Raw genomic sequence first — 56,176 nt, 5'->3', positions numbered from 1 at the left:
ATGGCGCGCCTGCCGGACCTGATCGAGTTCGCGCAGGAACATGACCTGAAGATCGGCACCATTGCCGACCTGATCCACTACCGCAGCCGCACCGAGAGCATTATCGAGCGTGTGGGCGAGCGCGCCATGCAGACGCCCTACGGCACCTTCCACAGCATCGCCTACCGCGACAAGCCCACCGGCCAGGCGCACCTGGCGCTGGTCAAGGGTTCGCCCGCGCCGGACCAGGAAACGCTGGTGCGCGTGCACGAGCCCTTCTCGGTGCTGGACCTGCTGGAAGTGAAGTGCACCACGCATTCCTGGAGCATTCCGGCGGCAATGAAAGCCATCGCCGAGGCCGACAGCGGCGTGATCGTGCTGCTTAACTGCGGCGACTCGGCCGACCAGCTGTTCACGCAGTTCAGCGCGCTGGACGCGCCGCAGTCGCGCCCGCGCCGCAAGCCGGACCTGCGCACCTACGGCATGGGCGCGCAGATCCTGAAGGATGTTGGCGTGGGCAGGATGCGCGTGCTGGCGTCGCCGCAGCGCATGCCCAGCATGACCGGCTTCGACCTCGAGGTCACCGGCTACCAACCCATGAACGGCCAGGCCGACTGAGCCTGCGCCACCCGGACACCCCGGCAGCGCGCACCAGCGCCGTTGCCGCCCCGAAAACTGGAGAACTGAACAATGGATCACGGCTTCTACCCCAGCAACCTCGACGGTGAAGGCCTGCGTATCGGCATCGTGCAGGCCCGCTTCAACGAGCCGGTCTGCGCCGAACTGCTCGAAGCCTGCGTGGCCGAGCTGGAAAAGCTCGGCGTCGAGGGCGAAGACACCCTGGTGGTGACCGTCCCCGGCGCGCTGGAAATCCCGCTGGCGCTGCAGAAGATGTGCGAGAGCGGCCAGTTCGACGCCCTGGTCGCCCTGGGCGCCGTGGTGCGCGGCGAGACCTACCACTTCGAGCTGGTCTCGAACGAGTCGGGCGCCGGCATCACCCGCGTCGGCCTGGACTTCAATGTGCCGATCGCCAATGGCATCCTGACCGTGGATACTGACGAGCAGGCCCACGCCCGCACGCGCGAGAAGGGCCGCGACTGCGCCCGCGCCGCGGTGGAGATGGCCAACCTGGTCGCCGCGCTCGATTCGCTGCGCGGCCAGGAAGATGAAGACGAGGACGACGATGAGTGATACGTCGAACACCCCCGACAACGACGGCGGCAAGACAGCCGGCGGCAAGCCCGCCGCGGCCCGCACCGAGGCCAAGGCACCGCCCAAGAGCGCGCGCCGCCGCTCGCGCGAGCTGGCTCTGCAAGGGCTGTATCAGTGGCTGCTGAACCGTAATGACATCGGGGCGATCCAGGCTCACCTGCATGATGCGCAAGGTTTCAACAAGGCCGACCGCGAGCACTTCGACGCGCTCCTCAACGGCGCCGTACGCGAGGAAGCCCGCCTGACCGCCGCCTTCGAGCCGTTCCTGGACCGCAAGGTCGAAGAACTGTCGCCGGTCGAGCGCGCCGCCCTGCTGGTCGGCAGCTATGAGCTGGTGCACTGCCTCGACATCCCGTACAAGGTCGTGATCAACGAAGCCGTCGAGCTGACCAAGACCTTTGGCGGCGTCGAGGGCTACAAGTACGTCAACGGCGTACTGGACAAGCTTGCCGCCCAGGTGCGCGCGGCCGAGGTCGCGGCGCGCCGCTGAGTTGCCAGCTGAGCCGCCCGCGGGCCGGCCCACGCCATCACGGCTGGCTTGCGCCGGCAGTGATGAAGACGACACCCGCCCCGGCGGGTGTTTTCATTCCTACCTATCCTCTTGCTGAACGGGCCCCGGGCCCGTCCCGGACCACCATGGACATGCAGCACCTGGCCACCGCCTCCCGCCTCGCCAATATCGAAGCCTTCCACGTGATGGAACTGGCCAAGCAGGCCGCCGCGCTGGAACGCGCCGGCCGCCATATCGTGCACATGGGTATCGGCGAGCCGGACTTTACCGCCGCCGCGCCGGTGGTGCGCGCGGCCGAAGCCGCCATGCGCCGCGGCGTGACCCAGTACACCGGTGCGCTCGGCATCCATCCGCTGCGCGAGGCCATCGCGGGCTATTACAAGACGGCCTACGGGCTGGATATCCCGGCCCGGCGCGTGATCGTCACGGCCGGCGCCTCGGGCGCGCTGCTGCTGGCGTGCGCGGTGCTGGTCGAGATCGGCGCCGAGGTGCTGATGCCCGACCCCAGCTACCCCTGCAACCGGCACTTCGTCGCCGCCTTCGACGGCGCCGCACGCATGATCCCGAGCGGCCCGGCCGAGCGCTTCCAGCTGACCGCCGCGCAGGTCGAGGCCAACTGGGGCGAGCAGACCCGCGGCGTGCTGCTGGCATCGCCTTCCAACCCCACCGGCACCTCGATCCTGCCCGACGAGCTCGCCCGCATCCTGCAGGCCGTGCGCGCGCGCAACGGCTTTGCCATCCTCGACGAGATCTACCAGGGCCTGTCCTATGACGCGCCGCCGGTCTCGGCACTGAGCCTGGACGAGAACGTGGTCACGGTGAACAGCTTCTCCAAGTACTTCAACATGACGGGCTGGCGCCTGGGCTGGCTGGTGGTGCCGGAGGCGCTGGTGGAAGCCTTCGAGAAGGTCGCGCAGAACCTGTTCATCTGCGCGTCTGCCGTGGCGCAGTACGCCGCGCTGGCCTGCTTCACCCCCGAGGCCCTGGCGATCTACGACGAACGCAAGGCCGAGTTCCGCCGCCGCCGCGACCTGATCGTGCCGGCACTGGAGTCCCTTGGCCTGCGCGTGCCGGTGCGCCCCGACGGCGCCTTCTATGTCTACGCCGACTGCCGCGGCGTCAACCACCCCGCCGCCGGCGATGCCGACCGGCTGACGCAGGCGATGCTGCACGATGCGGGCGTGGTCATGGTGCCGGGGCAGGATTTCGGCCCGCATACGGCGAAGGACTACATCCGGATCTCGTACGCGACCTCGCGCGAGAATATCGAGGAGGCGATGGCGCGCCTCGGCAAGCTGTTCCGCTGACCGGCCTCTGCCGCGGCTGAAGCAGGCAAAAGAAAAGCACCCCGCGGGGTGCTTTTCTGATTGGCGGTACCGTTGCGCGCTCAGGCGTTGTGCGGACCGTTGTTCGCTTCCAGCTTCTCGGTCGGGGCCAGCTGCTCGGCCGGGGCCTTGACCTCGACCGGCTTGTCGGCGTTGGCGGGCGCGTTGCGCACGCCCAGCAGCTGGCGCAGGCGGGCACGCTCGGCCAGCACCTTGGCGCCGTAGCCGCCATCGGTAGCCGTGGTGGCACCGACGTAGTACTTCAGGCCGCCTTCGATCGAGCCGGCGCGGGCGATGCAGTCCTTGAGCACCAGCGCGCCGATCTTGATATTGGCATACGGGTTCAGTGCCGCGGCAACGCCGCCGACGGCCTCGTACTTGTCCTGGTGGACCTTGGTCATGACCTGCATCAGGCCCTGCGCGCCCACGCCGCTTTCGGCGTACGGGTTGAAGCTGGACTCGATCGCGATCACGCCCAGGATCAGCAGCGGGTCGATGCCGACCTCGCGGCCGGTCAGGTAGGCCGCCTTCACCAGCTGCGCGGTGGCCTGCGCCGCCACGCGGTACTTGCGGGCGATATAGTCGGCGACGGCCGCCTGCTCGCGCGCGCTGCCCAGCGTGGCGGTGCTGCGGGCGTCTTGCGCCACGCGCGTGACCGGGATCCGCGCGGCGAGGTGCGCGACCGACGGCACCTTGGCGGATGCCGCCAGGGTCCATTCGTCCACGCCCGACACCGTCGGCAGGCCGGCCTTGCCAAAGGCAAGCTTGGCCGCGGCGACGTCCGCCGAATGCGGCGGCACGGCAGTGCTGGCCACGGCAGGCGCGACCGGCATGGCGGCGCCAACCAGCACCGCGGGTGCCTCGTCACCCGCCAGCAGCGCGGCCAGCGTGGTGCGCCATTCCTGGCTCAGCGACAGCGACACGGCCGAAACGACCGCGACCACGCCCAGGCTGTTCAGCGCGTACTTCAGCGTTGTGCGGCCACCGCGCAACGCGCGGCCCGCGACCGGATGCGCAAGACGGACCTGCAATGCCCGACTCACTCCGGGTACCGGCTGTCGGAGACGGACCTGCAAGGCCCGCCCGATGCCGGGAAGATGAAGGGTTTTCCAACCGCTCATGCTTACCTCCATCCGTTGCCCGCTTCGCGCGCCCGACTGCGGCACGCGCCCGATCTCAACGTACTCAAGTAAGGATGCCGCGCCGTCCAGCAGTGACGACCAAGCATCTGTTGGCAGGCGCTCCCCGTGCGCCCAACTGGAAACAGGCTACGCTCTGGGGGAGCGCACCCTGCCACGACTAAACTCACTACGCTCCGGCAAGTCGCCGGAGGCGACCGGTCGGCCCGCCTTGCTTCGGGTCCATACATCGGTCCTTGCTGGAGGGACTTTCTGGCACATTTTCTTTATGTGCACCCCTTGACACAGGGGGAAAATCCATGTTGCGACGCAACACTCCATGGAGCAAGACCGGATTGTAGGAACGGTGTTATATCCCGTCAAGAATAATAACTTCGGTTTCTACTACTTACAGTTATTTGTAACAATGATTGCCATGTCGCCACCGGATCACCCGATTGCCCGCAAACGCAGGCCTGGCCTTGGCTGGTCGCTCGGAAAAGTACGCTGTCAGCGACAAAAAACTTACAATTTGCGCGGCTTGGCTTTGATGATTTTTTTGCCGCGGCGCCGGTGAATGTGTATCGTCACCGACTTCGACGCCGCCTTGCAGAGGCTTTCCCCCAGCCCCGCACCACAACAGAATTCACTATGCAATACAAAGACTTGCGCGATTTCATCGGCCAACTCGAAGGCATGGGCGAGCTGCGGCGCAGCGCCCGGCCGGTTGCGCCCAACCTGGAAATGACCGAAGTCTGCGACCGGCTGCTGCGCGCTGGAGGCCCCGCGGTCCTTTTTGAGAAACCTTCCGGAGCCAGCACCGATGGAGGTATCTATAGCGTCCCCGTACTGGCCAATCTGTTCGGCACGACACACAGAGTCGCACTTGGCATGGGCGCCGAATCGATGGAGGACCTGCGCGACATCGGCCGGGTCTTGTCAGCATTGAAGGAACCGGAACCGCCGCGCGGCCTGCGCGAGGCCGGCAAGCTGTTCACGCTGGCCAAATCTGTGTGGGATATGGCACCAAAGCGCGTCAGCAGCCCGGCCTGCCAGGAGGTGGTGTGGGAAGGCAACGACGTCGACCTGGCGCGCCTGCCGATCCAGACCTGCTGGCCCGGCGACGCCGCGCCGCTGATCACCTGGGGCCTGGTGGTGACCAAGGGCCCGCACAAGAAGCGCCAGAACCTGGGCATCTACCGCCAGCAGGTGATCGGCCGCAACCAGGTCATCATGCGCTGGCTGGCGCACCGCGGCGGCGCGCTGGATTTCCGCGAGCATGCGCTGGCCAATCCCGGCAGGCCCTTCCCGATCGCGGTGGCGCTGGGCGCGGACCCCGCCACCATCCTGGGCGCGGTGACGCCGGTGCCCGATACGCTGTCCGAGTACCAGTTCGCCGGCCTGCTGCGCGGCAGCCGCACCGCGCTGGCCGGCTGCCTCACGCCGACGCTGTCCGAGCTGAGCGTGCCCGCGTCGGCCGAGATCGTGCTCGAAGGCCATATCCAGCCCGACCCGAACCACCCGTCCGGCTACCAGCATGCGCTGGAAGGCCCGTTCGGCGACCACACCGGCTATTACAACGAGCAGGACTGGTTCCCGGTGTTCACCATCGACCGCATCACCATGCGGCGCGACCCGATCTACCACTCCACCTACACCGGCAAGCCGCCCGATGAGCCGGCGGTGCTGGGCGTGGCGCTGAACGAGGTGTTCGTGCCGCTGCTGCAGAAGCAGTTCCCGGAGATCACCGACTTCTACCTGCCGCCCGAGGGCTGCAGCTACCGCATGGCGCTGGTGCGCATGAAGAAGCAGTACGCCGGCCATGCCAAGCGCGTGATGTTCGGCGTGTGGAGCTTCCTGCGGCAGTTCATGTATACGAAGTTCATCGTGGTGGTCGATGACGATGTCGACGTGCGCGACTGGAAGGAAGTGATCTGGGCCATCACCACCCGGGTCGACCCCAGCCGCGACACGGTGCTGGTCGACAACACGCCGATCGATTACCTGGACTTCGCCTCGCCGGTGTCGGGCCTGGGCTCCAAGATGGGCATCGACGCGACCGACAAGTGGCCGGGCGAGACCACGCGCGAATGGGGCACGCCGATCTCCATGGATGCCGCGGTCAAGGCGAAGGTCGACACCATGTGGGAAAGCCTGTTCGAGCGTCCGGCCGGCAACTGAATCTAAGGGCCGTTATCATTGCAGGCTGATGCCGGCTGCCGCCACACGAGCCCGGCATACCCATCGCCACCATCCGATGCCCGCGACAGACGGGCCCGAGGAGGAGACATGAGCACCCCCGCCCCTCTGACCGAAGGGAATCTGATGTGGACGCCGTCCGCGGCGTTCCGCGACAGCAGCCAGATCGCCGCCTTCACGCGCTGGCTGCGCGCCGAGCGCAGCCTGGCCTTTGACGACTACGACAGCCTGTGGCAGTGGTCGGTCACCGAGCTGGAAGCCTTCTGGGATGCCGTGCGCGCGTATTTCGACGTGCATTTCGACACGCCCGCCACGCAGGTGCTGGACCGCCACACCATGCCGGGCGCGCGCTGGTTCGAAGGCGCGACGCTGAACTACGTGCAGCAGGTATTCCGCCATGCCGGCATTGGCAGCGCCCGCCAGCGCGCCGCGATCCGTTACGCCGGCGAAGCGCAGCCGCTGGCCGAAGTGAGCTGGGACACCCTCGAAGCCCAGGTCGCGTCGCTGGCGCATGCGCTGCGCCAGATGGGTGTGCAGCGCGGCGACCGTGTCGCCGGCTACCTGCCCAATATCCCCGCCACCATCGTCGCCTTCCTCGCCACCGCCAGCCTCGGCGCGGTGTGGTCGGGCTGCGCGCCCGACATGGGCCAGGTGGCAGTGATCGACCGCTTCCGCCAGATCGAGCCCAAGGTGCTGATAGCAGTCGATGGCTACCGCTATGGCGGCAAGGTCTACGACCGCGCCCCGGTGGTGGCAGACCTGGTCGCCACCCTGCCCTCGCTGACCGATCTCGTGCTCGTGCCACAGGTCGGCAGCAATGCGGCGCCGCCCGCCGGCGTGCGCACCCATGCCTGGCAGGAGGTGCTGGCGCACGACGTGCCGCTGGCGATCAAGTCGGTGCCGTTCGACCACCCGCTGTGGATCGTCTATTCGTCCGGCACCACCGGCATGCCCAAGCCGATCGTGCATGGCCATGGCGGCATCGTCATCGAGCAGCTCAAGCTGATGGCCTTCCATAACAACCTGGGCCCGGACGATGTCTTCCACTGGTACAGCAGCAGCGGCTGGATCATGTGGAACGCGCAGGTGGCCGGGCTGCTGCTGGGCACCACCATCGCACTGTATGACGGCAACCCGGCTTTTCCGGATGCCGGCGTGCTGTGGCGCTTCGTCGACGATGCCGGCGTGACCATGTTCGGCGCCGGCGCGGCCTTCTTCACCAACTGCATGAAGGCGGGCATCGAGCCGGCGCGCATCGCCGACGTGTCGCGCCTGCGCGGGCTCGGCTCGACCGGCTCGCCGCTGCCGGTCGAGGCCTACGACTGGATCTACCGCCATGTGCGCGAAGACATCTGGCTGGTGCCGATGTCGGGCGGCACCGACTTTGCCGGCTCGTTCGTCGCCGGCTGCCCGCTGCTGCCGGTCTATTCCGGCGAGATGCAGTGCCGCTGCCTGGGCGCCAGGGTGGAGGCCTTCGACGACCACGGCCAGCCGCTGCTCGACGCGGTGGGCGAACTGGTCTGCACCGAGCCGATGCCGTCGATGCCGCTCTACCTGTGGGGCGACACCGACGGCAAGCGCTATCGCGACAGCTATTTCGACACCTATCCCGGCGTCTGGCGGCATGGCGACTGGATCAAGATCACAAGGCGCGGCGGCGCTGTGATCTACGGGCGCTCGGACGCCACCATCAACCGCCACGGCATCCGCATGGGCACCAGCGAGCTGTACCGCGTGGTGGAAGACCTGCCGGAGGTGCTCGACAGCATGGTGGTCGACCTGGAATACCTGGGCCGCGAATCCTATATGCCGCTGTTCGTGGTGCTGCGCGAAGGCCTGGTGCTGGATGATGCGCTGCGCGACACCCTGCGCGCGCGCATCCGCGACGCGCTGTCCTCGCGCCACGTGCCCAACGAGATCGTGCAGGTGCCCGGCGTGCCGCGCACGCTGTCGGGCAAGAAGATGGAGGTGCCGATCAAGAAGCTGCTGCTCGGCCATGCGCCGCAAGGCATCGCCAACCGCGATGCGATGGCCAACCCGGACACGCTCGACTGGTACTTCGACTACGCCGCACGCTTCCTGGCTGCGGCAAGCCGAATCGGCCACGGCGTAGCGTCAACGCCGGCGGCGGCCGCTAGAATTCCACATCCAGCTCGCTGATTTCGTCGGGTTCCTCGCGCGCCGCCGCGATCCACTCCTGCAGTTCCGGCATCGACAGGATCTGCTTGCAGTAGGCAACCGGCACGGGATCGAGCATCACGCCATAGGTGACAAAGCGCGTCACCACCGGCGCGTACATGGCGTCGGCCATGGTGCGCGTGCCGAACAGGTATGGCCCGCCGTAGCGCGTCAGGCATTCGGTCCAGATCGCCGTGACGCGATCGATGTCCGCCTGCGCACGCGACCACACCTTCATCCCGGGGAAATGCCCCTTCAGGTTCATCGGCAGCGCCGAACGCATCGCGGCGAACCCGGAATGCATCTCGCCGCAGATGGCACGGCAGTGGGCACGCGCGGCGCGGTCTTCCGGCAGCAGGCCAGCCTTGGGGTGGATTTCATTCAGGTATTCGGCGATTGCCAGCGTGTCCCACACCGTCACGCCGTGGTGGCGCAGGCACGGCACCAGGATCGACGGGGACAGCAGCAGGATTTCCGCACGCGCCGCGGCGTCGTCCGGCGGCACCAGCACTTCTTCGAATTCCAGGCCGGCAAAGCGCGCCAGCAGCCAGCCGCGCAGCGACCATGAGGAATAGGTCTTGCTGCTGATGGTGAGTGTGGTCTTGGACATCGCGCCTCCTTTACTGCTTGTTGCCGCTAATGGCCGCGCACCTATGCAGTGCATCCGGCAGGCACCAGTCTGAAGCCGCTGCGCGCAACGCGCCGCGAAGCGGCGCCATGCCCATGCGCCAGGCGCATGCCTCGCTACTTGCGCGGCATTGTCCGCCCGCTCACAGCACAATGCGCAAGGCGCGTGCCAGGCATAAACTGATGGCATGCATATTGCGGCTCGCAAGAACCAGAATAGCGGGGACCGAGCCATGCTGTACCACGCCTACCAGATCTACGCGGACATGATACTGCCGGCCTGCACGCTGGCGGAGCTGGCTGCCGCGACGCTGGCGGCAAATCCCAGGTCCGGTGGTTTCGACGCGGTGCCCCGCCTGCGTGCCGCCTGCGAGCTCATCGCACTGGTGCGGCTCACGCACCACCGGCCGGCCTTCGGCATCGACCACGCAACCGTCGGCGGCCAGCCGGTGCCGGTCACCGAGGAAGTCGTCGCGCGCACGCCGTTCTGCTCGCTGCTGCACTTCCGCCGCCACGGCATCGTCGGCCAGCCGCGCGTGCTGCTGGTGGCGCCGATGTCCGGCCACTTCGCCACGCTGCTGCGCGGCACGGTCCAGACCATGCTGGCCGACCACGACGTCTATCTCACCGACTGGCACAACCCCCGCGACATTCCGTTGCTGGCCGGGCGCTTCGGCTTCGATGAATTCGTGCAGCACCTGATCGGCTTCCTGCAGACGCTGGGCGGCGGCACGCATCTGGTGGCGATTTGCCAGCCTGCCGTGGCAGCGCTGGCGGCAGCGGCACTCATGGCCGAGGACGGGGATCCCGCCCAGCCGCCCAGCCTGACGCTGATGGCCGGCCCCATCGACGCGCGCGTCAATCCGACCAAGGTCAACGCGCTGGCCATGAGCCAACCCCTCGAATGGTTCGAGCGCACCTTGATCGGCATGGTGCCGCTGCGCTTTGCCGGCGCGATGCGGCGCGTCTACCCGGGCCACGTGCAGCTGCTGGCCTTCATGAGCATGAACCCGGAGCGGCACGAACAGGCGCTGCGCGAGCTCTACGCCCTGCGCGAGCGCGGCGAGCACGACAAGGCCGATGCCATCCGCGACTTCTACATCGAGTACTTCGCCACCATGGACCTGACCGCGGAGTTCTACCTGGAAACCGTCAGCCTGGTATTCCAGCGCTTCCTGCTGGCCCAGGGTCTGCTTGACGTGAGCGGACGCCGTGTCCGCACGCGCGCCATCCACCGCACCGCCCTGCTCACCGTGGAGGGTGAACGCGACGATATCTGCGCCATCGGCCAGACCGTGGCGGCGCAGGACCTGTGCTCCAGCCTGCGCCCCTACATGCGCATGCATCATGTGCAGACCGGGGTCGGGCACTATGGCGTGTTCAACGGCAGGCGGTGGGAGACGCAGGTGTACCCGCTGGTGCGCAACACCATCTACACCAGCAGCTAAGCCGGCAGCCGCCAGCGCGCTGGCCTGGCTTATCATGGCAGCTGCGCCGGGCGGCACGCGAACGGCGCGGCACCAACGATCAACATGCCATTGCTACCGACACAAGACTTCCAGGGCCAGCCGCTGGTCCGGATCGGCGATGCCGACACGTTCCTGCTGCTCGCCCCGCAACACGGCGGGCGGCTGGTCCGCTGGGTGCACCGCGGACAGGACATCCTCTACTGGCCGGACGCTGCCGACTGGTCCCGCCCGGCCAAGGTCCGCGGCGGCAACCCGCTGCTGTTTCCGTTTATCGGCCGGCATTTTGCCGATGGCAATCCGGGCCAGTGGCGTGACGGACAAGGGACCGTGCACACGCTGGCGCAGCATGGCTTTGCGCGCGACCTGCCCTTCGGCGTCAGCGCCATCGACGTGCAAGCCGCCATCACGATGACGCTGCGCGACAGCGATGCAACGCGCGCCGGCTACCCCTTTGCATTCGTCTTCGACGCCATCTACCGCTTGCTGCCCGACGGCCTCGAAGTCACGCTGCGCACCACTAATACCGGCACGCAGCGCCTGCCCTGCTATCCCGGCCACCATTTCTATTTCGCGCTGCCGCACGCGCAACGTGCCGCCGCGTCGCTGGCATTGCCGAGCACGGACCGCATGCGCCAGCTACCCGATGGCAGCCCCGGGCCCGCAGAGCCGGGCGAGTCGACTTACCGGCTGGACGATCCGCGCCTGCAGGACACGTTCCACGTCTTCCGCGACAGCTCGTCCGCCACGCTGGCGATGCCGGACCGCCGCGTCACGTTCGAACTCGACCTTCCCGGCAGCGCGCCATGGCATGCCGTGACGACCTGGTCCGAGACCGAGACCTCTGACTTCTATTGCGTGGAACCGTGGGTAGGCCTGCCCGATTCCATCCACCACGGCCAGGGGCTGCGCTGGATCAAGCCGGGGCAAACGGAAAGCGCGGTATGCCGGCTGCGGGTGGCTGGCTGAGTCAGTGCACCAGGCTCAGTGCTCGAAATCCAGCCCGCCGATCAGGATCGCCGGGTCAGCCTGCGATAGCGAGCGGAAGTCGATCCCGCGCGGTTCCTGCCAGGCGCGCAGCTTGGCCGGCAACGCCGCAAGGTAACGGGCAAAGCGCACCTCGCCACCCGCCGCGAACAAGCGCTGCACCTCCAACCCATCCCACGCCAGCGTGATATCCAGCGCATAAGGGTGGCGCCGCAGGTCCGGCGGACCATCCCCTGTCACGCGCAGGCGCGGCGGCCGGCCGGGGGCTTCGGCGGGTAGGGTGTGGAGTTGCACGCGCCGGTCATGCTGGCCAATCGCGGCGGCGATGCGCGGCAGGCATTCCGCTTCAAAGCGGGCGAAGTTATCTGTAGTCAAGGTAAGGGCGTTCTGACGTGGCACGTTGCGGCGTGGCCGGCATGCGGGGACCCACCACGATCCAATTACTATACGCCGCCCGGCCGCGCCCGACAGGTCATCACAAATTTAGCTTCCGCTCCGGCACCATACCGTCGCCTACCCGCGTCCAGGAACTGCCGTTACCCGTTGACTCCGCCGCAAATTTGGCACATTACTCTGCCTGCCCGCGACGATACCCTTCGCGCTCAGGCGCCCTTCCAGCTCCTCGGCAATGTCCACGACGGTGGCGCGTTGCCTGTTCTCGTGCGCTCGGCGGATCTGGCTCCTCCTTCAAGCGCGTCATTGCGCGGGCAGTCGAGGTGGTAGATGAGCAGATTCGGCGTTGTTCGAAGCATCGCTCGCGACAGCTTCCTCCTCTTCCGCCCAGTTCGAAGGCCATGAACAGCCCGCCGGCGATCGTCGTACTCTGCCCCTGAAGACTGTGTCAGGCGCGTCCATTTGCGTGCTCCTTTCGAGAAACGAGACTCCGAATCCTCCTTTTACTCCAAGGGGCTTACCTCCGCGGCGCTTCCCCAGTATCTAGGAAGTGGCCCTGGCTCATTGCCACTTCTTCGCACGACGATGCGGCATCAGAGGGTCCTCGCTACCCTCGCACGGTTCACTGCCGCGGCTTAATGTACGACAGGCACGGAGCGGGCTATGATGCGTCTGGCCAAACGTTCAGATGCACCATCACGCCGGGACAGCCCAACTCGCGTAGATAGGCCAAGGTCTTTTCCAGCCGATCAAATCGGTGCGGGCACTCACGAGTGCGCAACCACTGGAAACCATTGATGCGCACATACCAGCCTTCCGGCGCCGGCAACAGCTCGACAAACCCCACTAGACCACGCTCAAGCAAGGCTATGAATTGGCTTTCGAACAGATCGGTCAAAGTATCTCTCCTTCGCAGAAACATCGATTAGATCAAAGGAATACGCACCGATGCCTCCGAATGAGGCAGCAGCGTGATGTCCTAGAAGTATTGAGCTGGGTCACAGCAACGCGTTAACGGCCCAGATAAACGGCTGTAATCTCCTCGCGATTGTGACCCAGCTCTGCTGAAACCTGCAGTCGCGCTGAACGATCCACTGCCCGCTGTTGCTGCGTGAGCTGTGCTGAAACTGGGCCACCTGCAGCAGGAGCTGGCCAGCCAGTGAGCTGCTGGTAACGCCGCTGGGCATACTCATGCCGAAGTCCATGTAGCTTTGACACGCCAGCCTTCTTGACAGCCGAAACATAGCGACGAAGCTGATCGACATACTTGAGATCATTAGGGATCATGGAGCCTGTTCCACAGAACGCAACAGCACGCGCAAGCACTGCCCGCTGACGTTCGTCCATGACAGGTACAGCGCGTGCCCGGCCTCCCTTACACCACGATGGCTTAAGCTGAATCTCCTGCACTACATCCGCCGTCAGGCCTGCCAGCGCATATCTCGCCTGAAACTTGAGGCACTCTTCTCGACGCAGTCCAAAGGCCTGCTGCAACTCGACAGAACAACGCAGACGCACATCGGTAATCTTCTCAAGATCCCCCGAAGCAAGCACCAGTGCCTTCGAAATGTTGGTGACATACCGACGCCTGCCAATGCCTAACTCGGCATTGGTGCGTGGGACGCAATTCTGCTTGCCAACCTTCTCTGCCCACCACCGTACATGTGACATACGGTTCTTCATGGTGCCCACAGCAATGCCGGAGGTCTGCCAACGCTTGACCAGCGCGGCAACATGCTTTGGCTTCAACCCTGTAGCAGGAAGCGTCCGGAAGCCCATGTCCTTGAGATCATGAGCCACCTGCGCAAGCACTTCCCTGCGGGCCGCTCGGGTCGAATACGAGCCATCACGATTGCGCTCAACCAAGCGCATCAGGTCCACAAATATATCGATCTTCACTGGGTTCCTCACTCGGTCAATGTTAACTTTGGTCAGTGTTAACTGCGGCTGGCTAAACCAGCCCTAGCACCGGGACCCTTGGGTACGCGGTACGGGTACAGCGACCAGCCACGGCATTACCAGCCGGCCTGTGCGTCCCGTCGGGCACACACAGACGTTCTGGCGATAACATGCCGGGACTACGTGAGGCGGAGCCCTACATCCACCTTCATTGCTTTCCAAACAGGCAACCGGCGGGTTCCGTTGGGTGTCTGCTTTGAGAGTGCAGACGAACTCGCCAGATACATTCCGGCCATGCTCAGCTGTCCTGAGGAAATCAGACGGGGGAGGGCTTGGAACCCCTTATGGACGCTGCTGATACGGCCACGGCGAAAGGGCAAGAATGGACGTAGCGCCAGGGCGTGTGAAACCCCTTCGGCTACGGTTCAGGAAAATTGCAAAGGGACGGTCGGAGGCAGGGAAGCGGGAAACGCGCAGCGAAGCTGCGGAACTCTCTGTAGGCAGGGATAAGCAAATCGACTGGACGGACTTAGAGAGCCCGCCCGGATTGGCCCCAGAAAATGGACAGGTGGCGATTCAGCGACGCTTGCAGTGCCAAGCGCTGCGTCAATGACAGCACCGTATCCAATTGTGGCGCGCAGCGCCAATGTCGATGCCCAGGAAGGGCGAATAGTGCCTACAGAATAATCTGTCGAATTTGATTTGACAAGGGCCAGGGCCAGCGATCGGTGGCCTCGCCCTCGTGAAGGCGAGCTCCTTGAGTTGCTACGAACTACGCCCGTAGCACACCAGGGAGCTTCATTCGCACCGACAGGTGCCCAAAGCCATAGTAATCCCCCGAAAGACAACAGGAAACTATCGCCTTTCTAGCGATGGATGCGCGTTGGGGCAGCAGCGCTAGTCAGGAAATTTGCCATGCGCCACATTGCCCGTCACTCTCTCCTCTGAGACACATCGACTGGCGGCCGGTGGGCTGCACACAGCATGGGCTCCTCTGCGTCATACGGCGTACCACCCTTCGTGCGTGCCGCTACTCCATTGCGCCCGCGCTTCGCGATGATGCGCCACACCTCTGCTTCGCGCTTGGCTCGGCGCCGCAGGGCTATCCTGTCCTGAGCCCCAGCCTGTTGGGAGTCTCCCAAATGTAGATGAGTTCGCGCAGATGATGCCCATTGCTCTGCGCGTGCTGGCACGCGTTGTCATAAGACTGTCAGCCTTACGCAGGGCCACGCCGTCGAATGTGGCAGATGATGAAGCTCTCCGATGCCTCTTTGCCACGCTTTGCCTGCTGGCCAACCAGGCCAGATCTCGTTGCGGCGCTATGCAGCCACCGCTGATTACGCCTCAACCCGCATACCTGCTCATCAAAGTAAATCACCGGCTCAGCCAGAATCGCCTGACTGATCTGATCGAATGTCGGTGTCAGCGCGCGTGCCCGTGCTCACCGGCACATTGAACAGATCTCGCAGGACATGCACCGTCCGATCGATGGCACTTAAGTGGCTGCGCCCGCCACTTTTGAGCTGAGGGCCGTATTACGCCGCCTGGCGGCCTCCTCGATCGGGAACTGGCACGGTATAGGTCTCTCTGCTAAGGCCCTAGGCAACTTGCACTATGCTCAGTCACTTCAGCGGATCGTGGGCAGACTGGATATGCCGCCGATAAGCCGTGGCTGCCTTTCTTGCCTGAGCCCTGTGGGGGCAGTTGGTGGTCGACCCCGGTCTGTGCCCGCACCTGCAGTGGCAGTCGCTCATATGGCGGCGCTCCTCGCGTTCCGCCTCCTGTGTGCGAAGACCGTTCCGTGCGACCCAGATGAAGAAGGTCGCGATGGGCACGCCCACGACCAGGACCGCTAAGCCGATCGTCATAGCGATGCTCCAAGACTACAGTGTGAGGTATAGGGATATAGCTCCTGCCTGACCGCGTGGATGCGGCTCGACAGAAACATGGGAGATACCAGGCTGAACTCGAAGCGCAGCACCTGGTTGCGGATCCGGCGCCAATGGCACGGTAGCGCTCCCCTGCCCTGCCAGTAGGCTGTACAGGCAGCCACGCATAGCACGGCTGCCTGGTAATGGGCCAGTTGACCCTCCTGGTATTGCAGGTAGGCCGCCACCAGCCCTTGCAGCTGCAGTGCGGCAGCCTGCTGGGGAGTGGGAAGGCGAATCGGCCGCTGCGCCAGGGTGGCGCCTAGGTCGTGGTACGGCGCGGCCGTCCGGGCGAGATGGCCGGCGTGGCGTGCCGTTTGCCAGAGGACAAACATGCTGCTCATGGTGGGAGTGCGCTCCGGTTCGGAACCGGCAGGGATGCCGGCACTGACATAGCGTAGCCAATCTCACCCGAAATGTCACGATTAGTGTGTGTCCAATTAGTGTGCACCCTACCACAGTAGGGGCCATGAAAACGATCCTACGCAGTCGCTTTGGCAAGCGCATTCGTGAACTTCGGCAAGCCACCGGCCTGTCCCAGGAAGCCTTTGCCGATCATGTGGGCTTTGCCCGCACCTATATGAGCCGTATCGAGACCGGCGCTGCTAACCCGTCGCTGGATGCGATCGAAGCGCTGGCCACGGCGCTGCGGATAAGCGTGGCGGAACTTTTCAGCACGCTTTGAGCGCGATGATCCGGGTTCCCCAGCGCGCTGGCGCATCGCATCTCACCCGATATTTCAACCATATCAGGAATGCTGTATGCCAAATAAGATGATCATCAATATTGGAATAGACACCACCATCGTGGTCTATGCCTACTCAACCGCCATCCCAGGAAGGTGCCCGAGATGCAGCCCTTGCTGCCCGTGTTGGGCCAGCCATTGCCGAACTGCGCCGTGCTCGCGGCCTGACGCAAGCCATACTGGCAGAGATGATTGATCTTGTGCAGGAGGCGGTCTGCCACATTCGCGCGCCAACGCGTGTATCGGCTCCAGCAACTCAGCGACGCGCGTCACATTGAACGATAGACTTGGAAGCCCAGGCCCGGTGACAACACCGCCGTCTCCCCTTCCTGCAGCGACACTGGCTTCACGATGCCGTTAGCCATCGCCTCCGCGGCAAACTCAGCGATATTGCGCAGGCGGGCCGCCGGGATCCCCAGCGCGCTGAGGCGCAATTCGAGATCCTCCGCGGTGCCCGCCGCCACTGCGCCCGCAATCGCCCGCTTGAGCGCGGCCGGATCGAGCGAGCGCACGAAGGCAGGCAAGGCGCCCGCATCCAGCGGCGTCTCGAACAAGGCCGGATCTTGCGCAAGCCCGCCCAGCCCGAGTGCGTCAAGCAGCGCCAGCAACTGCTTCGGCGTATTCGCGCCGATCGCCAGCCAGCCATCCTGCGTGCGGAAGAAATCGGCCGACGGGCTGCCCGAATAGCCCTGGTTGCCCTGCCGCGCCGGCACGCCGCCGGTGGTCATGGCATCGCACGTCATCGGATACATCAGATGCAGGCCGGCGGTGGCCATCGAGACATCGAGCAGCATGCCCCACCCCGTGCGTTCGCTCTCGCGCACGCCGGCCAGGATGGCAAAGGCGGCCAGCATGCCGGTGGCCGAGTCGATCACCGGGAAGCCGGTCTTCATCGGCGGATCGCCCTCGGTGCCGCCCATCCAGGCCATGCCGGTGGCGGCCTGCACCACGTGGTCGTAGGCAGGCCGGCCATGCCACTGCGCCGCGCCGCGGCCAAAGCCCGAGATGCTGCAATAGACCACGCGCGGATTGCGCGCGCGCACGGCTTCATAGCCCAGCCCGAAGCGCTCGAGCACGCCCGGCCGCAGGTTGTCGACGAAGACATCGCAGCGGCCGGCCAGTTCCAGCGCGTGTTCGCGCCCTGCCTCATCCGACAGGTCGAGCGCCAGCGACGACTTGCCCGCATTGAGCGCGACAAAGGCGGCATGCCCCTTGCCCGCGCGGCGCATCACGTCGCCACCGCCGGCGCTCTCGACCTTGGTGACCCGCGCCCCCAACTGCGCCAGCAGGAAGGTGGCAAACGGCCCGGCGATCACGTGCGAGAAATCCAGCACGGTGATGCCGGCCAGCGGGGCAAAGTCCGGTTGTGGAGTGAGGGTCATGGGATAGCCTATTCGATGGTGATGCGGTTCTTGTCGATAACCTGGCGGATGCGGGTGGTCTCATCGGCCACCAGCCGCGAGAAGGCTTCAGGCGTGGGCGTCGGCGCAAGCACCGCGCCCATCTCGGCATAGCGCCGGCGCAGGCCGGGATCGCCCAGCGCCTGCATCACCGCGGCATGCAGCCGCGCCACGATCGGCGCGGGCAGATGCGGCGGCGCCCAGATGCCGCTCCATGCGTCGAGATCGAGATCCTTGCGGCCCAGCGCCTCATTCAGCGTGGGCACCTGCGGCAGCACCGCGGCGCGGCTGGCCGAGGTCACCGCCAGGGCCCGCACCTTGCCGCTGGCGATCTGCGGAATCGCCGTCGCCGCCACCGGGAAGCCGAACTGCGTGTCGCCCTTTATCAGCGATGGCACGATCTCGACCGAGCCCTTGTACGGCACATGCACCACGTCGATGCCGGTGGCCGACGCAAACGCCGCGCCCGACACATGCGCGGCCGAGCCGATCCCGCCCGAGGCGTAGTTCAGCGTGCCCGGCGCGCGCCGCGCCGCGGCGACCAGGTCGGCCACGTTCTGGTACGGCGAGCCGGCGCTGACCACCAGCACCGCCGGACTGACGCCGACGCGGATGATGTGGGTGAACGCCATCGGGTCGAACTTCGCGCCGGGCTGCAGCAGCTTCTGCGTGACATGGGTCGAGGCACCCAGCATCAGCGTGTAGCCATCCGCCGGCTGCTGCGCGACAAACTCCGCGGCCAGGATGCCGCCTGCACCGACCTTGTTCTCGACCACCACCGGCTGGCCAAGCTCTCGCGCCAGCAACTCAGCCAGCTTGCGGGTCTGGATATCCGGACCGCCGCCGGCGGCGTAGGGCACCACCAGCCGGATCGGGCGGTTGGGATAGGGACTGGCCGCACCGGCCCTGCCCAGCGCGGCAGCGGCCGGCAGCGCCAGCAGGGACTTCAGCAGCAGGCGGCGCCCGACGTTGGCATGCATCGCATGTCTCCTCCATGGTTTGCCCCGATTGTCCGGCGCCGGGCCATTCGAAACAATTATCCAGTCTTGATGGAACCATCACGTTTTGTTATGAGTCCCGCCTCCCCTACGCGCGCCAGCGCCGCCACGCCGTCTCCCAACCGGATTGACCGGCTGCGCATCCGGCACCTGCGCCTGCTCGACCTGGTGGCGCGCAGCGGCTCGCTGACCGCGGCCGGCGAAGCGCTGCATATCAGCCAGCCCGCCGTCACCAAGATGCTGCAGGAACTCGAGTACGCCTTCGGCTGCAGGCTGATCGAACGCACCACGCGCGGCGGACGGCTGAGTGCCGCGGGCGAACGCGCGCTGGAGCGGCTGCGCGTGGTGCTGGGCGTGATCGACGCCGCCGGCGAGGCGCTGCAGGCGCGCCCGGAAGTGCCGCTGGTCCGGCTGGGCATGCTGCCGCTGGTGGGCGTGGACGTGCTGCCGCAGGCGGTCGCGCTGCTGCGGGCCCAGGACGCGCTGCCGCGGCTGGCAGTGCGCGAACATAGCGTCGGCGGCCTGACCGCAATGCTCTGCGAAGGCGAACTCGACTGCATCGTGGGCCGGCTGCAGAAAGACGACACCGACCAGCTCAAGGCCAGGGTCCACATCACCCCGCTGCGCGATGAATACCTGGCCGTGGTCTGCGCCCCCGCCCACGCGCTGGCGCGGCGCCGCGAGGTCGCGCTGGCGGACCTGCATGAAGGTCCCTGGATCCTGCCGCCGCGCGGCACACACACGCGCGACGTGTTCGAGCAGCCATTCCTCGACGCCGGCCAGCTGCCGCCCGTTCCGCATATCGAATCGGCCTCGTTCCACAGCAACCTGGCCATGACCGCCGCGGGCGGCTTCCTGACGGTGGCGCCGGCCACGGCGCTGGCCCACTACCAGGCCATGTCGATGGTGCGGGAAGTGCGGCTGCGCACCCCGATTGCATCGGGCCGGCTGGTCTTCATCACCCCGGCGCAGATCGAGGCGCCGCCCGCCGTGATCCGGTTGCGCGAAGCCCTCGAAGCGGTGACAAGGCAGGACACCGGCGCACCGCCGGCACGCGCGCGGCGCCGCTGACAGGTCACGGTCTGGCTGCCGCACTACACTGGCAATGGATGCACCGCCATTTCCGGCCCCAGGGAACCGGCCGCCTTTCCACGGCCCCAGCCAGTGCTGACCACCCGATGAACCGCCTCAGGTACGCAGTAAGCCTGTCCTATGAAGTCATGGATCCCATGGCGGACTTCCTGCTCAATATCGAAGCCGCCCGCACGCCCCGGCAGTCCGTCGTCTCGGAGCAGCTGACGCTGCCGCCCGGCCTCGAGACCGCCCGCTACACCGATCCCGTGCTGGCCAACCGGCTGCTCAGGCTGCGCGCACCCCAGGGCCCCCTCGGCATCCGCTATGAGGCGATCATCGACATCGATCACTACCTGGAAGACGGCGACAGGTTGTCAGAAGTGCCCGTTGCCGAGCTGCCCTTCGATGTCCTGCCCTACCTGGCACCAAGCCGCTACTGCGAATCCGACCGCCTGATGGAATTCGCCAGCCGCGAGTTCGGCGGCATGCTGCGGGGCTATGTGCGCGTCTACGCCATCCGCGAGTGGGTGCGCAATCATGTGCGCTTCCTGTCGCGGTCCACCAACGAACGCACCTCGGCTGCCGACACAATCGTGGAACGCACCGGCGTCTGCAGGGATTTCGCCCACCTGATGATCGCCCTGTGCCGCGCGCTGAGCATCCCGGCACGCATGTCCAGCAGCCTCGACTACGGCGCGGACGCAGACATGGGCGGGCCGGATTTCCACGCGGTGGTGGAGGTCTACCTGTCGCACCGCTGGTACCTGCTGGATCCTTCAGGCATCTCGATCCCCACCGGCCTGCTTCGCATCGGCACCGGCCGGGATGCCGCGGACATACCGTTTGCGGCCATCTTCGGCCAGGTGAGGTCGGAGCGGCCCGCGGTGGAAATCGAGCCGTTGACGGATGCGGCGGCTGGCATCGGGATGCCGTTGTTTACGGCCAAGGCGATCTCGACGTGGTAGAGGTGAAAGACTGCCCTATCGCATGCAGTGGTACTGCCACGCCCCTTCGAGTTGACGCCGGGGTCGCGCAGTGCGGCCTGCCAGAAACAGGCCACCCATTCCATGCGTCCCTTGTGTGGCATTACGCCCCCGTTTGCTGACCCAGGCCGTCCGTTCCCTGCCACCTGCGCCGCATGCGCGAACGTCGATTGCCCGATGCGCACGCACCGGATGCTGAGCGCAGCCAACACATCATCATCGTTGCAGAGAATGACGCCGACGAGCTGATGGATCTGGTTAGGCCGCATGTAGTCAAGTCAGAACACGCGGTCATTTTCGGTTTCATGGCGGCACTAGACCGAAGACTCATACCAGGTCCCCGAGGCGCCACGCCAAAGGCGCCGCCTGCAATCGTCATAATGCACGAAATGCTCGGTGTACTCCCGGATCGGCTTCTCATCGTGGCCGACTTGCTCCCATCAGGCGCAGTGCCTGGCTTTGCTTGTCGTGGCGCAGAAATGAAGCCCCTTCTCACCAACAATGTCCCGGGCCGTGTATGCCACGTCCGGCCAGCCACCCTCCCCGGCGCCGACCGCCGCAACCACATCCTTTGCCCTCTGGAACCCCGTATTGATGCTTTGCATGTTTTCGCCAATTCCGCTCGCGCCGCCCTGCGCAGATTCTGCAAAGTCTCCTGGCCGTCAAATCAGGGGCAACACCGCGCTTCACCGCAGGCGGAGCAAAATCCCGCCTCGTTTCACCCTGCTTTCGACGTGCCCAGACCTTCGCCGGCGCCACACGCTATATGTTCAATTCGCTGACTTCGGAGGCAGTCGAGGGCAAGCATCGCAGAGCGCCAGTGTGCCTTTGCGGTATGCTCGCCTTTTCGGCTTGAAATAGCCTCTTAGATACGGATATGACTACCCATGGGAGATGCGGGCGCCACACGGCCTATGGCAGTCTCGTAGACAGCGCGGATGATTCTAAGAAGGCCGACGAACAGTCGCAATGAAGGGGAGATCTACAGGATGGGTGTCATCACCATGGCGGGAGCCGTTTTTTACTTTTGGAGGTTTGCAAGCCGGCGGGCAGCAATCCTGTTGATAGCATTCCTCGCTTTCGGCTTCCTAGCATACTGGACCAATGCTGATGGTAGACGCTGCGATGGCAAGACTTGGTTCTGCGACCTCGTTCCAGAAAGTGCCAAGGTAGTAGCTGCAGCACCTCTAGAGGCTGAGCCATGCCCCGCGCAAGAGCCGATCACCACCCGAATATTCCAGAGCGATGCGGCTAACGCTGAAGTCCATCGTCAGATTCAGGCGGGCGTTTGCCAGCAGAATGCAATCGACCGGGTCGCAAAAGGCTGGAAGGCGCCATACGACTCAGAATACCAGTCATTATTTCGCAGGTGACTTTTCTGACTTGGCATGGCATCCGACGAGCGCTGGCGGTATACCAAGCCACCTACTGCCGTTCCCATCCCCTCTTCTCCAGGGACCGGAAGTGCACAAATCCACTACTCCCAGCGGGGAACAGACCGATTGCTGGCCGGCAAAGGGAAGGATCTGAGGCAATAGCCGATCGTGCGGCGAAAAGCTGCGCTCCGGAAGCTATTGGACGAGCCGCCGACGGGGCTGCTGTATGTGGACAGCGTTGAGGATGCGCCAGGCTTTTCGGGCACGCTCTGACGCTGGCGCTGGAGGGAGTGGTGGCAAAGCGCGCGGGATCGGCGTACCTGTCCGGCGAGCGATCGCCCGACTGGATGAAGATCAAGCAGCTTGGGGCGGTGCCGCCCGAGCGATTCAAGCGATAAGGCGCCGACGCGTGCGGACGCGTCGGCATGTCACCTTTGGTGTAGACGGACTGCCACTGACTGCCGGTCCGCCCAGTGACCGGCAGATGCTATGAGAAAGCAAAGGTCTATGTCAAGCTACTCGCCTACCCTCAATGCGTCGGGCCTCGGTGAGTTACTGGGGCCGTCGAGCCATCATGTTCAGCGAAAAGTACTCACCAAACGTGGCATTCGCCACTGAGGCATCCATTGCCCCCGGCACGAAGTGCGGCTCGTGGGGATATTCCTCGCACTCGACGAATCCGCTCGACTCGAGCAAGTGGCGCAGCCAGTTGGCGTTGAACCCAGTCTTATGGAAGTCGTACGGGGTCGACTGGCCACCGTAGATCAAGCCGATCCACGGACTATTGCCCGGCCTCTGAAAGTGGTCCCAGTTCTTGCTATAGATGCGTACGATGCGGTCGAGATCCGGCACCGAGATCCGCAGAATGCCGCCCGGCTGTAGAACCTCATACCAACGTTTCAGGAGGGGAATCACCTCCTCGTGCGCAAAGTGTTCCAGCACATGGCAGGCGTAAATTTCCTTGGCGCACTGATCCGGAAATCGCTTCAGCGTGCGGATGTCGTCGATGGCGTCCGCGGCGATCGTCTCCAGCGCATCCACATTGCAGAAGCCGTCCAACTTGATATTGCCGCAGCCAAGATGAAGACGATAGGGAGGTGCAAATTCCCGCAGGTGGTCCTGGAAGCGGGACTGATCACTGCCCGGAACAGGATCGGTCGGACGCAGACGCCTTATAATTCCCCTGACCGCATTCCGCTGCTCGACGGTTGTAATCCGCTTTATTAAAGCCTTCACCATACCCAGATGTCCCCCAGTCCAGATAACGGACCTGCATTGCAAGTTGAGCGAATGCAGGTTTCTCCCTGCGGGAGGGAGTATAGCAATTCCGTGAGAATCCACGCTTAGCGTCAGCCATGCCACCCTCTGCCTTGCGGAGAGATTGAGGGGAACTCGGCATCGATCTGGACGTCACCCCTGCGCCGGATAGACCATAGCCGGCGGCTCCATGAATTACGGTCGTGATGATCACCCCGAAGGCTGCAGCCACCAGCGCCAGCCTCCCAATCGACACGGCCTTGACTACCACGAGGATTGCGGCGAGCGCCAGCAGCGTCAACAAAAAGGCCTTGTTGGAAACCGGAGCAATCGCGGCAGAAACGAAACTCGTCGAAGCGGGCTACGTTGCTCTGTATCAGTGAGAAATTGACCGAGATCGCCTTAAAGTGCCCTGGCGACAATCCAGGTCGCGAGGACTCTTTGATAGACCACCGCCAAACTGAGTGGCATCAGGTACCCTTTCAGGCATGAGGCGAGGTCTCCCCAAGTAAGTGTCAACACACTCCTTCGCTGCGCAACCGCCGGATTTACATCGCCTCCCCTTGATTACAAGCCCTTCGCGGTTTTGGCCCGCTCGTCCGATTGGCACCACCTTCCGTCCGGTTCGTGTCCCTCGGCTCGCAGCTTCGCCCCACGGTTCCTCCCCACGCTCGGTCACCCTTTCGCAGTCGCGCTTCGCTTCGTTCGCTGCGTCAACTTGTGGGGCTTGCACCCACCAGAGTGCACCCATGCTGGGCGCACCAAAAAAATAGCCCCCATAAGGTGGCTAAGGTACGAGAGCACTGCTTATGCAGAACGTGCGGCCGGACTTTTCCCAAACAATAGCAATGCGATGGTCTTGTTGGGCTTCAGGAGATAGTCAGCAATCAATATCGAAAGCAACGGTGCCATGATCAGAGAAACCAGACCATTCATGAGTGGTCCAGCATTAAAATAGGCGAACTGGATCATGTAGAAGTGGATAGCGTATATTTCCAGCGTTCGTTGGCCCACGAAAGACAACAGCTTCGTGAGCTTCGGATTTGCCCCACCGGCTTCGGTGAACGCCTGCGCTCCGACGAAAAACACAGTGATCCCAACCAGTGCTGGGACAATTTGATATGCGTAACCCAGAGCCAGATAGAGCGTGTAGGTGCCGGGCGGCATTGGCAGAGAGTACGCACTTTGCAGCATCAGCCCAATCTCCAGCGGGTTCACACGAACCCACTGGTAAGCAAGCACGGGGAACGCCAAAGTACAAACCACGATGAAAGGCTTCAAAAACGCATCTGATGCCGACCGGCGAATCTCATTGTGGAATATACCGGCCACAAAGAACGGCATATGGTACGCAATCAAGCCTATGCCCAGCGCGGAATATTCAGTCCTTAGGTGAAACAGAATGGCCCAAGTCAATACAAGAACCGCCCACAATGGAATGCGGGTTACTCGTGCCAGAAAACGCCCACAGTCGGCGACACATGAGAAAACGAACAACACCCAAAGAAACCAAAGGCCATAGTCGGGCGACTTCCACAGCCTAGCCGTGTACTCGTCTAACGGGAGTTGGTGGTGCGAAAGGAAGAACCCAACACCATACCAGGCGAAGTATGGCAACAGGAGTTGCCGAGCCCTCTTTCCCATCGCCCCGCCCAACCCTTTGACGCTGAGACTGTCCCCTTTGAGCGCGTACACCATACCGCTCACGAAGAAGAACAAGGGCATATGGAACATGTATATGCCCTTAAACAGCAAGCTCTTATCGAACTCTGGCGTCGCAGACTGAGCAAGGTGCCCGGCCACGACGAGCAGTATGGCTAGCCCTTTGTACAGATCCAGAGAACCAACCCTAGCGGCGCGGGCGACAAAGGTGTCGCCCAAATTGTTGTTTTGCATCTTTGTGAGATCTTCTTTCCCGGTCCGGGAGATTGTCTCATGTTTGGCTAATAGAACTGTCCAGTCGTTGGAACCAGGCTACTCGCTGGACTGGTGAGCCAATTGGGAAGATGTAATCCCAGGAAGGTGAACTGGACATCAGGATGTGCTTCCCGGCTAATTGACGTCCCGACAGACGATCCTCGCCTTGCCCCGATGCTATTCGAGCCCGCATTCGCGGAACCGTTCGCCGATCCTGTCTAACGCCAGCTTACTCTGAGCCAGGCTCTTGCAATGCACCACTCCGTCATCCCCATAGCGGCAGAACCGTACGCTTCTGAGGTTGCGGGCGACCCAAACATCAAAGGCATTGTGCAGGGACTGATTGGCCAGCAACGGGCTTAGGACGCCGCCTTGCGGCGTGCCGCGCGTCCGCTGCTTCCAGAGCTTTCGGCCCCGTACGGCTGCATGCTGGCCTGCCAGACTCGCTTGACCTCGGGTAGCAGCAACTCTTTCCAAAAGGCCAAGGAAGCCATGGCAAAGGAACATCCTGACCAAAGGTGCGCCTGACCAAATTCTGGCTATATGACTTGCGTGCGAAAGCCACGGATGACACCAGCGACCTGAAAAAGGCGACGCCGCGGCGGCCGACTTGCTGGGGCATGCCGATGTGCGCACCACGAAGCGCCGCTGCCTGCAGCGCGGTAAACGCGCGGCGCAAACAAAGTGAATTGCGGATCGCCCGGTTGCGGAGCATGAACGGCGCCGAGAGTCGTGCTAGAATCCGCTCCCAATAAGGCAAAGCGGGCGTCGTATAATGGCTATTACCTTAGCTTCCCAAGCTAAAGACGTGGGTTCGATTCCCATCGCCCGCTCCACTTTCCACGGGATTCCGCGGACAAGATGCCGCTCTCGGATCGCACCTTCCGCAACGGCAGGGCCACCGACAAAGTCTCGGCCACCCCTCTGACTTGCCCCCAACGTCACCGCCAATGGAAGACATCTTCGCAGCCGTCTTGGGCTTGCAACCGGTGCACCGTGGGATCGTCCTGTACTCTTCTCAGCCACAGATTGCGTGACCCAAAGCTCAATTGACCGCAATCCCAGGCCTTAAGCCAATTAAAGTCTGGGATTGCGGTCTTGACTGTAAACCAGCCCGCATAGCATGTCTGCAATCACAATCTCTAAGTCTATCTAGGACTGCGATTGCACACATCATGAAGCGGAATGAACTCCCCCTGCTGGCACCCACCCGGCTTTCCGAAACGCAAATGCTGGGCGAACGCATTACGCAGCTACGGCAGGGCCTGAAGCTGCGCCAGTCAGATGTGGCTGCGCGGGCGCGCACTTTCTCGTTCCACCGCAATCCTGATCGAAAAAGGCGACCCTGGACGTACCTTGACGCAGGTACTGCGCTATGTGCATGCCATGGCGCCGGATGTTTCCCTGCAAGCCTTGCTGGCCGGCGATGTGCCGGCCATGTTCGCCTTGCATGCGCGCAAGATGCCGCAACGTGTGCGCACGGTGAGCAAGGCCGAACTGCGCGATCTCGACTTTTAAGGAGGCCGCCTTGGCATCCCGCCGCATCCCCGACCGGGTGACCGTTTTTGCCCATGTCCCCGACCCCGCCGAGGGCCAGCAACATTTCGTGCCGGCCGGGCTTCTGGACCGGAAGAAGGCCGCAGCCGGCCGTCAGACCGTGAGCTTTGCTTACGGCACAGGCTACGCCATGCCCCCGGAGGCGTTCGAGATGGACCCGCACGGCCGCGCCCGACGCATGGGGGCGCCGCGTCATCGAGGCCCGGCTGAACGATGCGCCCAACAGCCTGGATAAATTCACCTATCTGGCTTGCGTGAGTTGCGCCGCGCATAGTGGATGTGACGGGTTGCCAGCCTCCCCTGGTACGTTATCTTGCAAGCCGGGCGGAACAAGGCCATAATCTGATCTTCCCCGGCCTAGATTCTTGGGAAAACGCAATTTTTTCAATGGGTTATGGGTCAGCTGACACCCCCATCGCCCGCTCCACTTCCAGTCGAGACAAGCCGCCTTTGCCACCATTACGGTGATCTGCCCGGCGGCTTTTTTGTTGCCATGCTTCCCCAAGACCCCAGCACCGAACCGACGCCGGCTGACGACGCCGCGCCGGTAGACAGCGCCGGACAAGCGTCCGCCCCCTCTCCTGCCGATCCTGAAGGCGTTGCGCATCCGCGCCGGATCCGTTCGTTCGTGCGCCGCGCGGGGCGGACCTCGACCGGGCAGCAGCGTGCCATCGACGAAGTCGGGCCGCGCATGATGGTGCCGTACGCACCGCAGCCACTGGACTGGGAGGCAACATTTGGCCGCAAGGCGCCGTCGATCCTTGAGATCGGCTTCGGCATGGGTGAGACCACCGCGCATATCGCCGGCCTGCGGCCGCAAGACAACTTCCTGGGCTGCGAGGTGCATGAGCCCGGCGTGGGCGCGCTGCTCAAGCTGATCGACGAGCGCGGCCTGGGCAATGTGCGGATCCTCCAGCACGATGCGGTGGAGGTGATCGCGCATATGCTGACCGATGACTGCCTGGACGGCGTGCATATCTACTTCCCGGACCCCTGGCACAAGAAGCGCCACAACAAGCGCCGGCTGGTGCAGCCGCCGCTGGTGAAGGTGCTGGCCGCGCGGCTGAAGCCGGGCGGCTATATCCACTGCGCGACCGACTGGGAAGAGTACGCGCACCAGATGCTGGAAGTGCTGTCGGGCGAGCCGTTGCTGGAGAACACCTCGACCGCTGCGGACGGATTTGCCGAGCGGCCCGATTACCGGCCCGTGACCAAGTTCGAGCGGCGCGGCGTGCGCCTCGGGCATGGCGTGTGGGACGTGGTCTTTCGCAAGCGCGCCGCCTGAGCGCTGGCGACGGAGAAACAAAAAAGCGTGGCACCCGCCACGCTTTTTTGTTGCCTGCTGCAATCCCGCTCAGGCGTGCCAGGACACCAGGCCGGAGTACGCGGTCAACAGCACCACGATGCCGAAGGCGATACGGTACCAGGCAAACGGCTTGAAATCATGCGTGGCGACGAAACGCAGCAGCCAGCGCACGCACAGGAAGGCGGACAGGAAGGCAAAGACGAAGCCCACCGCGAAGATGCCGAGGTCGTCCCCGTTCAGCAGCGCGCGCGCCTTGTACAGCTCGTAGACGGTGGCGCCGAAGATCACCGGGATCGCCAGGAAGAACGAGAACTCGGTGGCCACCTGCCGTGACAGCCCGAACAGCATGCCGCCGATGATGGTGGCACCGGAGCGCGAGGTGCCCGGCACCAGCGCGAAGCATTGCGCCAGGCCGACCTTGAGGGCATCGCGCCAGTTCAGGTCATCGACCGATTCAATCCGCGGCGCGCCGGCCTTGGCGGCCTCCAGCAGCGCATTGCCCTGCGGATGCGAGACCGTGCCGCGGCGCGCGTCGCGCCATTCGGCCAGCAGGATCACCACGCCGCCGACGATAAAGGCCAGCGCCACCGAGATCGGGTTGAACAGGTGGGCCTTGATCCATTTGCCGAAGATAAAGGCCAGCACGATGGCCGGCACCGAGGCGATCACCACGTTGGCGGCAAAGCGTTGCGCGAGCGGCTCGGCGCGCAGGCCGCGCACCACGTTGCCGATGCGCGCGCGGAATTCCCAGCATACCGCCAGGATCGCGCCGAACTGGATCACGATTTCGAAGATCTTGCCCTTCTCGTCGTTGAAGTCGAGCAGCTGGCCGGCCAGGATCAGGTGGCCGGTGCTCGAGATGGGGAGAAACTCGGTCAGTCCTTCGACGATGCCGAGTATCACGGCTTTCAGGGCAAGTGCGATTTCCATGCGGAACGGAGAAACGTGGTCATGGGCGTTGCCCGGCATGCGCGCCGGACCGCCTGGATTGTTGTATGAGCGCCCCGGTCACGGGCGGTTGATCTTGACGTTGATGCCGTCTGGCAAAACGGTGATTGTACCGGGTGCCACATTCGTGCCGGCAACCCGCAGCTGGTCTTCGCGGAAGGTATAGAGCGGATAGTCCTGCAGCAGCTGCTCGGCCAGGATGCCGCCCAGCGCGTTGAGCTGGCGCGAAAACTGCGCGGGCATGCCCTGCACGTCGAAGCGCTGCACCTCGGGGTCCTGCAGCACCACCGAGCGCGTGGGTTCGTCATAGCGCAGGCCGCTGTCCAGCGCAAAACGCCCTGACAGGGCCCGGCTGAAGAACAGCTTGTTGTCGATCATGGCGTCAAACTGCACGTTGACGCGGTTGCGCGCCGGGTCCAGCGTCAGCTGCGGGTTGGTCAGCTGGATGTCGAACAACTCCATATAGCGCTTGTTGAACGGAAACTTGCGCTCCAGCGCCGCCTGCAGCTGGCTTTGCGAGAAGGTGTATTCGTTGCGGAAGGCGCCGCAGGCGGCCAGGCCCACGGCCAGCGTGGCCGCGGCTGCCGCGGCAAGCCAGCGCCGTCGGGAAGTCCGGATCATATTGCCTCCGATTGCGGGATAGTCAGGTGGCGTACCAGGCGTCATGCGAGCGGACCGGGCCGCCCGGGCCCGGCCTGCGGCGCGGTCAGGATTTCCAGCCGGGTCAGCAAGTGCAGCGCGGCTTCGCGCGAATCGCCGCACATCTCGGCCGACGGCTTCAGGCCGCCGCAGAACGCAGGCCGGTCCGGGCTGCCGAATACCGCGCAGCGCATATCCGGCAGCAGCTGCGCGCACGGCTCGCCCGCCGGCTTGCCGGCGGGCATGCCGGGTAGCGGCGAGGCAATCGACGGGGCGATGCAGCAGGCGCCGCAGCCCGCGCGACAGGAAAGGTCTGACCGACAGCTCATGACGATGGTTCAGGATGTGCAATGGACAGCCGCAAAGCGGCCGGCACAAAACGGACATTGTGCCCGAAGGGCCGCTGTCGTCCTGTAAGAATAGGAAAACGCCGTAAGCCGCGCCCGGGCGCCGCCGGAGAAAGCGCACAACAAGCCACACGTAGCAAATCAGCCTCAGTGCCGCCTCAGTGTGTTCCCGAGGGTCGCCGGCCTGCGCTTGACCCCCTCATGGCGCTCATCTACATTACTGACCCACAAGTTATTAACTTTCCGAGCCGCCCCCACGTGCCCCGCAGTACCCGCAAGACATCCGTGAAAACACCCGCCGATCCGCACAAGGAAGCCGACACCCCGCGCTGGAGCCGGCGCAAGGCCGCCCGCCCGCAAGAGCTGGTGGCGGCCGCGCTCGACCTCTTCGTGGAGCGCGGGTATGCGGCCACGCGGCTGGAAGACGTGGCCGCGGCGGCCGGCGTGTCCAAGGGCACGGTCTATCTTTACTTTGCCAACAAGGAAGAGCTGTTCAAGTCGGTGGTGCGCGAGAACCTGGTGCCGGCACTGGCGCGCGGCTCGGACCTGGTCGACGCCTACGACGGCAGCACGCCCGAGCTGTTGCGCGAGCTGCTGCGCGGCTGGTGGGGCCTGATCGGCGCCACGCCGGTGGCGGGGCTGACCAAGCTGATCATGGCCGAGTCGGCCAACTTCCCGGACATCGCCCGTTTCTATAACCAGGAAGTGATGATGCCGGGCGACGAGTTGTTCGCCAAGGTGCTGGCCCGTGGCGTGGCGCGCGGCGAATTCCGCGCTCTGCCGGCCAACCCCACCACGACGCTGGTCTGTGCGCCGCTGGTGTTCCTGATGCTGTGGCAGCGCGCGCTGCGCGCCACCGCCGAGAAGGACATCGACCCCGAGGCCTTCCTGGACGGCCTGCTGGACACGCTGCTGTTCGGGCTCACCACCGGCGATGCCCGCAATCGCCCGCTGCCGCCGCAGACCGGCCCCTATATCTGGGAACGCATCCGCGACGACATGCTGGCGCAACGCGCCGCCGCCATGGAAGCCGACGCCGAGCCCGATCCCCCTGCGCCGCGATCCGGCCCCTGAACATGAAGCGCAAGCCCCTGCTGATCACCGCCGCCTGCATCGCCATCGCGCTGACCGCCACGGTCGCCGTGCGCAAGGCCGGCAGCGCGCGTCAGCCGCAGGCGCCGGCCCAGGCCGCCGTCAACGTGGTGGAATTCCTGCAGACCGACCTGGTCAGCGTGGCGCGCCAGGACCTGCGGGTGTCGCTGCCGCTGTCGGGCAGCCTGCGCGCGCTGAACCAGGCCTCGGTCAAGGCCAAGGTCTCCGGCGAGGTCAAGGCGGTGCTGGTACGTGAGGGCGAGCCGGTGCGCGCCGGCCAGGTGATCGTGCGCATCGATCCCACCGAGTACGAGGCCAGGGTGGCGCAGGCGCGCGGCCAGATGCTGGCCACGCGCGGGCAGTTCGAGAACTCGCGCCAGACCTGGGAGCGCAACCGCGAGCTGGTCGGCAAAGGGTTTATCTCCAGGACCGCGTTCGACAAGTACCAGGCCGACCTGGACGTCGCCCACGCCAACCTAGACGCGGCCCAGGGCGGCCTGGCCGTGGCGCAGAAGGCGCTGGCCGACACCGTGGTCAAGGCCCCGCTCGACGGCATGGTGGCCGCGCGCACGGTGCAGCCGGGCGAGAAGGTCTCGCCGGATACGCGCCTGGTCGACGTGGTCGACCTGCGCGTGCTGGAACTGGAAGCGCCGATCCCGATGGCGGACGTGGCGCGCGCCGCGGTCGGCCAGCCGGTGGCGCTGGACGTGGAAGGCGCCGGCCGCTTCACCGGCAAGCTGGTGCGCATCAACCCGGCAGTCAGCCAGGGCACGCGCAGCATCATGGTCTATATCCGCGTCGAGAATGCAGACCAGACGCTGCGCGCCGGCATGTTCGCGCGCGGCGCGCTGGTGCTGGGCGAGCGTGCCGGCGTAGTGGCGGTGCCGTCCTCGGCGGTGCGCACGGAAGGCGAGCGCGCCTTTGTCTATGCCATCGACAAGGACACCCTGGCCGAGCGCCCGGTGCAGCTTGGCATCCGCGACGAGGCCAGCGGCATGGTGGAGATCGTCTCGGGGCTGGACGCGGGCACCGAGATCGTCCGCAACAACCTCGGCACGCTGCGCAGCGGCAGCCAGGTCAAGCGCGTCAAGGCATAAGGGCCCGCGCCATGTGGTTCACGCGCCTGTCGATCCGCAACCCGGTGCTGGCCACCATGATGATGATGGCCTTCATCGTGGTGGGGCTGTTCTCTTACCAGCGGCTGCCGGTCGACCAGTTCCCCGACATCACCTTCCCGGTGGTGGTGGTGCAGACGGAATATCCCGGCGCCGCGCCGGAGTCGGTGGAGTCCGACGTCACGCGCAAGGTCGAGGAGATCGTCAACACCATCTCCGGCATCGACGAGATCTTCTCGCATTCGTACCAGGGCACTTCGGTCGTCGTCATCAAGTTCGACCTGAGCGTCGACGTCGGCCAGGCCGCGCAGGACGTGCGCGACAAGATCGCGCTGATCCGCCCGCAGTTCCGCGACGAGGTGAAAGAGCCGCGCGTGCTGCGCTATGACCCGTCCGACGCGCCGATCTTCTATCTCTCGGTCTCCAACGCACCGGGCGCCACCCGCAGCCAGCGCGAGCTGACCACCATCGCCGACCAGATCGTGCGCAAGCGGCTGGAGACGGTGCGCGGCGTGGGCGCCATCAATATCGTGGGCGGCACCAAGCGCGAGGTCGAGATCCGCATCCGGCCGGCGCAGCTCGAGGCGCTGGGGATTGGCGTGGACCAGGTCATGAACGCCATCCGCAACGAGAACCAGGAACTGCCCGCGGGCGAGCTGCGTTCCTCGGCCACGGAAACGGTGGTGCAGATCAAGGGCCGCGTGCCCACCCCCGACGCGTTCCGCCAGATCATCGTCGCGCGCCGCGCCGGACAACCGGTCACGCTGGGCGAGATTGCCGATGTGCGCGACGGCCAGGAAGAGCAGGAAAGCCTGGCGCTGCTGGACGGCAAGCGCGCCCTGTTCCTGTCGGTGGTGAAGGCGCAGGGACAGAACACGGTCGATACCGTCGACGGCCTGGTGCGCATGACCGAGGAAACACGCAAGCTGGTGCCGGCCGGGGTGCAGCTGAACGTGGTCAACGACACCGCGCGCGGCATCCGCAGCAGCGTCAAGGAGGTGCGATCGACGCTGCTGGAAGGCGCCTTCCTGACGGTGGCGATCGTATTCCTGTTCCTGGGCTCCTGGCGCAGCACGGTGATCACCGGCCTGACGCTGCCGATCGCGCTGATCGGCACCTTCGGCGTGATGTATATGTGCGGCTTCACGCTCAACGTGATCACGCTGTTGGCGCTGTCGCTGTGCGTGGGCCTGCTGATCGACGATGCCATCGTGGTGCGCGAGAACATCGTGCGCCACAACCTGATGGGCAAGGACCACCGCAGCGCGGCGCTGGACGGCACCAACGAGATTGGGCTGGCGGTGCTGGCCACCACCTTCTCGATCGTGGCGGTGTTCCTGCCGGTGGGCTTCATGGGCGGCATCATCGGGCGCTTCTTCCACCAGTTCGGCATCACCGTGGTGGCGGCGGTGCTGATCTCGATGTTCGTCTCGTTCACGCTGGACCCGATGCTGTCGTCGGTCTGGCATGACCCGGACCTGCACGGCGCCGGCAACAAGAAGAGCTGGTACGGGCGCACGGTGGGGCGGTTGCTGGACTGGTTCTCGGCAAAGATGGACAAGCTTGGCAACGGCTACGCCGGCATGCTGGGCTGGGCGCTGAAGCACCGGCTGGCCACCGCCATCATCGCCGCGGTGACCTTCTTCGGCAGCTTTGCGCTGGTGCCGCTGATCGGCACGGAATTCGTGCCCAATGCCGACCTGGGCGAGACCCAGGTGGGATTCACCACGCCGGTCGGCACCTCGATCGAAGTCACCGAAGCCAAGGTGCGGCAGGTGGAAGCCGCGCTCAAATCGTTCCCCGAAGTGGCCTACACCTACGCCACCATCAACTCGGGCAATGCCTCGGGCCGCAACAATGCGCTGGTGTCGGTGCGCCTGACCGAGCGGCGCTCGCGCCAGCTGTCCACCGCGCAGCTCAACCCGCTGATCCGGCAGCGCCTGGCGGGCATTGCCGGCATCACGCTGACGATGGTGGGCATGCCCGACGGCGCCGGCGGCCAGAAGGCGATCCAGGTATCGATCCAGGGCGATGACCTGGACGAACTGCGGCGCCTGTCCAGGGAAGCCGGCACGCGCATGAAGGCGATCCGCGGCCTGGCCGACCTGGATTCGAGCATGAAGGACGACCGCCCCACCATCGAGGTGCGCATCCGGCGCGAGCTGGCCTCTGACCTGGGCGTGGGCGTGGCGCAGATCGGCAATGCCCTGCGCCCGCTGCTGGCCGGCGACGCCATCAGCTCATGGCGCGCGCCCGATGACGAGAACTACGACGTGCGCGTGCGCCTGCCCAGGGACGCGCGCACCGGCATGGCCGACCTGAGCGCGCTGATGATTGCCAGCAGCCAGACCAACGCCGACGGCTCGCCCAGGATGGTGCCGCTGCGCCAGATCGCCGAGCTGGTGCCGACCACCGGCGCCAACCAGATCAGCCGGCGCGACCTGAACCGCGAGGTCGAGCTGACCGCCAACGTTGCCGGGCGCTCGGCCGGCGAAGTCGCGCGCGACGTCAAGGCCGCGCTGGACGGCATGAACTGGCCGGCCGGCTACAAGTACCGCTTTGGCGGGTCGACCAAGTCGATGAACGAGTCCTTCGGCTACGCCGTGTCGGCGCTGGCGGTGATCTTCATCTACATGATCCTGGCCTCGCAGTTCGCCAGCTTCTTCCAGCCGATCGCCATCATGACCTCGCTGCCGCTGACGCTGGTCGGCGTGTTCGCGGCGCTGCTGCTGTTCCGCTCGACGCTGAACATGTTCTCGATCATCGGCTTCATCATGCTGATGGGGCTGGTGACCAAGAACGCAATCCTGCTGGTGGACTTCGCCAACCAGGCGCGCCAGGGCCATGTGGACCAGGGTGGAGTTGGCGACGGCCGCCAGCCGCTGTCGCGCGAGGCGGCGCTGGTGGAGGCCGCGCGCGTGCGGCTGCGCCCCATCCTGATGACCACGCTGGCGATGATCTTCGGCATGGTGCCGCTGGCCTTCAGCCTGGGCGAAGGCGCCGAGCAGCGCGCGCCGATGGGCCAGACCGTGATCGGCGGGATCATTACCTCGTCGATCCTGACGCTGGTGGTGGTGCCGGTGATCTATACGTATCTTGATGATTTCGGCGCCTGGCTGCGCCGGCTGTGGCAAGGCAAGCCCGCCAGCGAGCCCGCAGCGCACGCGCAGCCCGCGCCCGGCCGGCAAGCGGCACCGGATCGGCCGGCACCGGCGGAGGCCAGCGCGGAATGAGCCTGGCGGCGTCTGCAAGGTTAAAATAAAGGGTTTGATAAGACTGTCCGGCCGTGGCACCGCGCGGCCGGCGCACAGACCGACAGCGGTTGGCATTGGTAAGGAATGGCAAGATGGATCTCGAAAAAGCCCGATTCAACATGATCGAACAGCAAATCCGCCCGTGGGACGTGCTGGACCAGGAAATCCTGGACCTGCTGGCGGTAGTCAAGCGGGAGCAGTTCGTCCCGGCCGCATACGCCTCGCTGGCGTTCGTCGACATGGAGATTCCGCTGCCCGCCGGGCAGAACATGCTGGCGCCGCGCGTGGAAGCCCGCATCCTGCAGGACCTGGCCGTGCGCAAGCATGAGAACGTGCTGGAAATCGGCGCCGGCTCCGGCTACATGGCCGCCCTGCTGGCCAACCGCGCGCGCCACGTGCTGACCGTGGACATCGTGCCCGAGCTGGTCGAGCTGGCCCGCACCAACCTGGCCAACGCGGGCGTCACCAACGTCGACGTGGCCGAAGGCAACGCCGCCGACGGCTGGAGCGCCGCCGCGCCCTACGACGTGATCTGCATCTCGGGCTCGCTGCCGGCGATTCCGCAGTCGATCCTGTCGCAGGTCAAGGTGGGCGGCCGCATCGCCGCCTTCATCGGCGAACTGCCGGTAATGGAAGCGCGCCTGGTCACACGCGTGTCCGAGACCGAATACCAGGTCGTCAATCTGTTCGAAACCGCGGTCAAGCCCCTGCAGGGCGCGGCCCGGCCGTCGCAATTCCAGTTCTGAGGACAGATCCACCATGCAGGTCATCAAAGCGACCGAACTGGCCCAGTGGCTGGCCGATGCCAGCCGCGCCAGACCGGTCCTGCTCGACGTGCGTGAAGGCTGGGAGGTGCAGACCTGCGCCATGCCCGGCATCACCCACATCCCGATGCGGGACATCCCCGCGCGCGCGGCCGAACTCGACGAAGACGCCGACATCGTCTGCATCTGCCACCACGGCGCACGCAGCATGCAGGTGGCGGCCTACCTGGAGCGCCAGGGCTACGGCAAGGTCTACAACCTGACCGGCGGCGTCGACGCCTGGGCCAGCGATGTCGACCCGGCCATGCCGAAGTACTGAAGCGGCAGTCCAGCACAGCAACACCAAGAAGAATCGACTGTAGCCGCGGCCCGCGCCCGGCAACCTGGAGCTTTCATGACGTTTGCGCCCAACGCCCTGCCCGGAGTGATCCGGACACGCCTGGCGATCGCGGTTTCCCTGCTTGCCCCGCTGCTGGCCATGACGCCGGCGGCACCGGCAAGCGCGGCCGACCTGCTGCAGGTCTATCGCGATGCGCAAGCCAATGACGCGCAGTTTGCCAGCGCGCGCTCGCAGCTGCTGGCCACGCGCGAGCGGCTGCCCCAGGGCCGTGCCGGGCTGCTGCCGCAGGTGGTCGGCACCGCGGGCGCCAACCGCACCAAGCTCGACCAGACCGCTTCGCTGCCGGTCGGCGCCGGGGCCAGCGCCTCCGGCACGCGCTTCTTCAACAACAACAACTGGCAGCTGCAACTGAGCCAGCCGCTGTTCCGCTGGGACCGCTGGGAAACCTACAAGCAGGGCGAACTGGCGTCGCTGGCCGGTGAAGTCAGCTTCCACCAGGCCGAGCTCGACCTGATCACGCGCAGCGCGCAGGCCTACTTCGACGTGCTGGCGGCACAGGACAACCTCTACCTGGCACGCGCGCAGAAGAAGGCCATCTCCGAGCAGCTGGAGCAGGCCAAGCGCAATTTCGAAGTCGGCACCGCCACCATCACCGACACCAACGACGCCCAGGCCCGCTATGACCTGGCCACCTCGACCGAAATCGCCGCGCAGAGCGACCTTGAGATCAAGCGCGCCACGCTGCAGCAGATCACCGGCAAGCCCGTCGACGAAGTGCTGGGCCTGCGCCCCGAGGCACCCATCCCCGGCCCGCAGCCGCCCGACGTCAACGCCTGGGCCGCGCAGGCAGAGACCAGCAACCTGCAGGTGAACCTGGCCAGCTACAACCTGGAAACCGCCCAGCGCGAGACCAACAAGGCCAAGGCCGGCCACCTGCCCTCGGTCGACCTGGTGGCCTCGTACGGCTTCACCAACCAGACCGGCAGCGCCACGCAGGCGATCTCCACCCATTACAACGCCTCGCAGATCGGCGTGCAGCTGACCATGCCGATCTTCGCCGGCGGCCAGATCCAGTCGCGCGTGCGCGAGACCCTGGCCCTGGCCGACAAGGCCGCCAGCGACCTGGAATTCGCGCGCCGCAGCGCCGCGCAGACGGCCCGCCAGACCTACTCCGGCGTGTCCAACGGCCTGGCCCAGGTCAAGGCCCTGGAAGCCGCCGAACGCTCGGCCACCAGTGCGGTGGAATCCAACCAGCTCGGCTATGAAGTGGGCGTGCGCATCAATATCGACGTGCTCAACGCCGAAGCGCAACTGTTTTCGACCCGGCGCGACCTGGCCAAGGCCCGCTACGACACCATCATGAACGGCCTGAGGCTGAAGGCCTCCACTGGCGTGCTGCAGGAAGCCGATGTGGTGCAGATCAACACCCTGCTGACCTCTTCGCCGGGCGCGCTGTACAAGCTGCCCGCGCCCGCCCAGGCCGGCGCCAGGGCCCCGGCAAACCCGCGCGCCTCGGTCGAGCGCCGCGGCACGCGGCGCGAAGCCACGCCCGCCGGCGCACCGCGCTCCTGATCCTCCGCAGCACGACGCAAAGCAAAACGGGCCGCAACTGCGGCCCGTTTGCGTGAACGGCGTCGCACTACTTCGCCCGCGTACGCGACTCCACCTTCAGCAGCTGCCAGCGGATCGACGACGCATCCGCCGGCGGGTTCGGCACCTGGTACTCGCGCACTCGCAGCGTGTAGGCCACGCCCGGCTCAAAATCCAGCCCCTCGATCGGGCCATACCAGAGCTGCCACGGCGCCTCCGGCGATTCGCGCCAGCGGTAGCACGTCATCTTGCCCACCCCCGAGCACTCCACGCGCTGCGAATCGATATAGACCACCTTCTCCACGCCGCCGGCCTCCACGCTCGCACCGCGCCTGCCCACGCCTTCGCGCTCGACAAACTGCAGCAGGTCGCCGCCGGCGGTCTTCCAGATGATCTGCCGGCCCGTGCTGCCCGCCGACGGCTGCGTGCCGACCGTGGCAAACGGCGTCTGCATCGCCTTGAGCAACGCCGATTCCAGTTCCATGCGCGGCGGCGGGCAAGCCATGCGCGTGCCGGCGATGCGGTCGAAGCGGATGCCGGTATCGGTCTTGCCATAGCTGCCGGTAAAGCGGTTGCAGCCACTGGTACCGCTGACCGTGCCCTGCGCGGCATCGATGCCCTCATTGAACTCAAAAATGATGGGCTGGCCGTTGTCGCCGTGCGGGATATCGCGCTGCGCGCCGTCGGGCTGCTGCCAGCGCACCAGTTCCCAGCGGCTGGGGCCGGAGGGTTGGGTCTGGTTGAGGTTGGTGCCGGCGGAGGGGAGGTCAGGCGCCGGCGCGGTCGTGCAGGCCCCGAGCATGACTGCCACCAGCAAGGCGGCCGCGCTGCGGGCAGCCAGGGAGAAGGGGAACAGGCTGGTACGGCTGTGCATGAAGGACTCCTGTAACAGGCCGCTCAAGACGGCCGCATGGATGCAATCGACAGATCTGACAAAGGGCATGCCGAAAAGTGCACCCTACTGATACATCAGTTTAGCAAGGCGGTTGCGCCAAAGCGCCGGTGAAGCATCGATTGAATCACATACATTCTGTAACGTCCCAACCGGTTCGGCGGGCTAGGATGCGGAACATCAAGAAATCCCACCCTGACCATCCGATATAATTGCCTCGCCCGGCGCAGCAATGTGACCGACAGGCTCCGCTGCTCAGCAGGCGGCAACAAAATAATAAGAAGGATGGATCGGCCCGCATCCCGAGTGCACAACACTTCCTCCGGAAACCTCTCTCCATGCACTTGATGACGAGATTGCAGAGATCCCAATCGTATGGGGTCGACAAAGCTCTGTACCTGGCCGCCTGTGCCGTTCTGGCAGCGTTCCCTGCGCTGATGTTTGTCAAGCCGACGGTTAGCAACCTCTGCTACGGACTCCTGCTCGGCTGGAGCGCCATCACTCTCGTTGCCGGCGGGCGCGCGGGCCGGGCGGAATGTGGGGAGCTGCTGCGCAGGTACTGGTTCTTCATGCTGGCCATGGCGGCGTTACCGCTGGCAGTGCTGTTGCAGCAACTGCTGTCGGGGGCGGAGGAGCCGCATGTTTCTTACCTTTACCTGCGCTTTGCCTTGTTCATTCCGTTGGTTTTTGGGATGGTACGGCTTGGCAGGGGTGGGATGCGGAGCGTGCAGTGGGGTTTCGTGGTCTGTGCACTCCTTTCCGCGGCCTGGATCCACGAGGCGACAGCTGCCGGTCGCCCAGTTCACGTAGGGTCTTCCAATATCATTCCCCTTAGCAATCTTTCCATGCTGATGGGAATACTCGCCCTGATTTCAATTGGATGGGATCGGCGCAGGGACTATTTGCAATCGGGCCTGAAGCTGCTGGCCGGCTTTGCCGGCCTGTACGCCTCATACATGAGTGGCACGCGTGGCGGCTGGCTCGCCATCCCGGTGCTGGCGATCATTGCGTTGGCAGCATCTCGCAGATTGACTCGCCTACACAAGGCCGCCGCCCTCGCAGGACTGGCCGGTCTTATGACCCTCACCTGGTTCGGCAGCGCCTGGGTGCAGCAGCGCACGACAGAGGTTGTATCCGAACTGTCTCAATTTGATCACCATGTAACACTGGACACGTCGATCGGTATACGGCTACAGCTGTGGCGAGAATCGCTCCAGATGGTGCAGGCCCATCCCTGGACCGGCGTGGGGCCGGAGAACTTCGAGCGGACCCTGCAGACGCTTGCGGCGCAGCATGAGATCTCCCCACTCGCTGCCAGCATGCCGCATTCACACAACGAACTCCTGCATGCTACGGCCACACTCGGCATCCCGGGCCTATTGGCAATCCTTGCTCTGTATCTGGTACCGGCCGCCTTCTTCCTGCGCCATCTTGGCAATGCCGACCGGGGCACGCAGGTCGCCAGCGCCATGGGCCTGGCCCTGTGCTGCGGCTTCATGGTGTTCGGCCTGACCGAGGTCATGTTCGCCACGACCCTGGTCAATGCCTTCTACAGCCTGATCATGGCCGTTTGCTTTGCCTATGTGGTTGCGCGCAAGGACGCATTGCCCGCGCGGGCGGCCAGTTGAGCCAGGACTCACGACGCCACATCTGCTTCCTGACCGGTACCTTGAATGCGATGGCCGGCGCGGAGCGGATGACCGCAACGATCGCCAATGCGCTGGCCGATCTTGGCCATCGTGTCACGGTCCTGAGCCTCTGGGATGCTGCCAGCCGGTTCCCTCTGCATCCACGCGTGCGCCATGAAGCGCTGTTCGCGCAACGGCCCTCCTTCAAACGCGCCTATTTCGCCACGGTCGCCGGCATCCGCAGGCACTGCACCGCGCATCGCATCGATGTGCTGGTACAGGTCGACACCATGCTCGAACTCTTCGTGCTGCCTGCCACCCTCGGCCTGGGCCTGCACCATATCGCGTGGGAGCATTGCCATTTCGACGAGGATCTCGGCAAGCCGGCACGCAAGGTAGCACGTCGGCTGGCCGCGCAGTTCTGCCGGCAGGTGGTCGTGCTGACAGAACGGGACCGCCGCCGCTGGCTTGAGGCACTGCGGCCGCGCAGCGAGGTAGTCTGCCTGCCGAATCCGTTGCCATTTCCGATGCCGGCCGAACCCGCGCCACGCATGCAGAAGACCGTGCTGGCCATGGGCCGGCTGGTCCCGGCGAAAGGTTTCGATGTCTTGCTGCGCGCCTGGCAGAAGGTGGTGGAAGCGGAACCGGAATGGCATCTGGTCATCCACGGCGAAGGCGAAGCGCGCCCTGCCCTCACTGCACTGGTCAGCCAGCTGCAACTGCAAGGCCGGGCCAGCCTGCCGGGTATCTGCCAGGATCCGGCGCAGGCCTACGGGCGTGCATCGGTCTTCTGCCTGAGCTCGCGCTATGAGGGATTCGGGCTGGTGCTGATCGAAGCGATGGCTTTTGGCCTGCCGATCATATCGACCGATTGCGAGACCGGACCCCGCGAACTGCTTACCCCGGGGCAGGATGCTCTGGTGGTTGCCGTGGATGATGCCGATGCGCTGGCCAAGGCGCTGCTGACAGTGATCCGCCAGCCGGAACTGGCGAGCCGCCTTGGCGCCGGCGGCCGCGACAAGGCAAGCCAATTCACGCTGGAGCGGCTTGCGCTGCAGTGGGATGCCCTGGTCAAGGCACCAGGGTAGGCACCGGATCAGCCTTCCAGCGCCGGGGCCAGCGCAGCGAGGGTGCGCACGGTGGCGCCCCGATGCAGGCCTGCAAAGGTCTGCGCATGCGCGCGCATATCGGCCAGACGGGCCGGATCGGCCAGCACGCTTGCCGCGATGCGCATCAGCGCATCGGCATTGTCGACGCGCAGGCAAGCGCCCGCGGCAATCGCGTCTTCCGTCGCCTGCGCAAAGTTGAAGGTATGCGGACCGACCAGCACCGGCGTGCCGACCGCGCAGGCCTCGATCAGGTTCTGTCCCCCCAACGGCAACAGGCTGCCACCGATAAAGGCAAGATCCGACGCAGCAAAGTACATCGCCATCTCGCCCATCGAATCGCCCAGCACGATATCGGCAGTCAGCCGCGCCTGGATGCCGTCAAGATCCAGTGCACTCCGGCGCTCGACCGAGAACCCCGCACGCGCCGCCATCGCGGCGACTTCATCGAAGCGCTGCGGGTGACGGGGGATCAGCAGCAAAGCGGGACGCGGGACATCGCCCGCCAGTGATTGCCAACGGGAGAAGGCATCGAGCAACATCGGCTCCTCTCCCTCGCGTGTGCTGGCGGCTGCCAGCACCGCACGCGTGCCAATGACCTTGCGCAACTGCTCGCCCAGCGCAACGCCTGCCGGCGCCGGCTGCATATCGAACTTCAGGTTGCCGGTGATCTGCACCGCCGGCACGCCCAACGCCTGAAAGCGCTCGGCATCACCCGCCGTCTGCGCCAGCACGCCCGCAAAATCCCCATACATGACCGCCGCCGCACGCCCAAACCTCGCCGTGCGCCGGAAGCTGCGCGGCGACAGGCGCGCGTTGACCAGGAACAGCGGCACACCGGCCTTGCGCGCGCCGCGCACCAGGTTGGGCCACACCTCCGTCTCCATCAGCATGCCCGCCTGCGGCCGGAAATACCGCATGAAACACCCCACCAGCCATGGCAGGTCATACGGCAGGTAGCATTGCAGGATGCGCGGCTCCTTGCCGAACAGCTGCGCACCGGTCTGGCGGCCGGTCGGCGTCATGTGCGTCAGCAGCAGGCGGTGGTGCGGATAGGCGCCGAGCAGCGCCTCGATCAGCGGCTGCGCGGCGCGGGTCTCGCCCACCGACACGGCGTGGACCCATAGCCACGGACCTTTCCGGGGCAGGCTGCCGTATATACCCAGGCGTTCGCCGACATGCTGCAAGTAGCCCGGCTCCTTGCGCGCACGCCAGGCCAGGCGCAGCAGCGCCAGCGGCAGCACCACCACCCATAACATGCTATAGAGCAAACGCAGCATCAGGCAGCCACTCCGCGCACGCGGCAAGCCGCGTCGTAGACCTCATCGACAGACGGCACCACGCCGTCGTCACCGACATTGGCGATGCGCCCGGACCAGTAGCCCTCAGTCTTCCAGCGCCACGTGGCCGTATAGATCTCCACCGTCGGCCGGCACAACGCCGCGGCAATATGGACCAGGCCCGTATCGACCCCGATCACCACCTCGGCCCGGTTGATCAGCCCGAAACCCTGCATCACCGAGAATCGCGGCAACACCCTCGCCTGCGGCACACCGGCAGCGATCTCTTCGGCAGCCTGGCGTTCCTTGTCATTGCCCCACGGCAGCAACATCACCAGCCCCTCATCCGCCAGCCGCCTGCCCAGCGCATGCCAGTTCTGCACCGCCCATTTCTTGCGCGCGCCAGCGGTCGCATGGAAGCACACGGCATAGCGCGCAGGCAGATCGCCCCACAGCGGATCGTCCACATGCAGCGACTGCGCGGCAGGCCCGAAAAACTGCGGCGGCTCCGCCGGCACAAGCCCGGTCAGCGCAGCGCCCAGCAAGCGCGAGCGCCGCACCGAATGCGTCTGGCGCGGCACCCGCACAGGATCGGTGTATAGCAGCCGCGCCGCCGGCTCATAGCCGGAGCCCTCCGTGGCATTGCCCAGCCCGATAATCGGCGCACCGGGCGCCCGCGCGGCCACGCGCGCGACCACTGCGGTCTTGAGCAAACCCTGGCTCTCGATCACCGCGTCATAGCGCTCCTGGCGCAGCGCGTCACGCACCTCGCCCACCTCGCGCCAGGTGCCCCCCTGCAGGACGCGCTTGCGCCAGCGCCGCAGCGCAAACGGGATTACCCGGCGCACCTCCGGCAGCAGCCGGACAAGCTCGACATAGCCCTCTTCCACCACCCAGTCGATCTCGGCACCCGGCCAGCGCGCCCGCAGATCATGCACCAGCGGCATGTTGTGCACCACGTCACCGAGCGACGACACCTTTACCAGCAGGATGCGCGGCCGTTCCGGCAGTATGAAAGGCACCGCGGCCGGCGTGGGCTGCGCCACACCGGCCGCGTCCGATGATGCCGCCGGCACCGTCGCGCGCTCAGAACGGGAGCTGAGCATCCGGCTTCTCTGCCAGGATCACGCGCTTGAACTCCGCCTGGATACGCGCCAGCGCGGCGTCGTTATCCGCCTCGAAACGCATCACCACCACCGGGGTGGTGTTGGACGGGCGTGCCAGGCCGAAGCCATCGGCATACTCCACGCGCACGCCATCGATGGTGATCACCTCACGCGCCCCTTCGAACTTCGCGTTCGCCTTGATCTGGTCCAGCAGCGTGAACGGCTCACCCTCGGCACACTTGAGCTGCAGTTCCGGCGTGTTGTTGGCATTCGGCAGCGCGTTCAGCACCGCGCTCGGATCCGCGTGGCGCGACAGGATCTCCAGCAGGCGCGCGCCCGTGTACAGGCCATCGTCAAAACCGTACCAGCGATCCTTGAAGAACACGTGGCCGCTCATCTCGCCCGCGATCGGCGCGCCCGTTTCCTTCAGCTTGGCCTTGACCAGCGAATGGCCGGTCTTCCACATCAGCGGCTCACCGCCGTGCTCGCGGATCCAGGGGGCCAGTTTGCCGGTGCATTTCACGTCGTAAATAACCTGGGCGCCCGGGTTGCGCGACAGGATCTCTTCAGCGAACAGCATCAGTTGCCTGTCCGGGAAAATCACCTGACCGTCCTTGGTCACCACGCCAAGGCGGTCGCCGTCACCGTCGAAGGCCAGGCCAAGCTCGCAGTCCGTCTCGCGCAGGGCCTTCATCAGATCCTGCAGATTCTCGATATGGGCAGGATCAGGGTGATGGTTCGGGAAGTTGCCGTCCACGTCGCAGAACAGTTCAGTCACCTCACAGCCCAGGCCACGGAACAGGTCACCCACGAAGGCGCCGGCCACGCCGTTGCCGGCATCCAGGGCAACCTTCATCGGACGGGCCAGCTTGACGTCGCTGATGATGCGGTCGAGGTACCTTTGGCGCACATCGACTTGCTTGTAGGTGCCGGCACCGCTGCTGAACTGGCCGGCTTCGATCCGCTGGCGCAGCGCCTGGATCTGCTCGCCATAGATCGCCTTGCCGGCCAGCACCATCTTGAAACCGTTGTAGTCCGGCGGGTTGTGGCTGCCGGTGACCATGATGCCGGAGGTCGGGCGGACGCCGTCGATCTCGATGTTGGTGGCGAAGTAGACCATCGGGGTGGCGACCAGGCCGATGTCGATCACGTCCAGGCCGGCGGCGCGCAGGCCTTCTACCAGGCCGGAGATTAGGTCGGGGCCGGAGAGGCGGCCGTCGCGGCCGACGGCTACGGTTTTTTCGCCGAGTTCAGCCGCGGCGGAGCCGAAGGAGAGACCGATGAAGCGCGCAGCTTCACGCGTCAGCGTCTTGCCAACGACGCCGCGAATGTCATAGGCCTTGAAAATCGATGGATCAATTTGCATGAGCGTTACGATAGTTGGATGCGTGTTTACGACAGGAGAGCGCCGATGCCGCCAATGTGTGCAAAGCAGCATTGTGCCGGATTGTGCAAGCGCAGTAACCGTCCAGATTGAAGACGTACACTGGATTGCGACGCCGAGGCACGCACAATGCACCAATGTGCACATATCGGGCCCATGGATAGGGAGGCAGTTATAATCATGCGCCCCGATTGCAGAATTCCCTCGGCCAGGTCGGTAGTGAAGCGCAGATTTGTGCACGTTCATCCACCCGAGCTAACCATCATACCTTTGCTTAACCAGCCGATGGCTGGGGAAAAACTGGTTGCAGTTGCAAGATTTTGTAAATCTGTACAGTGACAAACTCGCGTAGAGGGTTGACGTGTGGCTAGATTCACCAATGACGAAAACCAATAGTATTTCCCGCTCGGCACCAGCCGTTCGCGCGCGAGGATCCGAGATCATCCGTCGTGCCAGCCGGATGGTGGCCTGGGCTCTGTTAGGCCTGATATTTCTCGGCCTCGGCATGTTTGCAGTTGAAGTACTACGCCAAACTGGAATTGTCACAGGGCTGTTTACGCGCACGCTGGGCTGGTCTGCGGCTGCATACGTCGGTGCGTTCGTGCTTATGCTCAGGTCGCTGCATTTGCCGCCTGTCGAGGGCAACAGCCTTGTCGGGCTGTCCGTGACATTGGCTTTTGTAGCCCTGCTGCTGTGTTTCGCCGTTATGCGAATGGAGTATTCGCGCGTAGCGTTGTTACTCACCTATTTTGGCACGCTAGTGTGGACGTGGTTCGGGTACCGGTTGTTTGTCAGGAACTATGTACCCGTGTTTGGATACTCCGATCCCGCGACGCTCGCGCAACTCGAACAGATCGTGAACATGCCCGGTGCAGCCCTGCCGAGTCCGCACCGGCTCGAGCATATCCGGTCCCTGGAGGAAGCCACCGGGTGTGACGCATTGATGGTCGATCGGCACGCCATGACCGATCCGGAACGCACTCGCACACTGTCGCAGCTGAAGTTGACACATGTCCGCATGTATTCCGTCGAACGAATCGGCGAGATGCTGACTGGGCGGGTGGGACTCGCGCATATCGATGAGAATTTCCTTGACGACTACGCTAAGCACTATTTTTACGGCTTCCTGAAGCGACTCATAGACATTGTTTCCGTGGTGGCAATGGCACCGCTTGCAGTTCCAGTAGGCGCGCTGGTTGCGCTTGCCGTCCGCCTTGAGTCAAAGGGCCCGGCGGTATTCCGCCAAGTGCGTGTCGGTCTGTTTGGTCGCCCCTTTGTCATGTTGAAGTACCGCAGCATGACCACAGAGGACGATGCTCCTGCGCAGTTCGCGTCGAAGCAAGATCCTCGTGTCACCCGCGTTGGCCGGATCATCCGCAAGTATCGGCTCGACGAGATTCCGCAACTCTGGAATGTGTTGACGGGCGACATGAGCCTGATCGGGCCGCGGCCAGAACAGGTGCCCATGGTCGAGCAGTTCTCGCAGAGCATTCCCTACTATCCCTATCGCCATCTGGTTCGCCCCGGCCTTTCTGGCTGGGCGCAGGTCCAGCAGGGGTATGTAGGCACCCACGAAGAGACGGTCACAAAGCTAAGTTATGACCTGTACTACGTGAAACACTGTTCGTTTGCCTTGGACCTGCTGATTGCAGTCAAGACACTTCGAACCTTACTTACCGGATACGGCGCGCGTTGAACCCGCCCGAGCCATCCGCTCAACCGGAGTCTTTGCGTATCCTGCTGGTGACAACCGGCCTACGCATGGGTGGTGCTGAACAGCAGGTTGCCGCCCTCGCGAAAGCGTTCATCGCACGAGGTCACTGCGTCGCGCTGATCAGCCTGACTCCGGATTGCGAAGTCCCCATGCCCGACGCGGTAGAGCGCCTGATGCTCGATTTGCGCAAGACACCTCTGTCGATGGTTCATGCGCTATTGAAAGCACGACACTTTGCGTTGGAATGGCGCCCGGACATCGTGAATTCGCATATGTTCCATGCGAATATGTTTGTGCGTTTACTGTCGCGCATTTGCCGTCTAGCTCCGCTGATCTGCGCGGCGCACAGCTTTTCAGAGGGCGGCCGGCTGCGCATGCTCTGCTATCGGCTCACCGATGGCTGGTGTACGCTGACTACGCAGGTCAGCGAGGCCAGTCGCGCAGAGATGATCCGGGCGGGAGCCGTCAGGCCTGACCGTGTTTGCGTGATGTACAACGGGATCGATACGGAGAAATTCAAGCCAGACGTGGCACTACGCGAGCGCACGCGCGCGCAGCTTGGCATTGAGTCCCGCGCACGTTTGATCCTGACCACAGGACGCCTGGTCGTAGAGAAAGCGCAAGATAGCCTGATCGATGCGTTCCAACGGATGAACCGTTCACAACCTACCCGCCTTCTCATTGCAGGCGATGGGCCGCAGCGTGCAGCGTTGCAGAAGCGGATATCAAAATACGGACTGCACGATGCCGTCTCACTGCTGGGGACAAGGCACGATATTCCCGCCCTGTTAAATGCAGCTGATCTTTTCGTACTCTCTTCGCGCGTCGAGGGCATGCCGCTAGCGATTGGCGAAGCGCTGGCTTGCAGGCGCCCTGTCGTGGCCACTTCGGCGCCCGGTGTCAAGGAACTAATGGGTGACATTGGCATCATGGTGCCCATTGACGATATCGATGCACTCGCGCTCGCCATGACGCAATCGTTGGCCACTGAGGCCAGAACAGAAGACCAACGCGACATGCGCCGCCAACGAATCGTCACGCACTTCGGTATTGCCGCTGCCGCCGATCGCTGGTTATCGCTCTATCGCGAGATGCAGTACGAAGCCTCTGAGCACGCACGCTGCACAAGGTCATGCGGCGACGCATAGCTGGCAACATCGGCTGGATGTTGCTCGATCGCTGCTCGCAAGTGCTGGTGGGAATCGGCATCGTCGCGATACTTGCCCGTACCCTCGGCACCGACGGCTTTGCGGCGTTTCAATACGCCCAGTCCCTGGTACTGATCGGGGCCTCCATCGCGCTGATTTGCGGTAGCGAAGTCGTGGTTCCGCGGCTTGTAGCGCTTGGCGATCTAGCCGCACAACATCGGCTCCTCAAGCACGTATTCCGCCTGCGCCTTCTGGCCGCTTGCTGCGCCTACCTGCTGGTCTGCGGCTTTCTATGGGTATCCCGGCAAGGGGATGCCAGTTGGCAGCCGGCGTTGATCTTGGGTATCGCAATCCTGCTGCGCGAACCCGCTGGCGTCGTGATCGCGTGGACGCAGGCCCATACGCGAACCCGGCCAAGTGTGCTGATCAATCTTGCTTCCCTGGCTTTGAAAGCCGGCTCTGTTGCCACGCTTGCCGTGATGGGAATTCATGCCGTTGGCGCCTACGCCGCCGCTTTCGTTCTTGAGGCCCTGATGGCCGCTGTCTTACTTGGCACCTTCTATCGCAAATACATGCCACAGCAGGCTGTCGATTACGATGGCCAACTGACGCGTCAACTGTTCCGCGATGGATCTCTATTCTGGATCAGCTTTATGCTGATGATGGCGGCGCGCAGGGCTGATCAGCTGATACTCAGACCGCACGTACCTTCTGAAGAGTTCGCTGCCTATGCGGCCGCAATGCAGATCGTGGACAACTACACCACGTTGGCCACCATTCTCGCGGGTAGCATCGCTCCGCTCTACGTCTATGCACGGGATGCGTCCGCTGGCATTCGCAATGTACTGAAGCTGGCGGCCTTCATCACCATCGTGGGGGCTGCCGGCACCGTGCCCCTTATCCTCCTGGCGCCATGGATCGTGCATCTGTTGTATGGCGCCGCGTTTGCGGAGGCAAGCTCGCTATTGCGCCTGGCCACCCTTGCCTCGCCATTGGTGTTTGCCGATGTTGGCTTTACTATCCTGGCAATTTACCTGCGCAAGCCCCGATGGATCGCCATCAAATGGGGCCTTGCGCTTCTGGCAACAGTTGCTGTCGATCTGACCGCTATTCCCCGATTTGGCGCAAGGGGGGCCGTTCTAGGCTACACAGTTGCCAATGTCCTGGCCACGCTGGCAGGTATCTACATGTGGCTCCACGCGCGAAGGGCTCAGCCATGACCTGCGCACTGCCAATTGGAGCTTAACTAGGCACCCGCCCATCAGCCTCCATTCTACGAAGGACTCCAGGAACGCAAATTATTGCAGACCCTGAGCCAGGTACTGGCGCAGGGAAAGTCCACGGCGGCGTTGGAGAGAGGGGGAATTCAGCTTACATATGGCTCGCATTGGCACTATCGCGAGCGAAGTCTCCGTATCCATCGGATCACGACCCACGCTCGCTGCATGATCAGCAAGTGAATGCCCGTAAGCAGCAGGAATGCCACGAACAGTATGGACTCCGGCACGCCTTGCTTCCATGCAATCACGCCAATCAGACCGAGTAGAAAGTTACCGATCAGGAGGAACCACACTGCCTGCTTGCTATCAAGTCCCGCCCGCAACAGCAGGTGATGCAGGTGGGTGCGATCGGCCGCCAGCGGATTCTTACCCTGGATTGCCCGACGCAAAACCACCGCGAGCAGATCAATCAAGATCAGCCCAACCACCCAGAGCATAACGGCCGGGGGCACATGGCCAGCGGGGTTGTACTCCTTCTGAGACAGTTCCACCGAGAACCAGCTGATCCCGTAGCCCAGCAACAAGCTTCCTGCATCGCCCAGGAAAACCAACCGGCGACGCAGGGGGCTGGGCATGTTGAACAGCAGGAATCCTGCAATGGCACCACACACCAGAAGGCAGATCCGGTATGCACCCGGATTGCCAATGTCGTTTGCCAGCCACGCGAACCAGCCGAACACAATAAAGGAAAGCCCCCCTGCCAGGCCATCCATGCCATCGGTCATGTTGATGGCATTGACCACCGCGAGGACAGCAAGTAGGGTCAGCGGAATGCCCCACGCATGAAGAATGACGTCGCGCTTGTTGAGAAGATCGCCCAGCGAGTGTAGATATACCTCGCCCCACGAAGTCATCAGGATTGCCGCTGTGAACTGGAATGCCAGCTTGCTTAGTGGCGGAATGCCATTCAGATCGTCGAAGAGGCCAACCAGCGCAAGCAGCGTCAGGCCAATGTACAGCGGCGTGTACTGATCATAGCCGCGCACGAACATCGCCGTGGACACCCAGACCGCGATGAGGATCGCGATACCGCCGACCAGCGGCGTCGAGCCTTCGTGCCGCTTTCTTCCGCCGGGGTGGTCAAGCAAGCCTCCGCGGGTGGCCAGTGGGCGCAGGATCAGCACAGCGCCTGCACTCAACAAGGCCGCGATTGCAGGGAGCCAGAATAGTTCAAACATGAAAACTCAAGAGAAATCGTAGCGTCAAGGTCGGGCCGGTATTCGCGTAGAATGTCGGCTTCCCGCCCGTGTCCACGTTCAGCATTGCAGATCAGGCGAACGTGCGGCGGCAAGCGGTCATTTGACTTCACATCGTGCCGCCCCGATAGTAGGGCCTGCCCTCCGCGTTGTGCAACCGCACAACCACAGTATTGTTCATGCTCTTGCCTATTTTTCTCGTATCGCGTAATGGAGTAAAGAACACGGGCGGCGTCGAGCGCGTCGTACATCTTCTCCAGAGCGACCTCAAACGGCATGGCGCCGAAGTAACCCTGGTCGACGAAGCCAAGGTTTTACCACAGTTTCTGTGTGGCAAGCGCCTTGCGCAGTTTGCCTTTCCAATCGCGGCATCGCTGTGGCTATGGGCCAGAAGATTATCTGACGGCAAATTCGTGACCATTTCCAACTCCTCGTACACACCGCTCTATCCTGCAGAAGCAGTAATCGTTCACGGTTCCGCGGCTGGTTATATCCGGGCCCTGGCCAAGTCGGGCAACCGGTTTCTGGGGATGCGGCTTCTGGCCCGCCTCGAAGGCCTGACAATGCGATGCGCGCATCGCGTGATCTGCGTCTCGGAAGCCGTCCGCGACCTGTGCATTGGTCACCATGGGGTACCCGCAAGAAAATGCCGCGTGATCCACAACGGCATTGACGCGACCGTGTTCAATGCCGGGCAGAAATTCACGAACGGCCTCGTGCGGCTGGGCTTTGCGGGACGCCTGGAATATGGCAAGGGGTTGCCTTATCTGATCGAGATAGCGCGCTGGATCGGCACGCAACCCGACGTGCGGCTGGTCATTGCAACGACGAGCGACGTGCCGACTGCCTTGAAGAATCTCCCCGGCGTCACAATTGTCCCCGGCCTCGCGCCGGACCAGATGTCGACTTTCTACGACATGATCGACATCATGCTATTGCCCTCCCTCTTCGAAGGGTTCGAGCTTGTCACACTCGAGGCATTGGCTTCCGGCGTCAGTGTACTAGGCACCCGGGTGGGCGCCTGCGATGTATTCCTGCGGCAAGGCGTGCCCTGGGTCAGCGAACTGCCGACAGACGCCGGTGATTTCGTCAGGCAAGCTGCGTCGATTTTTGAGCGTCTGCGACGCAATAGCGACCCCGCTTGCATGCACGCATTCATTGAAGAATCCTTCTCCATCGAGCGCTTCTGCAAGCAGATTCGCGCACAACTGCAATTGCGAGATTCGTGAACGTTCTGCTGATATCACCCAATGGGCTTCAGGAGCTTTCCGGAGGCGGCCTCTATCTCCGCTCGCTGGCCCAGGCGCTTTGCGCCGCCCAAGGCGTCGACCAGCTGACCGTCATCAGCAAGGACATGGGCAATGGGGAAATATTCGAGTTCCCTGCCCACTGCAAACGCATTTACCTGAAGAAGAACACGCTCCGGGATGTGGCGGCACGCGTGCGACTGTGCCCCACCTACTTGATGACTTACCGCTCCCTGCTGATGCGGGAAGCGCGCGCCGCGGACGTCACGCTGTTCCACAATTCCCGCCTCGGAAGGCTCATGTCCGACATTCGCAAAAAAGTGCCCGGGAGGACATACGGGATACTGAGCGACAACGTGGAAGCCGAACTGAAGCGCCAGCACAGTGGGGGAAATATGTTACGGCAAGTAAGTAATGCGTTGGACACGCGGCTTATTCGCCACGCGGAGGCCCCGTGCCGCTCCGCGGACTTCATGACCTTTATCACTGAGGCCGACCGCACGCTGTTCGACAGCCATTACGGCATGCCCGCGCGCACAGGCATATTGCCCATCTCGCTGTCTCGTGGCGAGCCCGACGCGCAACGCCTGGCGGATTCCGCCGCCCATCCCCAGATTCTGTTCACCGCCCATTTCGGCTTTGCACCAAATCAGACCGCCTTGCATCACTTCGCCGAAGTGGCAAAGGCGTTCAAGGAAAGCGCCGATACGCCCGTGCAGTTCGTCGTTGCGGGCGCCCGTGCGGCGGAAATGGCCGCACCCTACCCCTGCCTGCAGGTCATCGACAATCCCGATCCCGACCGGATGTCCGCCGCCTTTGCCTCCGCCGCGGTTTACCTGGCACCGGTCAGTTGGGGCAGCGGCATGAAGACCAAGGTCGCCGAGGCGTTGTCGTATGGCATCCCGGTGATCTGCATGCCAAACGCCGCGGTAGGCTATGAAGCCATGCTCTCCGACGAGCGATATCGCGAAGCCATTAGCGTCGTTGAAAATGTGCCACAGATGGCACGCACACTTCACAGAATTTTACAAACCCCCGATCAGGGCTCCCTCCGGAATGCTGCGTCTGCAGCATTCGATGCCTTATACTCGCAGGCGTCGCAGACTCGGCGGCTGGAACTGCTACTCCTTGCAAAATGATCAAATCGAGCGCGAAAAGACTGGTTAGCATCATTACTCCTGTGCATAACGATGGGAAGTATATTCGTGCGACCGCCATTTCGATTCTGCAGCAGAGCCTCACCGACTTCGAATGGATTTTGGTCGATGATGGCTCGAATGGCGAAACGGCAGTCGTGCTCGCCCGTCTTGCCGCATCTGACGCGCGCATTCGAATCATTACAAATCCGGTGGCATACGGTCCCGCACGCGCGCGCAATATCGGTATCGCGGCCGCATCTGGAGAATATGTCGCATTTCTCGATGCTGATGACATCTGGGATGCAAATAAACTTGAACAGCAGGTCACGTTTATGCGCAACCATGACCTGGATTTCAGCTATCACGACTATATTCCGTTTGAGGACGGCAGTGGCCGCCCATTATCGAAGATTTGCGGGCCGAACCGGCTGACGCTGTTTTCCCATAACGCACGGCGCGGCGTGGGATGCCTGGCAGTAATGCTCAAGCGGAAGATCGCCGGCGACGGCGTGTTTCCGGCCATGCCGCCTGGCCTGGTCGCGGAGGACTTTGCGGCTTGGGCGATCCTCATCAAGGGTGGCCTGCGCGGCGAGCGCCTGCCGAAGACGCTGGCATGGTACCGCGTGCGCAAGCGGTCGTTCTCGTCGAACAAGTTCCGCTCGGCGCATTCAGTCTGGTTCATCATGCGCACGATGGAGGGCTTCGGCAAGGTCACGTCGGCGTTCTTCCTTGCGAGCTTCCTGTTCACAGCCATGACCTCACGGGTAGTGGCCCGTGTTTCCAGCCCTTACCAGACACTGGCCGCGCCTCCATGGCATTGAACGCGCTGATCTCGGGTCTGGGCGTTCTCCTGAAGTTGCTCTGCGGCCTGGCCGCGAACAAGATCCTGTCCACGCAGTTGGGACCGGCGGCCTTCGGTTCGTGGGGCAATGTTTTCAGCCTTGCCACCCTCTACACCACATTCTCGAACGGCGGCATCGCACAGGGTCTCGTCGCGCGCCTGTCCGCACCATCGCAAGACACGCAGGCGCGTGCACGCTGGCTGACTGGGGGGATGTTGTTCGCGCTCGGCGTGCCTGTGATCATCGCCATTTGGCATGCCGGCTTCCGAGAGCTGGGAATTGTCAGTGGCGCCATGGCCCTGGACCCGTTTGCGGCTCTGATCCTGGGTCTGCTTGCCGGTCTCGCCTTGCAGATTCAGGCTACCGTGCTCGCTCAAGGCCGCGCTCGCCTCAATGCATTGGTGGTAGCGCTCTCCGGCGTCGCGGCACTCTTGAGCTATTGGTTCTTCGTCATCCCCGGTTCGGTGCAAAGCGCCGTTCATGCGCTAATCGCCGGCTTTGCCGCGACGCTGGTGATCTGGATCGTGGTGGCGGTCGTCACCCGTACTCGCTGGCACTCCGGCGCCGCGGCGATCGGCGAAGGGTTGACCGCCGCACGTTCCCTGGCGCCCTATGTGGCGATCGCGCTCGCGCCGGCCGTAGTGGGCACCGCGGCTGTCATCGCCGTGCGCCAAGTAGTGTCGACGCAGGTAAGCCCGGAAGCAGCTGGCCTGTGGCAAGGGATGTTCCGCATTTCCGACGCGGTTGTCGCTATGGCCCAAGCAGTGGTCAGCTTCGTCTTGCTGCCGGAGGTGTTCCGCAGTGGCACGCCGCATCGCACGCTGAAGTCCCGCATGCCGGCCTATGGATTGCTTGTCGCAACAGGGCTTGCGATTGGCGTGGCGATTCTGTGGCGTGGCGCCGATCTGGTCGTCAAAGTCCTGTATTCCGAAGAATATGCAGGTATCTCGTCCCTGTTGTGGATCGAGTTGCTCGGCGATGCATTCAAAGCCTTGGCAATGCCGTTCGTGGCGTTCTTTATCTATCAAAGAAATCTCCGCTTTTCCTGGGCACTCGAATTGACGTTTTCAGCCTGCTTCGTGGTAGCCACGTACATACTGACCGGCATGACCGGCCTGACGGGCGCCGCAGTGGCCTATGCGCTGGCGAACTTCGTCCTACTGATTGTCGCTTCTGTTTTATTTCTTGGAGCCAGGGATGCCTAATCTTTCTTTTCTGGCAATACTGGTGCTGGCGATCGCTAACCTGATCAGCGGCGCCTACGGCGTGCTCAGTTGGCAAGCACCAGTTACCGCCCTGACATTCCTCCTATGTCTCTACAGGGTCAGCCAGGCGTCTTCCAGCCGGTTCAATCCGGCGCTGCTGCTGTGCATGACGACGAGCCTGTTCCTGTTGAGCCGTTTCCTGATCACCTATTTCTCTGGCTGGGCCGATTACCGCTACGGGGACTGGTTCCTGATGGGGCCGATGGACGAGGTGCTCGTGTCCAAAGCGCTGTCCGGCATTTGCCTGTTCCTGTGCGGGATCACGCTTTCGGCAGGCAAGCTCGGGGAACTGCCGCAGCGGCATGACGAGTACCTGAGCATCTTTGCGTTGCGTGCCGGCCTGCTGCTCCTGCCGTTCACACTCTATCGCCTGTATATCAATATCGACACGTGGAGGAACGGTGACTACCTGGCACTCTACAAGT

The 56,176-nt window shown here is 64.1% G+C and carries 53 protein-coding genes and 1 tRNA gene (2 of these 54 only partly in view); 35 read left to right on the top strand and 19 right to left on the bottom strand.

Annotated features, from left to right (window positions below; genetic code table 11):
• The 4 genes from ribBA to AC3WRI_RS05885 form a co-directional block, all read left to right on the top strand.
• A protein-coding gene (gene ribBA / locus AC3WRI_RS05900; protein ID WP_010813762.1) for a bifunctional 3,4-dihydroxy-2-butanone-4-phosphate synthase/GTP cyclohydrolase II crosses the window boundary here: on the top strand, positions 1-597 show its 3' portion. It extends 513 nt beyond the left edge of the window; only the last 597 of its 1,110 coding nucleotides appear in the window; its start codon lies off the left edge, out of view; the stop codon is at positions 595-597.
• Between the two features lie 72 nt (positions 598-669).
• Positions 670-1,170 carry a 6,7-dimethyl-8-ribityllumazine synthase gene (gene ribH, locus AC3WRI_RS05895; protein ID WP_010813763.1) on the top strand — a complete coding sequence of 167 codons (501 nt, stop codon included), beginning with the start codon at positions 670-672 and terminating at the stop codon, positions 1,168-1,170.
• Positions 1,163-1,681 carry a transcription antitermination factor NusB gene (gene nusB / locus AC3WRI_RS05890; protein ID WP_010813764.1) on the top strand — a complete coding sequence of 173 codons (519 nt, stop codon included), beginning with the start codon at positions 1,163-1,165 and terminating at the stop codon, positions 1,679-1,681. Before ribH ends, nusB begins: the two co-directional genes overlap by 8 nt.
• Before the next feature lie 146 nt (positions 1,682-1,827).
• Positions 1,828-3,009: a pyridoxal phosphate-dependent aminotransferase gene (locus tag AC3WRI_RS05885; RefSeq protein WP_492292830.1), complete on the top strand. Its 1,182-nt coding sequence runs from the start codon at positions 1,828-1,830 to the stop codon at positions 3,007-3,009.
• An 80-nt stretch (positions 3,010-3,089) separates the two neighbouring features.
• Here AC3WRI_RS05885 and AC3WRI_RS05880 read toward each other — a convergent pair whose 3' ends face one another.
• A complete protein-coding gene (locus AC3WRI_RS05880) occupies positions 3,090-4,148 on the bottom strand; it encodes a lytic transglycosylase domain-containing protein (RefSeq protein WP_492292828.1) in 1,059 nt (352 codons plus the stop codon).
• Positions 4,149-4,485: 337 nt separating this feature from the next.
• On the opposite strand from AC3WRI_RS05880, the gene AC3WRI_RS05875 reads away from it, so the two are divergent.
• From AC3WRI_RS05875 to AC3WRI_RS05865, 3 genes are all read left to right on the top strand, one after another.
• Complete coding sequence (locus AC3WRI_RS05875; RefSeq protein ID WP_143010644.1) at positions 4,486-4,722, top strand: hypothetical protein; 237 nt, start codon at positions 4,486-4,488, stop codon at positions 4,720-4,722.
• Positions 4,723-4,796: 74 nt separating this feature from the next.
• The gene (gene ubiD, locus AC3WRI_RS05870) at positions 4,797-6,326 is read left to right on the top strand and encodes a 4-hydroxy-3-polyprenylbenzoate decarboxylase (protein ID WP_492292826.1); all 1,530 of its coding nucleotides are present in this window, start codon (positions 4,797-4,799) and stop codon (positions 6,324-6,326) included.
• A gap of 108 nt (positions 6,327-6,434) precedes the next feature.
• Positions 6,435-8,504, top strand: coding sequence for an acetoacetate--CoA ligase (locus tag AC3WRI_RS05865; protein ID WP_492292824.1), 2,070 nt, complete (start codon positions 6,435-6,437; stop codon positions 8,502-8,504).
• Here the strand turns inward: AC3WRI_RS05865 and AC3WRI_RS05860 are convergent.
• Positions 8,479-9,132 (bottom strand): glutathione S-transferase family protein, encoded by a 654-nt coding sequence (locus tag AC3WRI_RS05860; RefSeq protein ID WP_010813769.1) that lies wholly within the window; start codon positions 9,130-9,132, stop codon positions 8,479-8,481. The genes AC3WRI_RS05865 and AC3WRI_RS05860 overlap by 26 nt on opposite strands.
• Positions 9,133-9,382: 250 nt before the next feature.
• On the opposite strand from AC3WRI_RS05860, the gene AC3WRI_RS05855 reads away from it, so the two are divergent.
• Both AC3WRI_RS05855 and AC3WRI_RS05850 read left to right on the top strand, forming a co-directional pair.
• Entirely contained in the window at positions 9,383-10,597 is a 1,215-nt protein-coding gene (locus AC3WRI_RS05855) for a polyhydroxyalkanoate depolymerase (protein WP_010813770.1), read from the top strand.
• Positions 10,598-10,681: 84 nt separating this feature from the next.
• On the top strand, positions 10,682-11,584 hold the full coding sequence (locus AC3WRI_RS05850; protein WP_492292822.1) for an aldose epimerase family protein: 903 nt from the start codon (positions 10,682-10,684) through the stop codon (positions 11,582-11,584).
• Positions 11,585-11,599: 15 nt separating this feature from the next.
• Here AC3WRI_RS05850 and AC3WRI_RS05845 read toward each other — a convergent pair whose 3' ends face one another.
• From AC3WRI_RS05845 to AC3WRI_RS05830, 4 genes are all read right to left on the bottom strand, one after another.
• The gene (locus AC3WRI_RS05845; protein ID WP_439670895.1) at positions 11,600-11,977 is read right to left on the bottom strand and encodes a DUF5594 family protein; all 378 of its coding nucleotides are present in this window, start codon (positions 11,975-11,977) and stop codon (positions 11,600-11,602) included.
• Between the two features lie 679 nt (positions 11,978-12,656).
• A complete protein-coding gene (locus AC3WRI_RS05840) occupies positions 12,657-12,893 on the bottom strand; it encodes a hypothetical protein (RefSeq protein ID WP_439670896.1) in 237 nt (78 codons plus the stop codon).
• A gap of 113 nt (positions 12,894-13,006) precedes the next feature.
• Complete coding sequence (locus AC3WRI_RS05835; RefSeq protein ID WP_439671794.1) at positions 13,007-13,867, bottom strand: phage integrase N-terminal domain-containing protein; 861 nt, start codon at positions 13,865-13,867, stop codon at positions 13,007-13,009.
• Positions 13,868-15,758: 1,891 nt separating this feature from the next.
• A complete protein-coding gene (locus AC3WRI_RS05830; RefSeq protein WP_439670897.1) occupies positions 15,759-16,166 on the bottom strand; it encodes a hypothetical protein in 408 nt (135 codons plus the stop codon).
• A 125-nt stretch (positions 16,167-16,291) separates the two neighbouring features.
• Here AC3WRI_RS05830 and AC3WRI_RS05825 point away from each other — a divergent pair, with 125 nt between their 5' ends.
• On the top strand, positions 16,292-16,507 hold the full coding sequence (locus tag AC3WRI_RS05825) for a helix-turn-helix domain-containing protein (protein WP_439670898.1): 216 nt from the start codon (positions 16,292-16,294) through the stop codon (positions 16,505-16,507).
• Between the two features lie 329 nt (positions 16,508-16,836).
• On the opposite strand, the gene AC3WRI_RS05820 is transcribed toward AC3WRI_RS05825, so the two are convergent.
• Positions 16,837-17,949 (bottom strand): CoA transferase, encoded by a 1,113-nt coding sequence (locus AC3WRI_RS05820; protein WP_492292820.1) that lies wholly within the window; start codon positions 17,947-17,949, stop codon positions 16,837-16,839.
• A gap of 8 nt (positions 17,950-17,957) precedes the next feature.
• Positions 17,958-18,947 (bottom strand): tripartite tricarboxylate transporter substrate binding protein, encoded by a 990-nt coding sequence (locus tag AC3WRI_RS05815; RefSeq protein WP_492292819.1) that lies wholly within the window; start codon positions 18,945-18,947, stop codon positions 17,958-17,960.
• 90 nt (positions 18,948-19,037) lie between these two features.
• Here AC3WRI_RS05815 and AC3WRI_RS05810 point away from each other — a divergent pair, with 90 nt between their 5' ends.
• The 4 genes from AC3WRI_RS05810 (at position 19,038) to AC3WRI_RS05795 (ending at position 22,796) form a co-directional block, all read left to right on the top strand.
• Positions 19,038-20,036, top strand: a complete 999-nt coding sequence (locus AC3WRI_RS05810) for a LysR family transcriptional regulator (RefSeq protein WP_492292817.1) — start codon at positions 19,038-19,040, stop codon at positions 20,034-20,036.
• 107 nt (positions 20,037-20,143) lie between these two features.
• Positions 20,144-21,004 carry a transglutaminase-like domain-containing protein gene (locus tag AC3WRI_RS05805; protein ID WP_492292815.1) on the top strand — a complete coding sequence of 287 codons (861 nt, stop codon included), beginning with the start codon at positions 20,144-20,146 and terminating at the stop codon, positions 21,002-21,004.
• Between the two features lie 1,007 nt (positions 21,005-22,011).
• Positions 22,012-22,395: a hypothetical protein gene (locus AC3WRI_RS05800; RefSeq protein ID WP_492292813.1), complete on the top strand. Its 384-nt coding sequence runs from the start codon at positions 22,012-22,014 to the stop codon at positions 22,393-22,395.
• A 293-nt stretch (positions 22,396-22,688) separates the two neighbouring features.
• Positions 22,689-22,796 carry a hypothetical protein gene (locus AC3WRI_RS05795; RefSeq protein WP_492292811.1) on the top strand — a complete coding sequence of 36 codons (108 nt, stop codon included), beginning with the start codon at positions 22,689-22,691 and terminating at the stop codon, positions 22,794-22,796.
• Between the two features lie 154 nt (positions 22,797-22,950).
• Here AC3WRI_RS05795 and AC3WRI_RS05790 read toward each other — a convergent pair whose 3' ends face one another.
• Positions 22,951-23,637 carry a class I SAM-dependent methyltransferase gene (locus AC3WRI_RS05790; protein ID WP_492292809.1) on the bottom strand — a complete coding sequence of 229 codons (687 nt, stop codon included), beginning with the start codon at positions 23,635-23,637 and terminating at the stop codon, positions 22,951-22,953.
• Between the two features lie 221 nt (positions 23,638-23,858).
• Here AC3WRI_RS05790 and AC3WRI_RS05785 point away from each other — a divergent pair, with 221 nt between their 5' ends.
• Positions 23,859-24,038, top strand: coding sequence for a hypothetical protein (locus AC3WRI_RS05785; RefSeq protein ID WP_492292807.1), 180 nt, complete (start codon positions 23,859-23,861; stop codon positions 24,036-24,038).
• A 424-nt stretch (positions 24,039-24,462) separates the two neighbouring features.
• On the opposite strand, the gene AC3WRI_RS05780 is transcribed toward AC3WRI_RS05785, so the two are convergent.
• Both AC3WRI_RS05780 and AC3WRI_RS05775 read right to left on the bottom strand, forming a co-directional pair.
• Positions 24,463-25,551 (bottom strand): acyltransferase family protein, encoded by a 1,089-nt coding sequence (locus AC3WRI_RS05780; RefSeq protein WP_492292805.1) that lies wholly within the window; start codon positions 25,549-25,551, stop codon positions 24,463-24,465.
• Positions 25,552-25,749: 198 nt separating this feature from the next.
• Positions 25,750-26,079 (bottom strand): reverse transcriptase domain-containing protein, encoded by a 330-nt coding sequence (locus tag AC3WRI_RS05775; RefSeq protein ID WP_492292848.1) that lies wholly within the window; start codon positions 26,077-26,079, stop codon positions 25,750-25,752.
• Between the two features lie 254 nt (positions 26,080-26,333).
• Here AC3WRI_RS05775 and AC3WRI_RS05770 point away from each other — a divergent pair.
• The 4 genes from AC3WRI_RS05770 (at position 26,334) to trmB (ending at position 28,414) form a co-directional block, all read left to right on the top strand.
• Positions 26,334-26,408 (top strand) — tRNA-Gly (locus tag AC3WRI_RS05770).
• A 448-nt stretch (positions 26,409-26,856) separates the two neighbouring features.
• The gene (locus AC3WRI_RS05765; protein WP_492292803.1) at positions 26,857-27,090 is read left to right on the top strand and encodes an XRE family transcriptional regulator; all 234 of its coding nucleotides are present in this window, start codon (positions 26,857-26,859) and stop codon (positions 27,088-27,090) included.
• A gap of 10 nt (positions 27,091-27,100) precedes the next feature.
• Positions 27,101-27,364, top strand: a complete 264-nt coding sequence (locus AC3WRI_RS05760) for a hypothetical protein (protein WP_492292801.1) — start codon at positions 27,101-27,103, stop codon at positions 27,362-27,364.
• A 258-nt stretch (positions 27,365-27,622) separates the two neighbouring features.
• A complete protein-coding gene (gene trmB / locus AC3WRI_RS05755) occupies positions 27,623-28,414 on the top strand; it encodes a tRNA (guanosine(46)-N7)-methyltransferase TrmB (RefSeq protein ID WP_492292799.1) in 792 nt (263 codons plus the stop codon).
• Between the two features lie 69 nt (positions 28,415-28,483).
• Here trmB and AC3WRI_RS05750 read toward each other — a convergent pair whose 3' ends face one another.
• The 3 genes from AC3WRI_RS05750 to AC3WRI_RS05740 form a co-directional block, all read right to left on the bottom strand.
• Positions 28,484-29,365 (bottom strand): undecaprenyl-diphosphate phosphatase, encoded by an 882-nt coding sequence (locus AC3WRI_RS05750; RefSeq protein ID WP_010813778.1) that lies wholly within the window; start codon positions 29,363-29,365, stop codon positions 28,484-28,486.
• Positions 29,366-29,443: 78 nt separating this feature from the next.
• Positions 29,444-30,004: a DUF1439 domain-containing protein gene (locus tag AC3WRI_RS05745; RefSeq protein WP_010813779.1), complete on the bottom strand. Its 561-nt coding sequence runs from the start codon at positions 30,002-30,004 to the stop codon at positions 29,444-29,446.
• A gap of 41 nt (positions 30,005-30,045) precedes the next feature.
• Positions 30,046-30,351 carry a YkgJ family cysteine cluster protein gene (locus AC3WRI_RS05740; RefSeq protein WP_492292797.1) on the bottom strand — a complete coding sequence of 102 codons (306 nt, stop codon included), beginning with the start codon at positions 30,349-30,351 and terminating at the stop codon, positions 30,046-30,048.
• A gap of 276 nt (positions 30,352-30,627) precedes the next feature.
• On the opposite strand from AC3WRI_RS05740, the gene AC3WRI_RS05735 reads away from it, so the two are divergent.
• The 6 genes from AC3WRI_RS05735 to AC3WRI_RS05710 all read left to right on the top strand — a co-directional run bounded on the left by AC3WRI_RS05735 (position 30,628) and on the right by AC3WRI_RS05710 (position 38,506).
• A complete protein-coding gene (locus AC3WRI_RS05735; RefSeq protein ID WP_492292795.1) occupies positions 30,628-31,443 on the top strand; it encodes a TetR/AcrR family transcriptional regulator in 816 nt (271 codons plus the stop codon).
• 2 nt (positions 31,444-31,445) lie between these two features.
• A complete protein-coding gene (locus AC3WRI_RS05730) occupies positions 31,446-32,558 on the top strand; it encodes an efflux RND transporter periplasmic adaptor subunit (RefSeq protein WP_492292793.1) in 1,113 nt (370 codons plus the stop codon).
• An 11-nt stretch (positions 32,559-32,569) separates the two neighbouring features.
• A complete protein-coding gene (locus AC3WRI_RS05725) occupies positions 32,570-35,809 on the top strand; it encodes an efflux RND transporter permease subunit (protein ID WP_492292792.1) in 3,240 nt (1,079 codons plus the stop codon).
• Positions 35,810-35,922: 113 nt separating this feature from the next.
• A complete protein-coding gene (locus AC3WRI_RS05720) occupies positions 35,923-36,576 on the top strand; it encodes a protein-L-isoaspartate O-methyltransferase family protein (RefSeq protein WP_010813784.1) in 654 nt (217 codons plus the stop codon).
• A 13-nt stretch (positions 36,577-36,589) separates the two neighbouring features.
• Complete coding sequence (locus AC3WRI_RS05715; RefSeq protein ID WP_492292790.1) at positions 36,590-36,913, top strand: rhodanese-like domain-containing protein; 324 nt, start codon at positions 36,590-36,592, stop codon at positions 36,911-36,913.
• 75 nt (positions 36,914-36,988) lie between these two features.
• Positions 36,989-38,506 (top strand): TolC family outer membrane protein, encoded by a 1,518-nt coding sequence (locus AC3WRI_RS05710; protein WP_492292788.1) that lies wholly within the window; start codon positions 36,989-36,991, stop codon positions 38,504-38,506.
• Between the two features lie 67 nt (positions 38,507-38,573).
• Here the strand turns inward: AC3WRI_RS05710 and AC3WRI_RS05705 are convergent, their stop codons facing one another.
• A complete protein-coding gene (locus AC3WRI_RS05705; RefSeq protein WP_010813787.1) occupies positions 38,574-39,398 on the bottom strand; it encodes an META and DUF4377 domain-containing protein in 825 nt (274 codons plus the stop codon).
• A gap of 356 nt (positions 39,399-39,754) precedes the next feature.
• Between AC3WRI_RS05705 and AC3WRI_RS05700 the strand changes: the two genes are divergently transcribed.
• Together AC3WRI_RS05700 and AC3WRI_RS05695 are read left to right on the top strand one after the other, a co-directional pair.
• On the top strand, positions 39,755-41,044 hold the full coding sequence (locus AC3WRI_RS05700; RefSeq protein WP_010813788.1) for an O-antigen ligase family protein: 1,290 nt from the start codon (positions 39,755-39,757) through the stop codon (positions 41,042-41,044).
• Positions 41,041-42,132, top strand: a complete 1,092-nt coding sequence (locus tag AC3WRI_RS05695; protein ID WP_492292786.1) for a glycosyltransferase family 4 protein — start codon at positions 41,041-41,043, stop codon at positions 42,130-42,132. The genes AC3WRI_RS05700 and AC3WRI_RS05695 overlap by 4 nt, the downstream gene beginning before the upstream one ends.
• An 8-nt stretch (positions 42,133-42,140) precedes the next feature.
• On the opposite strand, the gene waaA is transcribed toward AC3WRI_RS05695, so the two are convergent.
• Genes waaA through AC3WRI_RS05680 form a run of 3 tightly spaced genes read right to left on the bottom strand, consistent with a single transcriptional unit; the run spans position 42,141 to position 45,902 of the window.
• Positions 42,141-43,430: a lipid IV(A) 3-deoxy-D-manno-octulosonic acid transferase gene (gene waaA, locus AC3WRI_RS05690; protein WP_492292784.1), complete on the bottom strand. Its 1,290-nt coding sequence runs from the start codon at positions 43,428-43,430 to the stop codon at positions 42,141-42,143.
• Positions 43,430-44,536: a lipopolysaccharide heptosyltransferase I gene (waaC, locus tag AC3WRI_RS05685; RefSeq protein WP_492292782.1), complete on the bottom strand. Its 1,107-nt coding sequence runs from the start codon at positions 44,534-44,536 to the stop codon at positions 43,430-43,432. The genes waaA and waaC overlap by 1 nt, the downstream gene beginning before the upstream one ends.
• Complete coding sequence (locus tag AC3WRI_RS05680; protein WP_492292780.1) at positions 44,517-45,902, bottom strand: phosphomannomutase/phosphoglucomutase; 1,386 nt, start codon at positions 45,900-45,902, stop codon at positions 44,517-44,519. The genes waaC and AC3WRI_RS05680 overlap by 20 nt, the downstream gene beginning before the upstream one ends.
• Before the next feature lie 397 nt (positions 45,903-46,299).
• On the opposite strand from AC3WRI_RS05680, the gene AC3WRI_RS05675 reads away from it, so the two are divergent.
• Genes AC3WRI_RS05675 through AC3WRI_RS05665 form a run of 3 tightly spaced genes read left to right on the top strand, consistent with a single transcriptional unit; the run spans position 46,300 to position 50,002 of the window.
• The gene (locus AC3WRI_RS05675) at positions 46,300-47,616 is read left to right on the top strand and encodes a sugar transferase (protein WP_492292778.1); all 1,317 of its coding nucleotides are present in this window, start codon (positions 46,300-46,302) and stop codon (positions 47,614-47,616) included.
• Between the two features lie 32 nt (positions 47,617-47,648).
• On the top strand, positions 47,649-48,782 hold the full coding sequence (locus AC3WRI_RS05670; RefSeq protein WP_492292776.1) for a glycosyltransferase: 1,134 nt from the start codon (positions 47,649-47,651) through the stop codon (positions 48,780-48,782).
• A complete protein-coding gene (locus tag AC3WRI_RS05665; RefSeq protein ID WP_492292774.1) occupies positions 48,767-50,002 on the top strand; it encodes an MATE family efflux transporter in 1,236 nt (411 codons plus the stop codon). The genes AC3WRI_RS05670 and AC3WRI_RS05665 overlap by 16 nt, the downstream gene beginning before the upstream one ends.
• Positions 50,003-50,175: 173 nt before the next feature.
• Here AC3WRI_RS05665 and AC3WRI_RS05660 read toward each other — a convergent pair whose 3' ends face one another.
• Positions 50,176-51,240 carry an MraY family glycosyltransferase gene (locus tag AC3WRI_RS05660; RefSeq protein WP_492292773.1) on the bottom strand — a complete coding sequence of 355 codons (1,065 nt, stop codon included), beginning with the start codon at positions 51,238-51,240 and terminating at the stop codon, positions 50,176-50,178.
• A gap of 197 nt (positions 51,241-51,437) precedes the next feature.
• Between AC3WRI_RS05660 and AC3WRI_RS05655 the strand changes: the two genes are divergently transcribed.
• The 5 genes in view from AC3WRI_RS05655 to wzy are tightly spaced (each overlapping or abutting the next) and all read left to right on the top strand, a layout consistent with a single transcriptional unit that may run on beyond the window.
• Positions 51,438-52,487 carry a glycosyltransferase family 4 protein gene (locus AC3WRI_RS05655; protein ID WP_492292771.1) on the top strand — a complete coding sequence of 350 codons (1,050 nt, stop codon included), beginning with the start codon at positions 51,438-51,440 and terminating at the stop codon, positions 52,485-52,487.
• Complete coding sequence (locus AC3WRI_RS05650) at positions 52,484-53,644, top strand: glycosyltransferase (RefSeq protein WP_492292769.1); 1,161 nt, start codon at positions 52,484-52,486, stop codon at positions 53,642-53,644. The genes AC3WRI_RS05655 and AC3WRI_RS05650 overlap by 4 nt, the downstream gene beginning before the upstream one ends.
• Complete coding sequence (locus AC3WRI_RS05645; RefSeq protein WP_492292767.1) at positions 53,641-54,465, top strand: glycosyltransferase family 2 protein; 825 nt, start codon at positions 53,641-53,643, stop codon at positions 54,463-54,465. The genes AC3WRI_RS05650 and AC3WRI_RS05645 overlap by 4 nt, the downstream gene beginning before the upstream one ends.
• The gene (locus AC3WRI_RS05640) at positions 54,456-55,691 is read left to right on the top strand and encodes an MATE family efflux transporter (protein WP_492292766.1); all 1,236 of its coding nucleotides are present in this window, start codon (positions 54,456-54,458) and stop codon (positions 55,689-55,691) included. Before AC3WRI_RS05645 ends, AC3WRI_RS05640 begins: the two co-directional genes overlap by 10 nt.
• Positions 55,684-56,176 carry the start of an O-antigen polysaccharide polymerase Wzy gene (gene wzy, locus AC3WRI_RS05635; protein ID WP_492292764.1) on the top strand. 860 nt of this gene lie beyond the right edge of the window, so the window shows 493 of its 1,353 coding nt (coding positions 1-493); the start codon lies at positions 55,684-55,686; its stop codon lies off the right edge, out of view. Before AC3WRI_RS05640 ends, wzy begins: the two co-directional genes overlap by 8 nt.

Source organism: Cupriavidus sp. FW305-27, from assembly GCF_058787995.1.
The sequence above is the reverse complement of the archived record's forward strand: the minus strand, read 5'-3'. Positions and strand labels throughout refer to the sequence as shown.

Bases quoted from the DNA above. Each gene is read 5' to 3' on its own strand.
- AC3WRI_RS05800 (WP_492292813.1), top strand. From the start codon at position 22,012: ATGGGTGTCATCACCATGGCGGGAGCCGTTTTTTACTTTTGGAGGTTT.
- AC3WRI_RS05865 (WP_492292824.1), top strand. From the start codon at position 6,435: ATGAGCACCCCCGCCCCTCTGACCGAAGGGAATCTGATGTGGACGCCG.
- AC3WRI_RS05850 (WP_492292822.1), top strand. From the start codon at position 10,682: ATGCCATTGCTACCGACACAAGACTTCCAGGGCCAGCCGCTGGTCCGG.
- AC3WRI_RS05715 (WP_492292790.1), top strand. From the start codon at position 36,590: ATGCAGGTCATCAAAGCGACCGAACTGGCCCAGTGGCTGGCCGATGCC.
- AC3WRI_RS05790 (WP_492292809.1), bottom strand. From the start codon at position 23,637: ATGGTGAAGGCTTTAATAAAGCGGATTACAACCGTCGAGCAGCGGAAT.
- AC3WRI_RS05655 (WP_492292771.1), top strand. From the start codon at position 51,438: ATGCTCTTGCCTATTTTTCTCGTATCGCGTAATGGAGTAAAGAACACG.
- AC3WRI_RS05645 (WP_492292767.1), top strand. From the start codon at position 53,641: ATGATCAAATCGAGCGCGAAAAGACTGGTTAGCATCATTACTCCTGTG.
- AC3WRI_RS05885 (WP_492292830.1), top strand. From the start codon at position 1,828: ATGGACATGCAGCACCTGGCCACCGCCTCCCGCCTCGCCAATATCGAA.
- AC3WRI_RS05745 (WP_010813779.1), bottom strand. From the start codon at position 30,004: ATGATCCGGACTTCCCGACGGCGCTGGCTTGCCGCGGCAGCCGCGGCC.
- waaA (WP_492292784.1), bottom strand. From the start codon at position 43,430: ATGCTGCGTTTGCTCTATAGCATGTTATGGGTGGTGGTGCTGCCGCTG.
- AC3WRI_RS05820 (WP_492292820.1), bottom strand. From the start codon at position 17,949: ATGACCCTCACTCCACAACCGGACTTTGCCCCGCTGGCCGGCATCACC.
- AC3WRI_RS05640 (WP_492292766.1), top strand. From the start codon at position 54,456: ATGGCATTGAACGCGCTGATCTCGGGTCTGGGCGTTCTCCTGAAGTTG.
- AC3WRI_RS05725 (WP_492292792.1), top strand. From the start codon at position 32,570: ATGTGGTTCACGCGCCTGTCGATCCGCAACCCGGTGCTGGCCACCATG.
- AC3WRI_RS05765 (WP_492292803.1), top strand. From the start codon at position 26,857: ATGTGGCTGCGCGGGCGCGCACTTTCTCGTTCCACCGCAATCCTGATC.
- AC3WRI_RS05660 (WP_492292773.1), bottom strand. From the start codon at position 51,240: ATGTTTGAACTATTCTGGCTCCCTGCAATCGCGGCCTTGTTGAGTGCA.
- AC3WRI_RS05830 (WP_439670897.1), bottom strand. From the start codon at position 16,166: ATGAGCAGCATGTTTGTCCTCTGGCAAACGGCACGCCACGCCGGCCAT.
- ubiD (WP_492292826.1), top strand. From the start codon at position 4,797: ATGCAATACAAAGACTTGCGCGATTTCATCGGCCAACTCGAAGGCATG.
- nusB (WP_010813764.1), top strand. From the start codon at position 1,163: ATGAGTGATACGTCGAACACCCCCGACAACGACGGCGGCAAGACAGCC.
- trmB (WP_492292799.1), top strand. From the start codon at position 27,623: ATGCTTCCCCAAGACCCCAGCACCGAACCGACGCCGGCTGACGACGCC.
- AC3WRI_RS05700 (WP_010813788.1), top strand. From the start codon at position 39,755: ATGCACTTGATGACGAGATTGCAGAGATCCCAATCGTATGGGGTCGAC.
- AC3WRI_RS05705 (WP_010813787.1), bottom strand. From the start codon at position 39,398: ATGCACAGCCGTACCAGCCTGTTCCCCTTCTCCCTGGCTGCCCGCAGC.
- AC3WRI_RS05740 (WP_492292797.1), bottom strand. From the start codon at position 30,351: ATGAGCTGTCGGTCAGACCTTTCCTGTCGCGCGGGCTGCGGCGCCTGC.
- AC3WRI_RS05875 (WP_143010644.1), top strand. From the start codon at position 4,486: ATGGAGCAAGACCGGATTGTAGGAACGGTGTTATATCCCGTCAAGAAT.
- AC3WRI_RS05675 (WP_492292778.1), top strand. From the start codon at position 46,300: ATGACGAAAACCAATAGTATTTCCCGCTCGGCACCAGCCGTTCGCGCG.
- AC3WRI_RS05730 (WP_492292793.1), top strand. From the start codon at position 31,446: ATGAAGCGCAAGCCCCTGCTGATCACCGCCGCCTGCATCGCCATCGCG.
- AC3WRI_RS05680 (WP_492292780.1), bottom strand. From the start codon at position 45,902: ATGCAAATTGATCCATCGATTTTCAAGGCCTATGACATTCGCGGCGTC.
- AC3WRI_RS05810 (WP_492292817.1), top strand. From the start codon at position 19,038: ATGAGTCCCGCCTCCCCTACGCGCGCCAGCGCCGCCACGCCGTCTCCC.
- waaC (WP_492292782.1), bottom strand. From the start codon at position 44,536: ATGCTCAGCTCCCGTTCTGAGCGCGCGACGGTGCCGGCGGCATCATCG.
- AC3WRI_RS05780 (WP_492292805.1), bottom strand. From the start codon at position 25,551: ATGCAAAACAACAATTTGGGCGACACCTTTGTCGCCCGCGCCGCTAGG.
- AC3WRI_RS05805 (WP_492292815.1), top strand. From the start codon at position 20,144: ATGAACCGCCTCAGGTACGCAGTAAGCCTGTCCTATGAAGTCATGGAT.
- AC3WRI_RS05710 (WP_492292788.1), top strand. From the start codon at position 36,989: ATGACGTTTGCGCCCAACGCCCTGCCCGGAGTGATCCGGACACGCCTG.
- AC3WRI_RS05815 (WP_492292819.1), bottom strand. From the start codon at position 18,947: ATGCATGCCAACGTCGGGCGCCGCCTGCTGCTGAAGTCCCTGCTGGCG.
- AC3WRI_RS05775 (WP_492292848.1), bottom strand. From the start codon at position 26,079: ATGTTCCTTTGCCATGGCTTCCTTGGCCTTTTGGAAAGAGTTGCTGCT.
- AC3WRI_RS05880 (WP_492292828.1), bottom strand. From the start codon at position 4,148: ATGAGCGGTTGGAAAACCCTTCATCTTCCCGGCATCGGGCGGGCCTTG.
- AC3WRI_RS05835 (WP_439671794.1), bottom strand. From the start codon at position 13,867: ATGCGCTTGGTTGAGCGCAATCGTGATGGCTCGTATTCGACCCGAGCG.
- AC3WRI_RS05665 (WP_492292774.1), top strand. From the start codon at position 48,767: ATGCGGCGACGCATAGCTGGCAACATCGGCTGGATGTTGCTCGATCGC.
- AC3WRI_RS05855 (WP_010813770.1), top strand. From the start codon at position 9,383: ATGCTGTACCACGCCTACCAGATCTACGCGGACATGATACTGCCGGCC.
- AC3WRI_RS05860 (WP_010813769.1), bottom strand. From the start codon at position 9,132: ATGTCCAAGACCACACTCACCATCAGCAGCAAGACCTATTCCTCATGG.
- ribH (WP_010813763.1), top strand. From the start codon at position 670: ATGGATCACGGCTTCTACCCCAGCAACCTCGACGGTGAAGGCCTGCGT.
- AC3WRI_RS05825 (WP_439670898.1), top strand. From the start codon at position 16,292: ATGAAAACGATCCTACGCAGTCGCTTTGGCAAGCGCATTCGTGAACTT.
- AC3WRI_RS05720 (WP_010813784.1), top strand. From the start codon at position 35,923: ATGGATCTCGAAAAAGCCCGATTCAACATGATCGAACAGCAAATCCGC.
- AC3WRI_RS05750 (WP_010813778.1), bottom strand. From the start codon at position 29,365: ATGGAAATCGCACTTGCCCTGAAAGCCGTGATACTCGGCATCGTCGAA.